This is a genomic window from Halomonas sp. HNIBRBA4712 (assembly GCF_043558675.1).
Classification (GTDB): Bacteria; Pseudomonadota; Gammaproteobacteria; order Pseudomonadales; family Halomonadaceae; genus Vreelandella.
Map to the genome: position 1 here is coordinate 735801 of NZ_JBIFXR010000001.1, position 57671 is coordinate 793471.

The following is a 57671-nucleotide window of genomic DNA, read 5'->3' on the forward strand; positions in this document are numbered from 1 at the left end:
GAGTCTTATTGAGCGGGGGTGGAGGCTGTCAGGTTTTCATGTGTTCGACTCGGAGAAGATCGCCAGACAAGCCACTTACCGTGTCGTGAGATGAACCAAAAATCAGGGGCGATACGCTCTTATCCATACGTACCAGGCGCGTGATGATATCGTTTTCTGTCGTCGTTGAAAGTAAGCAACGTCATGGCGCTTTAAGCCGGAGGCGAGCGTTTTGATCGCGCGGATCGAGCGGCCGAGACTGTAACTTTAGTCTATTTAGACTTATTGCTACTTGCCTGTAAAAAGGCAGTTGGCTAACTTAACGATCAAGATTTGTATGATGTAAGACAAATGGTTTTGAGGTTTTACTCTATTGAATTTAAAAGGTATTGCTGTGCCTGAAGAAGCGATAGCAAATAATTCAAGAGATAGTGGTATCTCATGATCAAAAAAAGCTTAGAGCATCGTTAGGTGAATAAACTCACCAGCGAACGCTCCTTGGTAGGGGGCCTGTTCGCTTGAGTGTTCACGCCACGTTGCTTTGAGTTGAAGTTCGAGCGGTGCACCCCGGGCCCGCTTTCGTGAAGCCGTAAAACCAACGACACAACAAGAGGTTTCAGTAATGAAAACAGCATCGATCTGCCGTCAAACGCTCGTCGCGCTCACCAGCGTGTCGCTTCTTGCCGCCGCCGTTTCCGCCCAGGCCGCTAACTGGCGCGGCTGGAACATCCATCCGGACGGCTATCCCAATACCGAGGCGCTCGAGGCGTTCGCCGAAGCCGTAAACGAGCGTACCGAAGGCCGCGTGACGCCGAGGGTTTACAACAACGCGGTGCTGGGTGATCAGTCCGACGCCATCGAGCAGACCCGCAACGGCGCGCTCGATTTCGCCAACTTCAACATGGGGCCGATGGGGCCGATCGTGCCCGAAACCAACGTCTTCTCGCTGCCGTTTCTGTTCACTAATATCGACCACATGCACACGGTGATGGACGGCGAGATCGGCGAGCGTTTCGCGGATGCGCTGGAAGAGAAGGGGCTAGTGGTGCTCTCCTGGTTCGACTCCGGCGCGCGCAGTATCTACAACACCCAGCGCCCCATCCGTACGCCGGAAGACGTTCGTGGTTTGAAGATTCGCGTCATGAACAACGACCTGTATGTGCAGATGATGGCCGCCCTCGGCGGTAACGCCACGCCCATGTCCTACGGCGAGGTGTATCAGAGCCTCACCACCGGCGTGCTTGATGGCGCCGAGAACAACTTCCCGTCCTTCGAGTCGAGCAACCACTACGAAGCCGCCGGCTACTTCTCGCTCACCGAGCATTTGATTATTCCGGAGTGTCTGTGCGTGGCGAAGTCGAGCTGGGAGGCGCTTTCCGAAGAGGATCAGGAGATCGTGCGTGACGAAGGCATGAAGGCGTCCGAGCTTCAACGCGCGCTGTGGGTAGAAAGCTCCGACGAAAGCCGTCAGATGGTGCTGGATGCCGGTGTCGAAATCAACGAGGTCGACGACAAGCAGGCATTCCAGACGCTGATGGAGCCGATGTACGAAGAGTTCATCGCCAACAACCCCGGCACCGGCGAGCTGATCGAAGAGATTCGCGCTGCGCAGTGATCTTTCGTTTGATCGTTTCCTGGCGGCGATGAGCCGCCGGGAGTCAAAAGGACGCTTTCGTGAGTATAGAACTTGAAACCCCGGACGAGCAGAAAGGCAGGGCTTTCAACACTCCGCTTGATCGCACGTTGGATGGTATTGCCGGGCTGTGCGTCGGGGTTGCCGGCATCATGCTGGTCGTGTTGATCGTCACCTTCGGCTGGCTGGTGTTCGGGCGCTACGTGCTCAACGATACGCCCACCTGGGTCGAGCAAACCTCGCTCGTGCTGGTGGTGTATATCACCTGTTTGGGGGCGGCGGCCGGGGTGCGCTATCGCAGCCATCTCAATATCGATTTCGTGCGTGAAAGTTTCCCGCCGCTGCTGCGCGGGCTGATGCACCATATTTCGGATTTGTTCATCGTCGTATTTGGCGGTTTCATGGCGGTTCAGGGGTGGCAGCTGGTGATGACCAATACCCAGCGTGCAATTCCCATGATCGGGCTGCCTGAAAGCATTCGCGCTGCGCCGCTGGTGATCTGTGGTGTGCTGATTGCGCTGTTTGCCGCCGCCGATATTTTCCGGCGGTTCACGTCTCGCTCCACCGAGAGGGCCTAGGCCATGGGGCTGTTTATCCTGTTTGGACTCTTTTTTCTGGGCCTGGTGGCCGGTGCGCCGGTCGCTTTTGCCGTGGGGCTGGCGGCGGTCGCTACCTTCATGTACGAGGGGCTGCCGCTGTTCGTTGCCTTTCAGCGGATTCTTTCGGGCATTTCGGTGTTTTCGCTGCTGGCGATTCCGTTTTTCATCTTCGCCGGCGAGCTGATGCTCCACGGCGGGATATCGACACGGTTGGTGCGGCTGGCCTCGGCCATGGTTGGGCGTATGCGCGGCGGCCTTGGCATGGTCAATATCAGCTCCTCGATGCTGTTCGGCGGCATTTCCGGCTCGGCAGTGGCGGATACCTCGGCGCTGGGCTCCATTCTCATTCCTGTGATGAAGGAGAAGGGCTACGACGCCGACTACGCGGTCAATGTCACGGTTACCTCTTCTGTCGCCGGGGTGGTCATTCCGCCGAGTCACAACATGATTCTCTACGCGGTGGCCGCCGGTGGCGGTATCTCGGTCACGCAGCTGTTCATCGCGGGTATCGTGCCGGGCATTCTGATGTGTCTGAGTCTTGCCGTGGCGGCGTATATCGTTGCCGTGAAGCGCGGCTACAAGGGTGAGGCGTTTCCCGGCTGGCAGGCGCTACTTTTGAGCCTGGTAGCGTCACTGCCGGGGCTGATGACCGCAGTGATCATCGTCGGCGGGGTGCTGTCGGGCATTCTGACCGTAACCGAGTCCGGCGCTTTCGGCGCGATCTACGCGATCATCGTCACCGGGCTTGTCTACCGGGAACTGACCTGGGCGTCGTTCAAGGCGGCGGTGATTCAGTCGGTCAAGACCACGTCGCTGGTCATGATTCTGGTCGGCTGCGCCTCGGCGTTCTCGTATCTGTTGGCGCTTTACAACGTGCCGGAGATGCTGACCACGGGGCTGGTCGCCATTTCGGATCGGCCGCTGGTGATCTTCTTGCTGCTCAACATCATCCTCTTGATTCTGGGCATGATCATGGATATGGCGGCGCTGATCCTGATCTGCACGCCGATCTTTCTACCCGTGGCCATGCAGTTCGGCATGGACCCGATCCAGTTTGGCATCATCCTGATGATGAACCTGGGGCTGGGGCTTTGCACACCGCCGGTGGGGGCATGCCTGTTCGTGGGTTGTGTGATCGGCAAGATCAAGATCGAACACGCGGTGCGCACCATCTGGCCGTTCTTTCTGGCGCTGTTCGTCGCCTTGATGCTGGTGACCTACATTCCGGCGGTGTCGCTGACGTTGCCCGGGCTATTCAGGTGATGCTCGAACGCTTCGATGAGAGAGAGCGACTCTACATTGGGCAATGTCGTCAGGCTTCCTGTATTACGCCGCTTGAAAACGTAAAGACTGGAAAGGACGTCGTGTCAATGGGTTGAGGCGAGCTGAGAGCCTCGACCCGTTCAATACGCGATCTTGAGATTGGGTATTCGGGCGACAAGTTTACCGCCCCGGGCTACCTCGAGAGGTGCATGCTTACTCACCCCTTCATCGGTTTTACGATAAAGGCGCTTCTCAAGTACAAGGAATGGATAGTGGGTATGGTCAATCAAGCTTCCGGGACGAAGGCGTTCAAGGTGAATCGGGTGGGCCAACGGGGCAGCCTCTCGGTTCACGTGGCGGATCAGTTGGAGACACTCATCGTCGAAGGAAAGGTAGCAGTGGGGGAGAGGTTACCCACCGAGAACAGCCTGTGTAACTCCTTCGGCGTTAGCCGCACGGTCATCCGTGAAGCCATTACTCATTTGAAATCGCTGGGTCTGGTCGAAACCCGTCGTGGGGTCGGAACATCGGTACTGCGCACCTCGAAGATCGAGGCGCTGCCAGCCAGGCGAATCAATCCGACTACCGTCGAGGACATTCTTCACCTGCTCGAGCTGCGCCTGGCGATCGAGCCGGCAGCGGCGGAGCATGCGGCACGGCGCTACGACAGTGACGATCAAGCGCGGCTCGAACAACAGCATCAAGCCTTCACCAGCGCGTTCGTGGCGCGCTCACAAGCGCGTGAAGAGGATTATCTGTTCCACTTTGCCATCGCCCAGGCGAGCAAGAACCCGTTCTTCCAGTCGTTCTACGAGCATTGGAGTCAGGGCGTCATTCCGCGAGCCAAACTCTCCAATAGCGAAATCAACCCGCTCTCGTCTCAGCGCTATCTCGAACGGGTTCAGAACGAGCACGTGCGCATTCTGGAAGCCATTCTCAAGCGCGACAGCAAGGCGGCCTTCAAGGCAATGAAGCAGCACCTTGAACGCGCCCGCGATACCTACGCCCAGTACGTGACTAGCACGCCTTGAACCCGCTGGTATCTTCATGAGCCGGGTTTGCAGGGTGTTCAACGTGTCTGTTCAATAACTCGGGCCGCCTGGCCTGAGCGTTTTCATTACTGCGATTGATAACTGAGCTGAACGAGCGTAGCGCGCGAGTGCGAACTCACGTCTTTTTAGACTAATGGGGAAGTGTCGGCGCAACGCAATAGCAGTACGTTGTTAAACGTATTATGTATTACCAATAAAGTGCTTCGTTATAACTTCCTGAAACCCAAAACCTGGAATGGTCTGTGAGGCGTTTTGCCTTTTTATTAGCAAGTGCCAGGAAATCGCTACCGAATAAATATAACGACCTCCCGCTAACCCGACGGAGTATGGTATGAGCTTCTTTCCCAAGTGCGTATTTTCACGCTGTGCCAGCGCACTGCTGATGTTGCTGTGGATGACAGCGGCCCACGCCAGTACGCCAAGCGACCAACTGATCATCGCCTTCAAGATGAACAATATTCTTTCGTTGGATCCGGCGGCGGCCACGGGCAACGATATCGCCTTCGTCAATGCCAATCTTTACGACATGCTCATCGAACTGGACCCGGAAGATCCGACCGTGATTTTGCCCGCCATCGCCAGTGATTGGGAAATCGCCGACGATGATATGTCGATCAGATTTACGCTGCGCGACGACATCGACTTTCACTCAGGTAACCCGCTGACCGCTGAAGACGTGGTGTGGAGCCTTGAGCGAGTCATGGAGCTCAATCTGGCGTTGGCAACGACCTGGAAGGCATTGGGTTACAGCCGGGAGAACATGTCGCAGCTCGTATCGATGCCTGACTCTCATGAGGTAGTGATCGAGTTTCCTCGAAAGCTCGATCCCAGCCTGGTGCTGTATACCCTGGCGACCAGTCCCAGCGCCTTCGTGCTCGACAAGGAGCTGGTGCTTTCCCATGAGCGGGATGGTGATCTGGGAAATCAGTGGCTGACCACGAACGCAGCGGGTAGCGGCGCCTTCGTTCTGCAGCAGTGGATTCCCCAGGACAGAATCGTCATGACCCGCAATGAGGCCTACTGGGGCGAGGTGCCTGAGCTTTCCAGAGTGGCCATGCGCAACCTCAAGGAGTCGCAAACCATGCGGCTCATGATCGAGCGAGGGGATCTCGACGTCGCCATCGGTATGTCGGTTCCCGATATTCGCGCGTTGGAAAGTGCCGAGGGCGTCGATCTACAGACCACTCAGCGCGGCACCCTTTACTACGTTGCCGTCAGTATGCAAAACGAGATTCTGGCCGACCAGGATGTACGTCGAGCCATTCGCGGCACCATCAACTATGAGGGTATCAACGATAGCATCATGTCGTATTACGGCGAGTTTCATCAGCGTCCGGTCAAGCTGGGTTTGCCCGCTACGCTGCCCGAGCCGATGTATTCACTCTCCAACGAACAGGCTCGATCGCTGCTGGCCAGGGCGGGGTACGAAAATGGCTTTACCACGACCATTCGTGCGCTCAACGAATCGCCCTTCATCAATGTGGCAATCAACCTGCAAAGCAGCCTGCAACGCATCGGTATCAATGCCGAGATCATCACCGGCACTGGCAACCAGATTTATGGCGCCATGCGCGATCGTCGCTTCGATATTCTCGTAGGGCGAGGTGGCGGCGGAATGGCGCCCCACCCGGACTCCAACCTGACCCCGCTCTTGTTCAACCCGGACAACGACGATGCGGCACGGCTCACCAACTTTCAGGGCTGGCGAACCGGCTATCAGAACCAGCGGATCAACGAGTTGATCCTGCAAGCCGTGGCGGAGGCGGATAGCGACGTACAAAAACGCTTATATGGCGAGATCCAGTCCCTTTACGAAGAGGACGTGGGCGCTTTGTTTCCCTTCTCGCAGATGGTCAATACCGTCGCCGTGCGGGAGGAGGTCGAAGGGTATCGCGATGATCCGGCAGCGATGACGCGCCTGAGATCCATCACCAAGCGCTAACGATCGCCGTCGAAGGTTTCAACTGCGAGGAGACAATAATGACAAGATCACGCTTTCCGGGTATTGCGAAAAAGCTGGGCGTCGTCTTCATCACCCTGTTCGGGCTTTTGACGATGACCTTCGTGATCGGGCGGCTGATGCCGATCGACCCGGTGCTGGCCGTCATCGGCCCCGATGCCGACAGCTCTACTTACCAGCAGGTGTTCGAGCAAATGGGGCTCGACCGCCCTATCTGGGTTCAGTATGCCTACTATCTACAGGACATGCTGTCCGGCGATTTTGGGCGCGCCATTCTAACGGGAAGCCCGGTGGTGGATGACATTCTACGCGTGCTCCCTGCCACCATCGAGCTCGCCACCATTGCCATCATGGTAGGCGTTGGGCTGGGCGTACCGCTGGGTGTATATGCCGCGACCCATCGTGGGCGCTTGGGCGATCACCTGACGCGCTTGATCACGCTGTTCGGCTATTCGACGCCGGTATTTTGGGTCGGCATGGTCGGCTTGATCATCTTCTATGCATGGCTCAATTGGGCGGGAGCCGCGGGGCGCATCGGCTTTGCTTATGATGGCATGTTCGAAAGCTATACCGGTTTTTATCTGATCGACACGCTGCTCTCCGGCAATATCGAGGCTTTTTTCAGCGCGGTACGTCATATCGCCTTGCCAGCACTGATTCTCGGGTTGAACTCGGTCTCCTTCATTGGCCGCATGACGCGAAGCTTCATGCTCGAGCAGCTCTCCCAGGAGTACATCAAGACCGCCCGAGTGAAAGGGCTTTCCGAGCGCAGTGTCATTTGGAAGCATGCCTTCAAGAACATTCGCGTTCAGCTTCTGACCATCGTGGCGCTCGCTTATGGCGGCCTGCTCGAAGGCGCGGTACTGATAGAGACGGTCTTTGCCTGGCCCGGTTTCGGTCAGTATCTGACCGATAGCCTTCTGATGGGAGACATGAATGCGGTCATGGCCTCGGTGCTGTTCATCGGGCTGGTGTTCGTGTTCTTGAATCTGCTCTCCGACGTCCTTTACAAGCTGTTCGATCCGAGGACCCAATAATGAAAACGATCCAAACGATGGAACATCCTCTCGATGCGCGCTCGGCGCGGTCTGAGGCTCGCTACTCGATGCTGGCCTTGTGGACCAGGTCGTTCAAAAAGCTGTGCAGAAACCCCTTGAGTGCGTCGGGTGTGGTCATCGTCGCCTTGCTCCTGATCTGCGCGCTCGCAGCGCCCTGGATCGCGACCCACGATCCGCTTGCCCAGGACTTGACTCGTGTACTGGCATCGCCCTCATCGGCGCACTGGTTCGGCACCGATGAGTACGGCCGCGATATCTTCAGTCGAATCGTCTACGGCTCGCGGGTAACGCTTTACATCATCTTTCTCGTGACCGTCATCGTCGGGCCGGTGGGGCTTCTGATTGGCACCATGTCCGGCTACTTCGGCGGCTGGGTCGACAGCGTATTCATGCGCATTACCGATATCTTCATTTCGTTTCCGAGTCTGGTGCTGGCGCTGGCGTTCGTGGCCGCGCTCGGCCCGGGGCTCGAGCATGCGGTGATCGCGATCGCCTTGACCGCCTGGCCGCCGGTGGCGCGCCTGGCGCGGGCGGAGACGATGACGTTTCGAAAATCGGATTACGTGGTAGCCGCAAAGCTTCAGGGCGCCAGCGCCGCACGCATCCTGTTTCACTACATCGCCATCATGTGTCTGCCGTCGTTGATCGTGCGCCTGACCATGAACATGGCGACGGTGATCCTGACCGCCGCCGCGCTCGGCTTTCTGGGCCTGGGCGCCCAGCCGCCGCTTCCGGAATGGGGGGCGATGATCTCCACCGGGCGCAGTTACATGCTCGAAAGCTGGTGGCTGGTCGCCTTTCCCGGCGCCGCCATCATGCTGGTCAGCCTGGCCTTCAACCTGCTGGGTGACGGCCTGCGCGATCTTCTCGACCCACGCACCGAGTGAGGAGTACCCATGAGCGTACTGACAGTCGAAAAACTCAACGTCACGTTTCGCACCGATGACGGCGCCAAGCACGCGGTGCGCGACGTTTCGTTCACCCTGAACGACGAGAAGCTGGCCATCGTCGGCGAGTCGGGATCGGGCAAGTCGACGGTGGGCAAGGCGATCCTGCGTCTCAACTCGCCTTCCACCCAGGTGAGCGCCGAGCGGCTCGCGTTTCGCGATCAAGACCTGCTCACCTGTAGCGAAAAGGCGATGCGCACGATTCGCGGCCAGCATATCTCGATGATCATGCAGGACCCGAAGTTCTCGTTGAACCCGGTGGTGAGCGTGGGCGACCAGATCGCCGAGGCGCTGCGCGTGCATCGGCGCATCTCGCGCCAGGCCGCCCGGGAAGCGGCGCTCGACATGCTGCGCGAGGTCAGCATCAGCGATCCCGAGCACGTTTATGACCAGTATCCGCACGAGATCTCCGGCGGGATGGGGCAGCGGGTAATGATCGCCATGATGGTGATTCCCGAGCCCGATATCATCATCGCCGACGAGCCCACCTCGGCGCTCGACGTCTCCGTGCAGCAGGACGTGCTCGATATCCTCACCCGGCTCATCGAGAAGAAGAACATCAGCCTCATCTTCATCAGCCACGATCTCAATCTGGTCAAGAAGTTCTGCGACCGGGTGCTGGTGATGTACAGCGGTCAGGTGGTCGAATCGATCAGGGCGAGTGATCTCGCCAACGCCTCGCATCCCTACACGCGGGGACTGATGGAGTCGCTGCCGAGCCTGCGCCACCGCCGGGCAACGCTTCCGGTGATGGCCCGCGATCCCGCCTGGCTCACCCAGGGAGGTGCGCCATGATCGCCATCGACACGCTCTCCTTCGACATCTCGACCTTAACCAAGCGCAAGCGCATTCTGAGCGACATCTCGCTCGAGATAGGAAAGGGCGAATGCTTCGGTCTCGTCGGCGAATCAGGCTCGGGCAAGAGCAGCATCCTCAAGTGTCTGGCGGGGCAGTTCCAGGGCTGGGAAGGCGCGATCGAGATAGAGGGACGCTCGATCGCCGACACGCCGCCCAAAAAGCGCAGTGATACCCTGCAGATGGTGTTCCAGGATCCTTTCGGCGCGCTGCATCCGCGGCACACGATCCGCAAGATCCTGAGCGAACCCCTGGCGATCAAGAGTGTGGCCGATAAGGCGGAGCGCATCGAGAAGGCGCTCACGGACGTGGGGCTCGATGCGTCGTTTCTGCCGCGCTACCCCCACCAGATATCCGGCGGCCAGCGCCAGCGCGTAGCCATCGCCCGGGCGATCATCATGGACCCGAGCATCCTGCTGCTCGACGAGCCGACCTCGGCCCTGGACGTCTCGGTTCAGGCGGAAATTCTTAACCTGCTCGCCTCGTTGCATCAGCGTCATGGTCTCACCTACCTGATGGTCTCCCACGATCTGGGCGTCATCGCCCACCTGTGCGAGCGGGTAGCCGTCATGCAGGCCGGCCGAATCGTCGAAGTCGTCTCCCGAGACGACCTGGTCGAGGGCAACGTGACCCACCCCTATACCCGGGAGCTCCTCGAGCACGCCTTCAGCCGCGAGTGAGAATGACCAATGGCCGGCGCCCGTGAGTCGCCGGCCATTGGTCATTGAGCCACACCGCCACGCTGGCGATGTCAGTCGGGTTTATTTGAGCTGCGCATCGAGCCACTCGAAGGCGGCGTCCTGCATGTCGGCGGTGAAAACGTGCCCCTTGCCTTGCCACAAGCGGGTGTTCAGTTGATCGTCCGCACCATGGGCGCTCCAGATTTCATGCATACGCGCCATGGCACCCTCAACGGCGCTCGGCGGAAAGAGCATATCCTCTTCACCGGCGTAGACGAGCATGGGCGCGGGGGCCGCCAGGGCGGCCACGTCGGGAAAGTCGAGCAGCCGAAGCAGCGAAGGGTGCAGCATGTTAAACGCCGACTGGCCGCGCAGCTGGTTATTGCCCGGGACCATGAGCTCTTTCGCCTGCGCCATCCAGGCGTTGGCGACGGTAGCGCTGATGTGTGGGGAGAGCGCAGCCACTTGCCACGCGCGAAAGGCGCCCATCGAGAAGCCGACCGCCGCGACCCGGTCCGGGTCGGTATCGGGAAGCGCTGCCAGAAACGCCGCGGCGCGCATATCCTCCAGGGCGATCAGCCCCGCCAGCGAAGAGCCCAGGTTGAACAGGTTGGCCGCCAATGCCTGCTGCGCCTCGTAGCCGTTGCTTTCGCGGTCTCCCCAGCCGAGCGCGTCAGTTGCCAGCACGACGTAGCCGCGCTCGGCCAGTACCTCGCCGGGGAACCTGCCCGAAAAGAATTTGTCGGCCCATTCGTTGGCCGACTCCAGCCGCGGGTCGTCGTACCAGGGCGCGATCCATTTTTCCTTGCCGATATCGAAACGCGAGCCGTGATCGTGAAGCATCAACGCCGCCGGAAACGGCCCTTCGCCCTTGGGCACCAGCAGCAGTGCGGTCACGCGGCTTTCGTCGCTGACGTTGAAGGCGATGCGGCGCGCCAGGTAGCTTCCCCGGTCGATTTCGTCGATGAGCTCGGCTTCAAAGGGGCGCGAGGCGGTGTAGGGCAGGATGCTGGCGCGTACCTGGGGGAGCACCTGCTCGCGCCAGACGGCGGGGTCGCCGCCTTCATAGGCCAGCGGAAAGCTCATGCGCTCCTTCAACGCCTGATAAAAAAGCGGCAGGTTGTCGTCGGTGACACCCTTCGGGTCGGCCAACGCCGCCTGCGCGGCGACGAGCAGCAGGGCGGGGATCGACAGGCGTTTTATCGTGCGTTTCATCGTGGCTCCTCGCGGGGAGAAGACGCCGCCGGCAGGGCATCGATCCTCTCGAGCCAGCTTGCCAGCAGCTGGGGCCACTGGGCTACGGGCAAATCGCCCGCGCTGGCGATGCCGAAACCGTGGCCACCCTCGCGGAAGACGTGAAGCTCCGCCTTGACCCCTGCCCGGTGCAGCGCGCTGTAGAAGGCGATGGCATTCAGCGGCGAGACCGACGGGTCGTCGTCGGCGTGGAGGATGAACGTCTCCGGCGTGTGCGCGTCGACGTGCGCCTCCGGCGACTGGGCGTGCTTTTGTTCGGGCGTGGGGGCCTCGCCCAACAGCGCCTCGCGGGAGCCCGCATGGACCTCGTCGTCTTGCATGGTGACGACCGGATAGACTAGCGCCACGAAGTCGGGTCGTGCGGACACCGTTTGTTCGGCATCGCTCAGGTCGTAGATGGGCCGATCGAAACCGGTGGCCAGCGAGGCGCCAAGATGACCGGCGGCGGAGAAGCCCAGAAACCCGATACGCTCGGGGTCGAGGTGCCACTCGGAGGCCTGACGGCGCACGAGGCGTACCGCCCGCTGGGCATCGGCCAGCGGCGCATCGGCGCGATGCTCGTGGCCCTCGCCCGGCAGGCGGTAGGTGAGCAGGAAACTAGTCACGCCCAGAGGCGCCAGAGCCCTGGCGATCTCGATGCCCTCCTTGTCCAGCACCACGCGCCGATAGGAGCCGCCCGGTGCGATGATGATAGAAGTACCGTTGGGATGCTCCGGCACCCAGGCCGTGAGGCTGGGCTCATTGATGCCGGTCAGCGCCCGGTCGGGGGAGAAAAGGTTTTCAGAGCGTTCGGTGATCGTGGGAGAAAGCTCGGCGGGGGTGCCTTCGGGCGGGCCATCCCACAGAGGGTAGACCGCGTGTTGCGAGAGGCTCTCGGCCATGGCGACGTTATCCTTGGGGAAGAGAAACAGGGCCAGCACGCAGCCGGCCAGCACAAGGTGGGCATGCTTTGACATGTGGGTTGCTCGCTGCTTGTTATTGGAGGCTGGCAACGGACCGTATATCGGAGCCGGGGGCAGCGCGTGCCCCCGGTCGGTTTCGTCCTACTCGTCGAAAACGAGCGCCTGCAGCGCCAGCGCCCGGCGGCGGTGCTCTTCCAGCGTCTCGGGAGACTCTTGAAGCAGCGCCCGAATCTGCTCCAGGGTCGCATCGTCATAGGGTGAGGCGTTTGCGTTATCGTCGTCATCGCCGATGAAGACGTTGTCGTCGTCGATGGTGCCGTGAACGCTGTCGCTGTACTGGCTGGGGCTTTCCAGGTGCAGCGAGACGTTGCCGGAGAGATGCGCCGGCTCGAGCTGGTCACCGTAAGGGCTCTGGCGAACGATGAAGTTGAAGCGGTCGTTGTCGATGGCCACGTTGTCGGCGATCGTCAAGGCGCCCGAGTTGAAGTTGTCGGTAAAGCCGTCCATGCCGTTGTCGAAGGAGAGGTTACGCTCGACGTGGTGGTCCACCGGCAGCCCTTCGCCGCCGAGCTTGAAGCCGTTGCCGATATTACCGCCGGTACGCTCTGAGTCGAGGGTCTGGCCGTTGTTGAAGGCGATGGAGTCGAGGATAGTGACTGTGCCGTTGGGGCCATCCTCGACCTTGTTGAAAAGATCCCAGCCGTCGTCGACGTTGTGGTGCGACAGGCAGTGCTCGAAGCGATTGCCTTCGCCGATGCGCATCTTGGCGGCGAAGCCGTCGGCATTGATGCCCGAGTCATCCCGGTTGTTGTAGCTTTCGCTGTAGCGCACCGTATTGTGGCTTGCCCACAGGGCGCGGCCAACGTCGTCCGGTGAGGTGATCTGAAAGCCGGTGTCCGGCGCGCTGTGGGTCACGATGTGCTCGAACACGTTGTGGCTGCCGTGAACGATCAGCCGTTCGCCGGCGACCTCGAGATGATCGAGCTGCCAGTAGTGGGCGTTGTGCGAGACCATGCCGGTAAAGCGTACGTCGGTGCCTTCTCCGGTCAGGCGCTTGAGAGCGCCGGGGCTGCCGCTAACCTCGAGCGGAAGCTCGATGGCCTCATACTCGCCGCTGGCCAAGTGGATAGTGCCGCCGGGAGCGACCAACGCGATCGCCGAGGCCAGATCCAGCGGGTGTTCCTCGTCGCCCGCGTCTCCTGCCTGGCCCTCGGGGGAGGCGTGCAGGTTCATGGGGTCGGCAACCCGGGCAGGCTCGAGAGTGAGGGCGCGGCGTTGTCGTTCGCTTTCGGGTCCTTCATCGGGCTGGAAGGTGACCTCGAGCTGCGTAGGTTCGTCGATCGTAAGCGAGGCGCTGAAGAGATGTCCCGCCTCGACGGTTTCATCCTCGACCACGGCTTGGCCATTTTGGCTAAGGCTGAAGGTGCCGGCGTAGTTGGCCAGCGCCTGGAAGGTGTAATCCGGGGTGCTGACGCGCTCGGGCGAGGCGATCGACCAGACCAGCGGGGTCTGCGGCGCCTGGTAGGCCTCGCCCTGGTAGGTCTCCGCGGGCGAGAGATCGAGCTCGATATCGGCGATGCTGACGCGGGCATTGCGCGCGGCGAAGAAACCGACGTACTGGTGATCCGGGTCCTGCACCTGGATCAGGTTAGCCGGGGCCTCGTCCATCTCCCGGCGATAAACCTCGTCGCCATCGTCGAGGGCAACGATGAAATGACCATCGCTGCGCTCAAGACTCATGCGGTAGGTCTGGGCCTCACCATAAGGCAACGCCTCGGCATAATCCTCGCGGCTCATGAGGTTGCCGGGATTGCCCCAGGGGTCCTGGATGCCTTCGCGGTAGACCGCTGTGGCGTTGGCCAGCCCGTCATTGTCGCGGGTATGGGAGCGCAGCAGGTTCATGACCATGTTGGAAGCGGCGGGAAACTCCTCGTGACCTGGCGGCTGCGGTTCGGCCCGCGGGGCACCGATTACGTCCCGGGCGATGATGCCGGCGCCTTCCTGGCGGTTGGGCGTGGCGCCGGTTTCCGGTCCCAGCTGCTCCAGGGTCAACGTGGCCGTTAGCACGAAGTTCTGGTCGGTCGGCAGCGTGGTGTAGTAGAACGTGCCGCCTTCGTGGGAGTTGGCAAGCTTCCCCCCACGGCTCTCGATCACCACCTGATCGAGCAGCGGACCCGGCGTTACAGGGGCGCCGTCGTGGGTCACTTCGTTGGTGCCCACCTTTTCCGGGAGAATGGTAGAGCCAAAGTTTCTATCCGTGGATTGGCCAAAGGTAATACTTTGCCAGGTAAGTTCGGAAGCTTCGAGGGCAAAGGCCTGAGTAGTCCCGAGCGCGGGCGTAACCAGCGTGAAAGCGAGCGTAGCGATCTTTCTCATGCAAGTACCTTGTGTATTGTGATTATGGCGCACTGACGATTGGCCTGTATTCATGACAGGCAAGAGCGGCTTTTTTAAGATAATACATAGTATGTTTAAGGCGGGTATTAGCGATAAGTAGTGCTTCGCTGACTAATCAGTGACTCAGCGTATTTCGAATCCGTCCCAACTATTACTCTCGGCACGGCAATCGGCTGGACGCAGGTGACGGGATTGCGGTCCGAGCGTAGCCAAAGTCGAAAGTCTGGTTACGCCCTTGTGGCTGCGGCATTGGATCATGCATTTTCCTTGTCGAGTGCTGGCTGGAATACGTTTATCTGAATGCGTGGATCAACGCCGTTGAGTACCGATCTCCGCATATTCATACCATTGTCTATGTTGTTGCTCTCGGACGTCCTCATTAGTATTAAACATATTATGTATGATCTTAATGGCCGCGTTACTTTACAAAAGCGCGATAACGAGGGCTGAACAGTATGAAAATCGAATCCATATCCGTTGAAGTTATCCAATACGAATCCAAACTTTCGCGAGACAGCGCCGGGCATGCCCATGCAGGGCAGCCTTCCAGTGCGCAGATCGCCATGCTGACCGTCATGGCGGAAGACGGCGCCAAGGGATACGCCTTCGCACCCAGGGAACTCATTCGTCCTTACATCGTCGAGCAGTATTTCAAGAAGGCGGCGATTGGCAAGCCCGTCCACGCACGCGAACTCATCTGGCAGGACCTCTGGCTGCGCCAGCGTGGCAGCGGGGCGCAGCTGACCGACCGCGCCATGGCGATTCTCGACCAGGCGCTCTGGGACCTGGCGGGTCGCCAACTTGGCGTGCCCGTCTACCAGATGCTGGGCGGGGCACGCACCAAAGTGAAAGCCTACGCCAGCACCATGTGCGGTGACGAAACCAAAGGCGGCCTTTCCACGCCGGAAGAGTACGCTCAGTTCGCCGAAACCCTGGTCGGACAAGGGTACCAGGGCATCAAGCTGCACACCTGGATGCCGCCGGTGAGCTTCGCACCGAGCGTCGAGATGGACATTCGCGCCTGCGAAGCCGTGCGCGAAGCGGTCGGGCCGAACATCGCTCTGATGCTCGACGGCTACCACTGGTACAACCGCACGGACGCGCTGAAGATCGGTCGGGCGCTGTCGCGTCTCGATTTCGCCTGGTTCGAGGAGCCGATGCCCGAAGACTCCATGGAGTCCTACCGCTGGTTGACCCAACAGGTGGACGTACCGGTCATTGGCCCCGAGACCATCGGCGGCAAACACCAGAGCCGCGCCAGCTGGGTTCAGCACCAGGCCTGCGACATCCTGCGCGCCGGCGTTGCCAACGGCGGCGGCATCACGCCCTGCATCAAGGCCGCGCACTTGGCCGAGGCCTTCGGCATGGATTGCGAAATCCATGGCAACGGCGCGCCCAACCTGGCGGTCGTGGGTGCCATTACCAACTGCCAATGGTACGAACGCGGCCTGCTCCATCCCCACATGGACTACGACGAAGCGCCCGGCTACCTCAACGTTATCGTCGATGAGATGGATAGCGAAGGCTTCGTTCATCTGCCGGACCGTCCGGGACTGGGGGAGAGCATCAACTTCGATTACATCGAAGCCAATACGCTCGAACGGTATTGAGCCGAGCGAGTTTCAGCACGATTCAAGCACGCCGGCTCGCCTTGCCAGCTTGAAGTCATTCGGCAGCGCCGATCACAAATAAAAAAAATTGAAGGGGCAATCATGTCTATCGATGTCTGGGTAATACTTATTTACCTCGTTTTTCTGGTGATCATCGGGTGGGTATTCAAGAACTTCAACACCAATACCAGTGATTACTTTCGCGGGGGCGGCAATATGCTGTGGTGGCTGGTGGGCTCCACCGCCTTCATGACGCAGTTCTCCGCCTGGACCTTTACCGGTGCGGCGTCGCAGGCTTACGTCAGCGGGTTCGCGATTATCTTCCTGTTCGGGGCCAACGCCGCCGGCTACTTTCTGAACTACGTCTATTTCGCGCCACGCTTTCGTCAGCTGCGCGTGGTGACTGCCGCCGAAGCGCTGAAGATGCGCTACGGCAAGCCCAGCGAGCAGACCTTCATCTGGTTCAGCATGTTCGATGGTCTCGTCTCCGCCGCTACCTGGCTGAGCGCCCTGGCCATCATCACTTCGGCGGTATTCGACGTGCCGCTGCAAACGGTCATCCTGTTGGCGGGTATCGCGGTCGTCGCGATGTCGGTCACCGGCGGCGCCTGGGCGGTCGTGGCCTCCGACTACGTCCAGATGCTGATCATCATGTCGGTGACCTTCGTGTGCTTCTTCGTCGCCTGGGGCAACACCGACAGCATCGGCAGCATCGTCTCGAGCTATGACGGCGAGTTCTTGACCGGCAGCGGCTACGGCTATGCGTGGCTGTTCGGTTTCTGGGTGTTCATGCTGATCATCAAGCAGATCTTCATGATGAACAACACGCTCAACGGCTACCGCTACATGTGTGCCAAGAACAGCAAGAACGCCCGCTATGGTGCGCTGTTCACGCTGTGCCTGGCGTTGATCGGCCCGATCATCTGGTTCTTCCCGGCCTGGTTCATGCACGCCAACAGCCCGGATTTCGCCCAGAATTTCCCTGCACTGGGCGCGAGCGCCAATGAGGCGGTTTTCGTGGCCTTCGTCAGCGAATATATGCCCGCCGGCATGCTGGGGCTTTTGATGGCCGCGATGTTCGCCGCCAGCATGTCCTCGATGGACTCTGGCCTGAACCGCAACGCCGGTTTCTTCGTGCGCAACTTCTATCTCTCCATCATCAAGCCCGACGCGAACGAAACCGAGATGCTGCGCGTGTCGCGTATGGTCACCTTGATCTTCGGTGCGATCATCATCGGCATCAGCCTGTTCATCAACTCGCTCAAGAGCATGAGCCTGTTCGAGATCCTGCTGACGGCGAGTGCGCTGATCACCTTCCCGATCACCATTCCAGCCATGCTGGGGCTGATCGTGCGCAAGACGCCGGACTGGTCGGGCTGGGGTACGCTCGTGGTGGGCTGCATGGTCTCCTACGGCGTTGGTGCCTGGCTGAGCCCGGAGCTCGTCAACAGCGTCATGGGCATGGAGATCAGTGCGCGTGAATGGTCCGACTTCCGCGTCGCCTTCGCGATCGGTGCGCATGCGGTCATCACCGGTGGCTTCTTCCTGCTCAGCAGCCTGTTCTACAACGCCGAGAAACACTCGCCCGAGCGCGCCGCCGAGCGCCGGGAAATGTGGCGTCGCTGGGAAACGCCGGTGGAAAGCACCGATGCCGACCCGGCCGCCGACGCGGTGGATTACGGCCAGAAGATCATCCTGGGTCGTCTGATCCTGATCGGAAGCGTGATGGTCATGGGTCTCTCGCTGCTGCCCAACTCAACGAACGGGCGTCTGGTCATGCTGCTGTGCGGTGCGCTGCTGATGATTCCCGCAGTACTGATGCTGCTTTCGGCGCGCTCTAGCAAGCGCGCCATGCAGAATGCCGAATTGCAGGCAAGCATCGCCTATAAGTAAGTCCTTCGAGCGCTTTCATACGCGTGGTGAAAGCGCTCATTAAACATCATACGTAATAAATGATACGGCTGGTTCTCTGCGACCTTCGTAGGGCTTGGCTACAACAAAAATACCTTCATAAGGGTGCAACATGAAAAATAAAAAGTTGGTTATTGGACTCGCTACGCTAGCAACTCTGACAAGTGGTTTCAGCCACGCCGGCTCGACCACGATCTCGACAAAATACGAACAGACCTTTAGAGAAAACCAGGACTATAAGGTCAAATTCGGCCTGGGGCACACCTTCGATAACGCCATGGCGTTTTCTTTCGAGCACCAGCGCCGCTGGCGCGATGAAATCAGCGGCAGGCCCGAACTTGCAGAAAACCTGTTTGGGTTAGGCTACTCCTACGCGCTGGACGACGATAACCGCTGGTCGCTTCAGCCCAAGATCGAGTACAAGTTCAACCCGGGGTCCGAAACCATGCGGCCGATGCTGCGGTTGAACTACCGGGTGAACGATGACTGGCGCGTGGGCGCGCGCTATCGCTATGAATACCAGACCTTCCGGGAGGGCGGCGGTGCACGTTCACGGGTGAACCGCTTCGACGGTTACGTGAGTTACGCCGTGACCGACCAGATCGGTCTGGCCTGGAACACGAGCTATGCCTACGTGCTGGGCGAGGGAAGCATGTATACGGGTAACGAAGATCGTTGGGAGCATGAACTGGGCCTTGGCTATCGTATCGATAGCGCCAATGCGCTCGCCTTGACCTACAAGCGTAAGGACAAGACCCGCGATGAAGCCACCTATAACGGCGGGCACCATAACGATGCCGTTCAGGTGACTTATAGCTACCGATTCTAGGGTAATCGACTGAGAAAAGGCGGTTGGGGTAGAGACTCCCGGCCGCCATCCCGTATGTTCGGTCGATTTGGAGTTCGATCATGAATGTTCGTGTAGCTTTCAAGACCTGTTGCGTGCTCGCTCTGGCAGCCAGCCACAGCGCCTTCGCCGAGAGCACCCGGCTTCAGGCCGTCCAGGCCTTCGCCGATACCGTCCTTGACCAGGCCGGTGATCACTATCATGACAACAACCCCTCGCCCTTGCTCGCCTCCGGCGTCAATCCCGATACCGGCGAGCAGATGGAGTGGATCTTCCCCGACGGGCGCACGGCGGTGCTGTCGAACTTTTCCGCGCAGCAGAACTTCATGCGCGTACTGGTCGGCTTGAGCAACTTGACCGGCGACCCGCGCTATCGGGAGCGCGCCGAACAGAACGTGCGCTACTACTTCGATCATTTCCAGGACGACAGCGGCCTTCTGTACTGGGGTGGTCACCGCTTCGTCGATCTGAAGACCCTCGAGCCGGAAGGGCCGAGCGAGAAGGAACTGGTTCACGAGCTCAAGAACGCCTACCCCTACTATGAGCTCATGTTCGAAGTCGACCCGGACGCCACGATGAATTTCATCCGTGCCTTCTGGAATGCCCACGTCTACGATTGGGAAGTGCTCGAAACCAGCCGGCATGGCGAGTACGGCCTGGAGAGGGGGGCGCTGTGGGACAGCGACTTTTCCCAGCAGCCGCCTTTCTTCGAAACCAAAGGACTCAGCTTTCTAAATACGGGCAATGACTTGATCTACTCGGCGGGCCTGCTCTACCACTACAACGACGAACCCGGCGCGCTCACCTGGGCCAAGCGGCTTGCCGAGCAGTATGTGCTGCCGCGTGATGCGCAAACCGGGCTTGGCGTGTATCAGTTCACCCAGCCGCTCAAGCGCGACGAGACCGATGACGATGGCGACACGCACTCGAAGTATGGCGATCGAGCCCAGCGCCAGTTCGGCCCGGAGTTCGGTGATGCGGCGCTGGAGGGCAACATGCTGTTGAGTGGCCGTACAGGAACGATCTACTCCGAGAATGCGCTAATGCAACTGGCTCTGGCACAGTCGCTGGGCGATGACGGCGCCGAGATCCAGCAGTGGACGATCGACGGGCTGAAGGCGTTTGCCCAGTACGGCTACGATGAGGAGACGAATACGTTTCGCCCCATGATCGCCGATGGGACGGATCTTTCGAACTACGCTCTGCCCCGGGATGGCTACTACGGCAAGCAGGGAAAGGTCCTCGAACCCTACGAGGCGGGCAGCAACTTTTTGCTCTCCTATGCGCGTGCCTACGCCCTGGCGCCGGACGCCGACCTCTGGCGCGTGGCACGAGGTATTGCTCAGGGGCGTGGGTTGGGTGATATCGGCGAAGTGGGAGGGCAGGATCCGGATGTCGATCTGGAAACGGGCAATGATGACGCCCGCACGATCTTCGCTCTGATCGATCTGTGGAAGGCAACGGAGCAGCCGGTCTATCTCGACCTGGCCGACAGGGTCGCCGACAACATTCTGGACGATCGGCGCGTCAACGACTTCTTCGTTCGCAGTCCGGACGTGCAGTACGCCGAGATCGACAGCATTGATCCCTACGCGCTGCTGGCGCTGGAAGCGGCCCACCAGGGCGAGTCCGATGCCGTCGCGCCCTTCTTGAACGGCGGCGGGTTCACGGAAGGGGCCTACCTAATGGCCAACGGCGAGCCGCGTTTCGTGACCAGTGACAACGAGCTGTTTTCGTTGAAACAGGGCGAGGAGCTTGAGCCGAACGGTCGTCGTTAGCGTCATTGCGATATTGATCGCCAATCTGGCAACGCCTATAGTTGTGTGATGTATTACAAAAATATGATACAGGACTAGTCTTTATGTACTTCTCTCGTGAAAAAACGCTGGCTTCCATTGCCAATGGTTTGCTTTCGTTTCCTGTCACTGATTTCGATGCTCAAGGGCGCTTCGCTCGCGAAAGTTATCAGTCGCGATTGAAGTGGTTCGCTAGCCATGAAATTTCCGCAGTATTCGTCGCCGGTGGCACGGGGGAGTTCTTCAGCCTTTCCCTCGATGATTTTCGTGATGTTGTGACTACAGCGGTCGAGACCATCGGCGGTGAGCTTCCGATCATAGCGAGCGCTGGTCAAAGCGTCGAGCAGGCCAAGGCACACGCCAAAATCGCCGAAGAGGCTGGCGCTGATGGCATTTTGCTGATGCCTCCTTACCTGACCGAGTGCCCCCAGGAGGGACTGGTCGATTACGCGCGCGAAGTGTGCGACAGCACCTCGATCAATGTCATCTACTACAACCGCGGCAACGGCGTTCTGGACGCGGCCTCCGTAAAAGCACTGGCGGATGCCTGCCCCAATCTGATTGGCCTGAAAGATGGAAAAGGCGATATTCAGGCACTCAACAAGATCGTCAAAACAGTGGGGAACCGCCTGGCCTATATTGGCGGCGTGCCTACGGCCGAGATCTTCGCCGAGGCCTATCTCTCCATCGGCGTGAATACTTATTCATCGGCGGTCTTCAATTTCGTGCCCGACATGGCGTCCACCTTCTACAAGGCGCTGCGCGCCGGCAACCATGAAACGGTCAAGAAGATCACCCAGGACTTCTTCATTCCCTTTGTGGATCTGCGTGATCGCAAGAAAGGTTACGCCGTGAGCCTGATCAAACAGGGCGCGCAGATCATTGGCAAGCCGGCCGGCACCGTGCGTGCGCCGTTGGTCATGCCAACACAATCGGAGAGCGAGCAGCTGGCCAGGCTGATCGACGTCGCCAGTCAGTACTGAGCGACGCCCAAATGACGCTTATCATCGAACAGGAGCCGTAATGTCGATTCCAGAAAACAGTCGTCCCTTGACCGGACCATCACCGCGCTTGAAAGCGCCGCCCGGTGCAACGGACTGCCATGCTCATATCTTTCTTCCAGGGTTTGAATCCCAGCCCGACGGGCCGCCGATCGCCGAACTTGCTACTGTCGATAACTATCGAGAGCTGCAGAAGTGGCTGGGGCTATCGCGAGTCGTGATCACGCAGCCCAATGCTTACCAGGCGCACAATGGTGCGCTGGTCGAGGCGCTTGATCAGTTCGGTACCGATGTCGCGCGTGCCATTGCCGTCATTACGCCAGACACGCCGCGCCAGGAGCTCGAGCGTCTGCACGAGAAAGGCGTTCGCGGTGCGCGCATCATGCAACTGCCCGGTGGCGCAGTCGGGATCGATCAAATGCTGGCCGTCGAGAAGAACATCCAGGAGATGGGCTGGCATCTCATGGTGCAGTTCAACGGCCGTGACCTGCCGACTTACTACGACGAGCTGCAAAAGATCGAAGGTCGTTACATCATCGATCACATCGGCAAGTTCATTGACCCGGTGGCGGCGGATGACGCCCGTGTCGACGATATTCTAAGGCTCATCGATAAGGGCAACGCCTGGTTCAAGATTTGCGGGGCCTACGAAACCAGTTTGACCGGTGCGCCGGAATTTTCTGACGTGGCGCCCATTGCCAAACGCGTGATCCAACATGCCCCGGATCGCATTCTATGGGGTTCGAACTGGCCTCATGTAGGCGTTCAGCGCGCCCAGTATCCAAGTGATGCCCAGCAGCTGGATATTCTGCTTCAGTGGGCCGACGAGCAGACTCGCCAGAAGATTCTGGTCGATAACCCGGCCTTTCTTTACGATTTTGTATAACCAGGCGTTCAGTAACGCCTATCAAGAGTGACAAGGAGATAAACATGCTCAATAGACTACTGGTGACCGGCGCTGCGGGCGGTGTTGGCAAGGCGATTCGTCCTTACCTCAACAGGCTGGCCAAACATGTACGCCTGTCGGATATTGCCGATATCGAAAGCCCCGCCGAGCACGAAGAAATCATTCAGTGCGACTTGGCTGACTACGAAGGCGTAAAGGCGCTGGTCGAGGGCTGCGATGGCGTGATCCATCTGGGCGGCGTATCGCTTGAAAAGCCGTGGCAGGGCATTTTGCAGGCCAATATCGTTGGTACTTACAATCTGTACGAGGCGGCGCGTCATCTGGGCAAGCCGCGCATCGTATTCGCAAGCTCCAACCACACCATCGGTTTTTACGAGCGTACCCGGAAGATCGATACTCAAGTCGTGCATCGTCCGGACTCCATCTACGGGCTTTCGAAATGCTTCGGCGAGGATCTTGCCAGCCTCTACTTCGACAAGTTTGGCATCGAGACGCTGAGCGTGCGTATTGGCTCCTGTTTCCCAGAGCCCAAGGATACGCGCATGCTGGCGACCTGGCTGCACGTGGAAGATCTAATGAGCCTGTTCGAGCGTGCGTTTCTGGCGCCCAAGCTGGGCAATACCGTGGTCTACGGTGTCTCCGACAACGCGGAGCAGTGGTGGGATAACCAGCAAGTATCGTTTCTGGGTTGGAAGCCCAAGTACAGCTCCGAGCCGTGGCGTGAAGAGGTCGAGGCGAGAGGGGGTGTTCCCGCAGCGGACGAACCGGAGGTGGTCTACCAGGGTGGCAAGTTTGCTTCCTCGGGCCACCCGGACGACTGATCGTCATAGGTCTTATTAAAAAGTTCGGCAAATACTTTATAGTACCAGGCTTGGGAGGGCGTTGAAGACCCTGAATCGTCGATCTGAATGAGAGTGGGTGTCGCATGAAACGTTTAGGGATACAGCCTTTGGTGCACGGAGGGAGCTTGTCGCGACAGGTATCCCAGCAGTTGGAAGGTATCATTGCCCGTCAGGAAATTCCGGTCGGGGAAAAGCTGCCTCCCGAAGGCTCGCTGTGCGACATGTTCAGCGTCAGTCGCACCGTTATTCGTGAGGCCATCACCCATCTCAAGTCTCAGGGTCTGGTCGAAACCCGGCGCGGGATCGGTACCCGAGTCCTGCGCTCGACCCCTGAAAACCGCACGCCTGAAAAAAAGATCCGGCTGCGCACTATCGACGACATCCTGAATATCCTCGAGCTACGTCTGACGATCGAGCCGGAAGCGGCCGCTCTGGCGGCCAGCCGATACGATCAGCAGGATCGAGTACGCCTGACCGAACTGCATGAAGCATTTCTTCAGGCCTGCCGCAAGACGACTCAGGCACGGGATGAAGATCTCGCGTTTCATGCCGCTATTGCTCGAGCCACCCATAATCCGGCTTTCGTGACTATCTACGAACAGTGGGATGTTGACACCATTCCTCGGGCCAAGCTGGGCTCGGTGCAGGCGGACGTACAAACGAGCCACCAGTATTTGAAGAAAGTGGCGCAGGAACATGCCGACATCCTTGAAGCGATTTTGGCGCGCAAGTCAAAAGCGGCCAATACCGCCATGAATCGCCACTTGAAACGGGCTTACAAGACGTACTACTCCTACAAGTAGGTGTATTTGAAGTTGGCCCTCTGTGCGAGTCGAAAGAAGCAAGGTTGATGTTGATCTTGAAAGAGAGAGTAACCGAGCAGGTCGATGACCTGCTTTTTTTAACGCCTATAACCGACAAGAACGTGGGAAAACACGCATGAGTGAAACAGTTCTCCTCTCCCTGGAAGAGGCGCGGTCCTTGAGTTTGACCGTTCTTCAGCACAATGGCTTTAGTCCGGCGCATGCCGAGGCTATTACTCGCAGCGTAGTGGCCGCCCAGCGTGACGAATGCCACTCTCACGGCTTGTATCGGTTGATCGGGTGCGTGGAAACGGCGCGCAACGGCGGTATGGATACCCAAGCGCTACCGTTGCTGCACGACCAGGCGCCGGGCGTGGTGAGAATCGATGCCCAGCGCGGCTGCTCACTGCTTGCCTTCGAGACAGGGTTGCCAATGCTGATCGACAAGGCCCGGCGTCAGGGTCTGGCGGCCATGGCGATCAATCGCTGCTTTCACTTCTCGGCACTATGGCCGGAAGTGGAGGCGATCTCGAGCCAAGGGCTGATCGGTATTGCCATGACGCCGACCCATCCCTTCGTGGCACCAGCCGGCGGCACACGACCACTTCTGGGCACCAATCCGCTAGCCTTCTCCTGGCCGCGCCCGGGCGGCACACCTTATACCTTTGATTTTGCGACCAGCGAAGTGGCCCGAGGCGAGATCGAGCTGCACCGCCGGGCCGGTGAGTCCATTCCTTCTCACTGGGCGATGGATGCCCAAGGAGAGCCCACGACCGACCCCACCGCGGCGCTGTCGGGTGCCATGCGCACCTTCGGTGGGCATAAGGGCTCGGCGCTCTCCACCATGATCGAGTTGCTGGCCGGGCCCTTGATCGGCGACGTACTGGGACACGAGACCGCGCCCGCCAATATCGAGGGAACCGGCAAGCCGTTACACGGTGAACTCGTCATTGCACTGTGTCCGCAAGCTTTTCTGGGCAGTGATGCCGATTATCACTTACGCCATGCGGACACCCTGTTCGACAACATCCTGGAGCAAGGGGCGCGCTTGCCCTCGCAGCGGCGTTTTGAGGCTCGCGAGCGTACGCGACGATACGGTATGAGCCTTCCCAAAGCGCTCGTTGACGAACTGAACACGCTGACGAATTGAATCACCATGGAGTAAGAAGGGCATTCTCTTTATTAGCAAAGCGCCATTTGTGGCGCTCTGAAAGCTCCTTTAAGCTGCAACGTGCTTTTTCCGTTTAATGTGCGTTAATCGTATCTAAAGGAGTAGAGGATGATTGAGCCAAAGGGGTTGAAAGGACGTTTTGTACCCTCGGCGCTGGGAGTGGCCGTAGCGGCGGTATTTCTGGGCGCATCCAGCGCGGCATACGCAGAGGTCCGCGTAATCGAGGAGCGCGTGGCCGACAACGTCGAAAGCGAAGAGACGAACTTCAGCATCACGCAGATCGTCAGCGGTCTCGAGCATCCCTGGGCGGTGGCCTGGCTCCCGGACGGGCGCATGCTCATTACCGAACGCCCCGGGCGGCTTCAGCTGATCGACGGCGATAGTGTGACCCAGCTCGACAACTTGCCGAAAACCGATGTGGAAGAGGACGATAAATCGGCCGTCGAAGGGGGCAGTCAGGGCGGGCTTCTGGATGTCGTGGTGCATCCGGATCATGCCGACAACGGCTGGATTTACTTTACCTACTCAAGCCCGGGCGACCCGCGTGCGTTCAGTACCTATGAACCGGATTACGGTACCGGTACGGCGGTGGCCCGGGCGCGCCTCGACGCCGACGGCACGACGCTCACCGACCTCGAAACCCTCTACACTCAGGTTCCCCGAACCCATCCCGGCGCTCACTACGGCTCGCGCATCGTCTTCCCGGGCGATGGTTCACTGGTCTTTCCCATCGGCGATCGCAACGTTCAGAACCTGCCCCAGGATTTGACCACTCCCGGCGGCAAGATGATTCGCCTGCTCGAGGACGGCGGCGCTCACCCGGACAATCCGTTCATCGGCGTAGCGCCTGGCAACCTGCGTCCGGAAATCTACTCTTATGGCCATCGCAACAATCAGGGGCTCGCGATGCACCCGGAAACGGGTGAGCTATGGGCGGTGGATCATGGCCCGAACGGCGGTGACCGTCTTTATCGTGTCGAGGAAGGCGCCAACTACGGCTGGCCGATGATTGCCCACGGCACCGAGTACACCACCGACGAGCACATTGGTCTTGGCCGCGAGGCCCCCGGCGTGATTCCGGCGAATCATATCTGGGAAGAGTCCATGGCGCCTTCCGGGCTTGCGTTCTACTCCGGGGACGTGGCCGGCTGGCAGAACAACCTGTTCGCCGGTTCACTCAAGCGCGAACAGCTGCATCGCCTGGTAGTGAATGAGCAGGGCGAGATCACCCACGAAGAGACGCTGCTGGCGGACACGCTCGGGCGTATTCGCGACGTGCGCCAGGGCCCGGACGGCTTTCTCTACGTGTTGACCGACGAGGAAGATGGCGGGCTTTATCGACTGGAGCCGCAAACCGACAGCGGCGAGTAGCCCTTCAACGTGATGCGATCGGGCACCCTCGGGTGCCCGATGCTATTGGGCGGCCCGAATGAAGTGCCGGACTGCTAGGGAGCGTTTTGATTCGTTGGACGCACCAACAGCCCGCAAGAGGGCTCGGCCCAGCGGGTGTCCCGGGTGAACACGATATCGCAGACCACGGGCGCGTAGTGGCGGCGAATCTCGTCGTCCACTCGGGCCCGCAGCCGATCCTGTTCGGCCAAACCGAGCGCGGCGTCGTCTTTTTTCACCACGTGAACCAGTACGTAAAGAAGCCGCCCCGGGCGCACGATACGAACGCGCACCGCCTGCGTTGCCACCCCTTCGAGCCCGCGAGCCACGGCCTGGCGCACCGGCTCTGCGACCGCCACCGGCGGCGTCTTGTTGGTCAGTTCACCGAGCGCCTGGCCTGCGATGCGCACCGGCACGCCCAAGCACAGTAGCACCACCGCGATGACCAGGACCGAATCGACGTAGGGCACCAGTTGCGTCGAGCCCAGCGTCTCGAGCACGAGCATCAGGCCAAACGCCGCCAGCACCCCGGCGGAGATGGCGCTGTTGACCACCCAGTTGAGCTTGTCTGCCGCCACCAGCGGGCTTGCGATGTGGCGCTGGCTCACGTGCATCACCCAGGCGGTGATCGAGCAGGCAAGAGTAGCGAAGCCCGCGTAAAGTACCGCCAGGCCCGCCGCGATCTCGCGCCCGCCGGTCAGAAGCGCCGCCACTGCGTCCACCAGTGCGAAGATGGAGACCCCCAGAATCAGAAGCCCCTTGCACAGGTTCACCAGCGACTCGAAGTAGCTGTAGCCGAACGGGTAGGCCTCGCTGTCGGGCTGGCTCGCCAGCCGGCTCACCTTGAGCGTGACCAGCGCCACCCCGAAGTAGATCAGGTTGAATAGGCCATCGAGCAGGATCGCCTGGGAGTTCGAGGCGAGCGTGGCCGTGATGCCCACCACACCGATCAACAGGGCCATGAAAGCGGAAAATCTCAGGGTACCGGCTTCGGTCTTCACTACGCGCGCTCCAAAGGCTGGTTCAAGAGCGAGTAAGCATAGCAACTTTGGCGCCGCGCGGGCGCTTTGGAAAGCCCCGGGCAGGTGTACTAGCCTTTAGAGCGTGTCTATTTCATCCGCACGCGTCATTCGTACGCGGAGTCGTTGGGCCAATCAACCAGGAGGGTAACGATGCCGATGTTGAATGCAGGAACCGAACAGGGAACGCCGGTCGAGATCTATTACGAGGTGCACGGCGCCGGCAAGCCCGTGGTGCTGATCCACGGCTGGCCGCTGAGCGGCCGCTCCTGGGAGCCACAGGTGCCGGCACTGGTCGAGGCGGGCTATAAGGTCATCACCTATGACCGTCGCGGCTTTGGCAAGTCCACCCAAACCGACGGCGGCTACGATTACGACACCCTGGCTTCGGATCTCAAGAAGCTGCTCGACGCGCTGGACGTGCACGACGCCACCCTGGTCGGCTTCTCCATGGGCGGCGGCGAAGTCGCGCGCTACATCGCAAGCTACGGCACCGAGCGGGTCAGCAAGGCGGTACTCGCCGCCGCCGTGCCGCCGTATCTTTACAAGAGTGACGACAACCCGGACGGCGGGCTGGATGACGCCACCATCAACCAATTCCTCGATGGCGTGCGCGGCGACCGCCTGGCGTTTCTCGAGGACTTCACGAAGAACTTCTTTGCCGCCGGTGACAAGAGCGACCTGATCAGCGAGCCCAACCGTCAGTACCACCGCGACATCGCGGCGTTCGCCTCACCCAAGGCGACCTTCGACTGTATCAAGGCGTTCAGCTATACCGACTTTCGCGACGACTTGCCGAAGATGAAGCTGCCGACGCTGGTGATCCACGGCGACGCCGACGGCATCGTGCCCCTCGAGGTCAGCGGCAAGCGCGCCAGCGAAACGCTGCCCCACTCGAAGTTGGAAGTGATCGAAGGCGGCCCGCACGGCTTGAACGTTACTCACGCGAAAGCGTTCAACGAGGCGTTGATCGCGTTTCTCGATAGCGATGAGTAACCTGAAAACGCCATCCACCTGACCAGTAAAAGCGCCGCCTTTGGAATCAGAGGCGGCGCTTTCGTGTTGGCGACAAGCAAAGGGTTTACGCCTTGATCGACACCTGCTCGCCATCAAAACGCACCGGCCAGCGGCGAAGTTTGACGCTTTCATCCTCCAGACACTGACCGTCGCTCAGGCGAAAGTGCTGCTTGTAGAGCGGCGAGGCGATGACCGGGGCGCCGTTGATGTCGCCGACGATGCCGCGGCCGATCACGTGGGCCTTCGAGAAGGGGTCGAAGTGATCCAGCGCGTAGAGTTCCGGGGTGTGCCCGGGCAGGTAGAACAGCGCGACCTGGGCGGCCGAGGTATCAAGCCAGGCCACCACGCCGGAAAACGCGACCAGGTCGGCGCGTTGGCAAAGCGGCTGCCAAGTGGGCGCCGGCGGGGTGTTCAAGGCGACAGCGGTTGCACTCATGAAAGGGCTCCTATCCTGAAGTTGATCGGTGACGTCAGGCCGGGCGCAGCTGGCCGCGCTCGGTGGTCATGATGATGGAGGGGTCCGGGCGCTCGTCGTTGACGAAGCTTCGGAAACGCTTGAGCTTCTCCGGGTCGCTCAGGGCGTTGGCCCACTCGCACTCGTAGCGCTCGATCAGCGTCTGCATCTGACGCTCCAGCTCGTCACCGAGGCCCAGGCTATCCTCGAGAATCACCTCCTTGAGGTAGTCGAGCCCGCCGTCGAGGTTTTCGCGCCAGGTGGCCGTGCGCTGTAGCCGGTCGGCGGTGCGCACGTAGAACATCAAAAAGCGGTCGATGGTGCGGTAGAGCGCCTCGTCATCGAGGTCGGTGGCGAAGAGCTCGGCGTGGCGCGGGCGCATGCCGCCGTTACCGCACACGTAGAGGTTCCAGCCGTTTTCGGTGGCGATGATGCCAATGTCCTTGCTCTGCGCCTCGGCGCACTCCCGGGTACAGCCGGAGACGCCGAACTTGATCTTGTGCGGCGCACGCAGCCCCTTGTAGCGGTGCTCAAGCGCAATCGCCATGCCGACGCTGTCCTGCACCCCATAGCGACACCAGGTGCTGCCCACACACGACTTCACCGTGCGCAGCGACTTGCCGTAGGCGTGGCCGGTCTCGAAGCCCGCCGCGATCAGCTCGCCCCAGATCGCGGGCAAGTCTTCCAGCCGCGCGCCGAAAAGGTCGATGCGCTGGCCGCCGGTGATCTTGGTGTACAGGTCGAACTTCTGCGCCACCTGACCGAGCACCACGAGCTTCTCCGGGGTGATCTCGCCGCCGGCGATGCGCGGCACCACCGAGTAGGTGCCGTTTTTCTGCATGTTGGCCATGAAGGTGTCGTTGGTGTCCTGCAGCGGCACGTGGGCGGCGTCCATGATCGGCTCGTTGAAACAGGAGGCGAGAATCGACGAGACGGTAGGTTTGCAGATATCGCAGCCCAGGCCGTGGCCCGGTTTGCCGTGCTTCTCCATCAGCTCGCTAAAGGTCTTGATGCCCTCGACGCGCACGATGTCGTAAAGCGCCTGACGGGTGTAGGCGAAGTGCTCGCAAAGCGACGTGTCGACCTCCACGCCCCGGGCTTCGAGCTCGAAATCGACCACGCTTTTCAAAAGCGTTGCGCAGCCGCCGCAGCCGGTGCTGGCTTTGGTCGCGCCCTTGACTCCGGCCAGATCCTGCGCGCCGGCGTCCAGGGCGCTGCAGATACCCGCCTTGGTCACGTTATGGCAGGAGCAGATCATGGCGGTCGCCGGCAGTGCGCCGGGGCCAAGCGCCGGCGCACTGCTGCTTTGCTGAGGCAGGATGAGAGAGGCGGGCTCCCTGGGCAGCTCGATCCCGTTGGCGTAGTACTGCAAGAGCGTGTCGTAAACGCCGTTGTCGCCGACCAGCATGGCGCCCAGCAGCTTCTTACCGTCGCTCGACACTACCAGCTTGCGGTAGAGCTGGGTGAGCGGATCGAGATAGCGAAACATGCGCGCCCCGGGGGTGCGCTCGCCGTGGGCATCGCCGATGGCGCCGACGTCGACGCCGAGAAGCTTCAGCTTGGTGCTCATGTCGGCGCCGCCGAAGCGCGCGTCGCCGCCGGTCAGGGTCGAAGCCGCCACCTTGGCCATCTGGTAACCCGGCGCGACGAGTCCGAAAATGCTCTGGTTCCACAGCGCCACCTCGCCCACGGCGAAAATGGCCGGGTCGCTGGTGCGGCAGTGGTCGTCGATCACTACGCCGCCGCGCTCGCCGATCTCGAGGCCACAGTCGCGCGCCAGCGCATCCTGGGGCCGAATACCGGCGGAGAACACGATCAGATCGGTTTCGAGCACCTTGTCGTCCTGAAACACCATGCGCAGCCGGCTCTGCTCGCCTTCCTCGATGCGCTGGGTGGCGCGTTCGGTGAGCACCTGTACGCCGAGAGATTCGATCTTCTCTTTCAAGAGCTCGCCGCCTTCCCGGTCGACCTGCATCGGCATCAGGCGCGGTGCGAACTCCACCACGGCAGTGTCGAGATTCAGGCCGCGCAGGGCGTTGGCAGCCTCGAGCCCCAAAAGACCGCCGCCGACCACCACGCCGTTGGTGGCGCTTTGGGCGGCATCGCGAATCGCGTCCAGATCATCCAGCGTGCGGTAGACCAGACATCCCGGGCGGTCGCGCCCTTCGATCGGCGGAACGAAAGGGAAGGAGCCGGTGGCGAGCACCAGGTGATCGAAGGCGTAGCGACCGCTGTCGGTCATCACGGCTTTTGCCGCGCGGTCGATTTCGTTTACCTTCTCGCCGCTTCTGAGCGTGACGCCGTTCTGGGCGTAGTAGTTGGCGTCGCACAGCGCCAGCGACTCGGCGTCGCGGCCGGTGAAGTACTCGGAGAGATGCACCCGGTCGTAGGCGCGGTGGCGCTCCTCGCCGAATACGGTCACCTCAAAGCGCGAAAGCGCCCCGGCTTCGATGAGCTGCTCGACCAGGTGGTGGCCGACCATGCCGTTGCCGATGATGATCAGAGTCTCTTTTGTCGCCATGGTTAAGCCGCCTCTTGGGTAGGGGTGTGAAGAAGTGTCTCGACGTCCGCCTGGCCGAACAGCAGCGCCGGGCGGGCCGCGCTCAGATCCGCGCCTTGCTGCGCCTTTGCGAAATACCAGGGGCCCTGGGCGGTGTCGCCGTAGAGCACCGCGCCTTCGATGCGCCCGTCCTTTAAAAGAAGCCTGCGGTACTCGCCGCTTTCCGGGTCGCTGTAGCAGAGCACTTCGTGATCAATAGCGGCCTCGACAGGACCGAAGGCGTAGAGATCAATACCGCTGATCTTGAGTTTGGTCGCGCTCGGCGCCTCGACGTAGCCCGCACCTGACTCACCGCAGAGCACGCGCGCGAGCACCTCGACCTGGCGCCAGATCGGCTCGACCAGCCCAAACGTGTGCTCCTCGAACTGGCAGCACTCGCCGAGGGCGTAAATGGCCGGGTGTGAGGTGCGAAGATGGTGATCCACACAGATGGCGCGATCACACGCGAGCCCGGCACGGCGGGCGAGGTCATCGTTGGGGGTGATGCCCGCCGCGACGATCACGCTTTGCGCCTCGAGCACGCGGCCATCCTCGAGCGCCACACCGGCCACCTTGCCCTGGCCGTCATCGATGATTCGGTCCAAGCGAGCCCCGGTGTGAATGGCGAGCCCGCGCGTCTCGAGCGTCGTTTTCAAAAGCGCCCCGGCGTGAGCGTCGAGCTGGCGGTTCATCAGCCGCTCGCTGCGCTGAAGCACGCTGACCGCAAGCGCGCCGCCGCTTCGCTTGCGAAGCCCCTCCGCCGCTTCGAGCCCTAAAAGGCCGCCGCCAATGACCACGGCCTGGCCGCCGCGCCGGGCGATCTCGCCAAGCGTTTCGGCATCCTGCAGATCGCGAAAACCGTTCACACCCTCAAGCGCGATGCCCGGCACCTCCGGCCAGGCGGGCGTCGAGCCGGTGGCCAGCACCAGCGCATCGAAGCCCAACTGCGCGCGCTCGGTGACCACGCGCTGTTTGTCGGGGTCGATCGATAGCACCCGCTCGCCCAGGCGCAGCGTGATGCCGTGCTCGGCGTACCAGTGTGCTTCGCGAAGCGTCAACGCTGCGCGGTCGGTTTCGCCTGCCAGCAGCGGCGAAAGCAGAATACGGTTGTAGGCCGGCACCGGCTCCTGGCCTATCACGGTGATGCGCGCAGGCCGCGCGGGGGATTTGACCAGCGCCTCGACCAGGCGGTGGCAGGCCATGCCGTTACCCACGATGACCAAGTGGCGAGTACTTTCCTGAGTACTTGCTCGCGTGCTTTCCCGGGTACTCTTTTGAGAAAAAGGGCGCATGGGGCCTCCCTGTTCGTCGGCGCGGCACCCGAGCTGGATGCCAGAAACCAAAAACGCCCCCAACGCCGCGCGTTCGCGCGGTATCGGAGGCGTCGTTGCCTGAATAGTGAGGCGCGCGGTGCCTTCGTTGGCGGCGCGCCGTGTTATCCCTGTCGCAAGAAGCTCGCCACGGCTGCCAACAAACACTATTACTCTTTTTATTTCATTGGCTTGGAGTGACGATTAAAAAAGCGGGTGGTGGGCCCAGGATCCGTTTTCGAACGATTCTGGTGCAGCCTTGGATGGCGTGCACCTTCATCAAGCCGCAAGCCGGGGCGTCGGCTTGGTAAAGGCCGCCAGATAGAAAGCTATTTTTTTGAAAAAGTCGTTGTTTTGGAAGATTTAAATATCGACAGGCGGTATTCGGGCCCGGGTGTTGCAAAAGCGTGAAGTAACAACCCTATAACCACTCATGAGCGCTTTTTGCTGACGACAACGACAAAAGAATTCGGCGACCAATAATCTCAAGCGCCGCAAAAAACGATGAGAATGGCACCGGCTCGGTGTCCCTGAGACAACGGCGTCCAGGCAGGCCTTTTACGAGGCTTCCTGGGCGCTTTTTGCGTTCTGGCCGAAACACGCTCTGGAGACCACCCATGCACGACGCGTCATGCCCCGCCTGTTCGACGAAGACCACCTGCCCGTACTGCGGCGTCGGCTGCGGCGTCACCGCTACCGTGCGCGATGGGCGCGTGGAGGCGGTGGCGGGCGATACCGCGCACCCGGCCAACTTCGGGCGGCTGTGCGTCAAGGGCAGCGCGCTGGCCGACACCCTGGGCGAGCAGGGGAGGCTTCTGACGCCGCGCCTGGATGGAAAGCCTACCAGCTGGGAGGCGGCACTGACGGCGCTGACCGAGCGGCTGACTGCGCTTCAATCAGCCCACGGGCGGGAAACGGTGGCGGCGTATCTCTCGGGGCAGCTTTTGACCGAGGACTATTACGTGGCCAACAAGCTGTTCAAGGGCTTTCTCGGCACGCCGCATCTGGATACCAACTCGCGGCTGTGCATGGCCTCGGCGGTGGCGGGCTACAAGCGCGCCTTCGGCGCCGACGCGGTGCCGTGCAACTACGAGGATCTCGAGGAGGCGGAGCTGGTCGTGCTGACGGGCTCGAACCTGGCCTGGAATCATCCGGTGCTCTATCAGCGCCTGAAGCTCGCCAAGGAGCGCAACCCCTTGATGCGCGTGGTAGTGATCGACCCGCGCGTCACCGACACCTGCGAGATCGCCGATCTCTATCTGGGTATCCAGCCGGGAAGCGACGCGACGCTGTTCAACGGCTTGCTCGCCTTCATGGCCGAGCGCGGTCACGTGGACAGGCGCTATCTGAAGCGCCATACCGAGGGTTTCGATGAGGCGTTGGAAGCAGCAAGAGCGAGCGCGCCGAGCGCGGCGGCGGTGGCCGCGGCCTGCGATATCGACGCCGAGCGCCTTGAAACCTTCTACTACTGGTTCGCCCGCCACCTGCACGTGGTCACGCTTTACTCCCAGGGGGTGAATCAGTCCACCAGCGGCACCGACAAGTGCAACGCTATCATCAACTGCCACCTGGCCGGCGGCAAGCTCGGCCTGCCGGGCGCCGGGCCGTTCTCGATCACCGGCCAGCCCAACGCCATGGGCGGGCGCGAGGTAGGCGGGCTCGCCAACCAGCTCGCCGCCCACATGGATTACCACACTCCCGGGGCGATCGACCGCGTGACCCGCTTCTGGGCGACCGCATCGCTCACGCCCCGCCTTCCCGAGGCCCCGGGCTACAAGGCGCTCGAGCTATTCGAGGCCATCGAGCGCGGCGAGATCACGGTGCTTTGGGTGATGGCGACCAACCCGGCGGTGAGCCTGCCGGACGCCGCCCGCGTGCGCCGGGCGCTTGCAAAGTGCCCGCTGGTGATCGTCTCCGAATGCGTGACGAACACCGATATGCTGGCCCATGCCGACATCGTGCTGCCGGCGAGCGGCTGGTCGGAAAAGGACGGCACCGTGACCAACTCCGAGCGGCGTATCTCGCGCCAGCGCGGCTTATTGCCCCCTCCCGGTCAGGCGCGCCACGACTGGCAGATCCTGTGCGAGGTAGCCAGGCGGCTCGGCTTTGGCGAAGCGTTCGACTACTCCCACCCCTGGGAGATCTTCGACGAGCACGCGAGACTCTCCGGGTTCGAGAATAGCGGCGAAGGAAAACGGCTGTTCGATATTTCCGCACTCGCTGGGCAGGGCCAGGCAGCGTTCGATGCGCTCGAGCCCGTTCAATGGCCAGTGACCCAACGTGCGCCACGCGGCACCGCCCGGCTGTTCGAGGAGGGCATCTTCGCTACTCCGAACGGCCGCGCCCGGCTGGTGGCAGTAACACCCCGTGAACCGGAGCAGGCGCTGAGTACGCGCTATCCGCTGCGGCTCAACACCGGGCGCATTCGCGATCAGTGGCACACCATGACCCGCACCGCCCGCGCGCCGCGGCTGATGAACCACCGCGCCGAGCCGTTCGTCGAACTCCACCCGGCGGATGCCGAGCGCGCGGGCCTCGTCGATCAGGGCCTGGCCCGGCTCAGCGCGCCCGGCGGCGAATACCGGGCGCGGGTACGAATTTCCAACGCCCAGCGCCGGGGCGAGGCGTTCATTCCCATGCACTGGAACGACCAGTTCACCGGCGCCGGGCGCAGCGGGGCGCTCCTTTCCGGGTACACCGACCCGGTGTCCGGGCAGCCGGAGACCAAGCACGGCGCGGTGAACGTCACCGCGCTGGACCCTGCCTGGCAGGCGACGCTGATGATACGCGACGGCGCCGAGCCGCAAGGCGCTGCCTGGCAGGCGCTCGACTACTGGGCACGCATTCCCATGGCGGGCTGCACGCGTTGGCAGCTGGCGAGCACCCGGCCGGTCGACGACTGGCCCGCCGAAATCGAGGCGTGGCTGGGGGCGAGCGTGACGCTCTTCAGCGACGCCGCCGTGGCGGGCAGGTTTCGCGCCGCGGGTGTGTATAATGGCCGCTTGAGCTGGTGGCTGATGGTCGGCCCGCCTGATGAGCTTCCCGGCACCGGCTGGCTTCAGGCGCGCTTCAATGAAGAGACGTTGAGCCCAGGCCAGCGCCGGCGCGTGCTGGCCGGCTGCGATAGCGGCGCCCGGGACACCGGCCCGGTGGTGTGCAGCTGCCACCAGGTGGGGCGGCAAACGATCATCGAGGCGATCCATGCAGGCGACCAAAGCGTCGAAGCACTGGGCGCGCGGCTTGCCTGCGGCACGCAGTGCGGCAGCTGCCTGCCGGAGATTAAATCACTACTGGAAGAGGAGCGGGGCCGTGCGCGTTCTCAACAAGCACCTGCGACACAAATGGCCTGAGGCGCTTTTGCGCATGGGCCGCCACCTTTGGTCCTCGGTCACGCCCGCCAGGCAGCAGCAGTGCCTGCCGATGAGCGGCGAGTGCGAGAAGGGCACGGTGTATCTGGTCGGTGCCGGCAGCGGCGATGTCGAGCTTCTCACCTTGAAGGCCGCCAGGCTTTTGATGCAGGCGGACGCGGTGGTCTATGACCGGCTGGTAGAGGATGACGTGCTGGCGCTGATTCACCCCGGCGCCGAGCGCTACTACGTGGGCAAGAGCCGCGGCCACCACAGCGTGCCCCAGGCGGAGATCGGCGCGCGCATGGTCGCGCTTGCCCGGGCGGGGAAGTCGGTGGTGCGCCTGAAAGGGGGCGACCCTGGCGTGTTCGGCCGCATGGGCGAGGAGCTTGCTTCACTGGCCGAGGCGAACATCAAGGCGCACATCGTGCCCGGCATTACCGCGGCTTCTGCGGCGGCGGCGAGCATGGGCATTCCGCTCACCGATCGCGGCCACGCCCAGCAGCTTCGCTTCATCACCGCCCAGCTCTGCCGCGAAGGCGGCGCGCCGGACTGGGCGGCGCTTGCCCGCAAGGACGAAACCCTGGTGTTCTACATGGGGTTATCAAAGGTCGAAGCGATCTGCCAGAGCCTGCGCCAGGCGGGGCTGCCGGACGAGTGGCCGATCATGCTGGTCGCCAACGCCAGCCAGGCCCAGCAGCAATCGCTTCTCGGCACGCTCTCAACCATGCCGGGTAAGCTTGCGGCGCACCCGCTGCCGTCGCCGTGTCTGATCGTGGTGGGCAGCGTGGTCAGCCTGGTGGAGCAGAGCCCCGCAGCGCACTCAGCGGGCATCGTCGAAACGGTCGACCCGGCGTAGCGTCGGGAAGAGTTTTACCCAGGCGCCGACCACGGCGAGCGTGCCCACGCCGCCGATCAGCGCGGCGGGCACCACCCCGAAGGCCGAGGCCATGCTGCCGGCGCGAAATTCCCCGAGCTCGTTGCTCGAGCCGATGAACAGCATGTTGACCGCGTTCACCCGCCCGCGCATGGCGTCCGGCGTGGCGAGCTGGATCAGGGTGGTGCGCACGTAGACGCTGACCATGTCCGCCGCCCCCGCCACCAGCATGGCGAGCATCGAAAGCCAGAACAGATGCGATAGCGCAAACACCAGGTTCGCCACGCCAAATATTGCCACCGCAGCGAACATTACGTGCCCCGCCCGGCGAGTGATGCCTTTCACGCCGAGATAGAGCCCCATCAACAGCGCCCCTACGGCGATCGCGCTGCGCAGCGCCCCAAGCCCCTCGGAGCCGACCTGCAGCACCTCCTGAGCATAAATCGGCAACAGCGCCACCACGCCGCCCAGCAGCACCGCGAACAGATCCAGCGAAATCGCGCCGAGAATGATCGGCTGGCGGCGGATATAGACGATCCCCGCCGAGAAGCGTTGCCAGGCGGTGCCCTCGAGCACTTTGGCCTTTTCGGCGTAGCGCACCGGCACCAGCGGCAAGAGAACCAATGCGAAGAGAAAGCAGCCCAGGCACACTGCATAGGCGAGCGATCCGCCGCCGAGGCCGTAGAGAATCCCGCCGAGCAAAGGCCCGCCGATCACCGCGACCTTCATGATCGAGCTATTCAGCGCGATGGCGTTGGCGAGCTGCGCGCGCGGCACGATATTGGGCAGAAGGCTTTGCAGGGTCGGGCCGGTGAATGCCCGGGCGCAGCCAAACAGCGCCAGCACCAGGTAGATCGGCGTCACGTTCTGCGGACTATGCAGGGCGAGACTCAAGAGCAGCGCGCTGCAGAGCCCCTGAACCGCCCAGCTCAGCATCAGAATGCGCTTGCGTGAAAAGCGGTCGACCACATCGCCCGCCGGCAGCAGCAGAATCACCATGGGAATAAACTGAGCCAGCCCCACGTAGGCCAGCGACATCGCATCGCGGGTGATGTCGTAGACCTGCCAGGCCACCACGATCGCCTGGATCTGCATGGCGAACACCGCGCCGAGCCGCGCGAGCAGAAAACTCAAGAAGCCGGATTGGCGATAGATGGGCAGAGGCGGGGCGGTGGAGGAATCGCTGGAGGACATGGCTACCTTATTCGCAGGCAATTAGCAGGCAAAGAAAAGAGTGTAGCGCATCGCCGCAGGCGGTTGAACTTGCGCTTGCGCCGCCCCATATCCTTTCAAGTGACAAAGATCCGCACACGTACGTGCTTCAAGCAAAAGGACGAGACCATGACCGAACGCACACTGCCCAACCCCGGCTTTGGCACCTATCGCCTCGAAGGCGACACGCTCAAGCAGAGCATCAACGCCGCGCTCGACGCCGGCTACCGCCATATCGATACCGCGCAGTTCTACGGCAACGAAGAGACCGTGGGCGAAGTACTGCGCGACAGCAGCGTCCCGCGGGGCGACATCTTCCTGACCACCAAGGTGTGGTTCGATCGTCTAGAGCCGAGCGATCTCAAGCAGAGCGTCGACGAGTCGCTCTCGAAGCTCAAGACCGAGTACGTGGATCTGCTGCTGATCCACTGGCCGTCACCGAACGACGACGTGCCGATGCGCGACTATCTGAGCGCGCTGAAAGAGGTGAAGGCCGAAGGCAAGGCGCGCCATATCGGGGTTTCCAACTTCACCATCGCCCAGCTCGATCAGGCGGTCGAGATTCTCGGCAAGGGCGAGATCCTCACCAACCAGATCGAAGTGCACCCGTTTTTGCAAAACCGCAAGCTGGTCGAGCACTGCCAGAACCTCGGTATTCAGGTGACCGGTTTCATGCCGCTGGCCGTGGGTAAGGTAATGGAAGACCCGGTGCTCAAGCAGATCGCCGGCGTGCACGGTGTAACCCCGGCGGAAATCACCATGGCCTGGCTCAAGGCGCGCGATATCGTCACCATTCCCTCGTCGACCAAGCAGCGCAATATCGAGAGCAACTTCAAGGCGTTCGACATCGAGCTTACCGAGGCGGAAATGGCCGACATCGCCACCCTCGACCGCGGCGAGCGCATCGCCAACCCGGACATGGCGCCGAAGTGGGATGAGTAATACCAAGGCTAAAAGCGACTAACGCACTGGTTGTGCATGGAAAGCCACCGGGTTCCGTGAGTCGAGCCAGTGGCTTTTCAAAAGCAAACATTGGAAGCATCTATCGCCACAGCGCTGCATTTCGGCGAAGAATATCGCAAAACCCAGTAACCGGCTCACCGTAATAAGTGTCTTTACGCGTGAGTAGTCCAAAGGGGGGGAGAGTTCGCCCCAGGGTCAACGGCAACTTTTTGATCAGCCCCGCCGCCAGGTAATCCGCTAAAACGGATTCTGCCATCATTAACAGTGCATCGCTTTTTTGAACAAGCTGCAAGGCTGCAAAGATGGATCCGCATTCGATAATGTCTTTGGGCGAGACCAGTCCTTCGATCTCGAGCTCTTTTTCCATTACTTGTCGCGCGGGCGTCGAGATCGGCTGCAAGATCCAGGGCCATATTTCAAGCAGCTCCTTCAAGGGTGGTGGTGAACCATGGGTTAATGGATGCTCTCTGCGTACCACCGTGACCATGTTTTCATTACCCAGCGGCTCGAAATCGAACTGATTGTGTTGGATCGAGGTGGCATAGCGTGCAATGGCGATATCCACTTTTCCCTGCTCTAGCAATTCAATCAGCTGGTCGCTGGTTTCCCCCATCAAACGTATCTGTAATAGAGGTCGCAGCCGCTTCATCTCGATGATGGACTGCGCTACCAGATCAGGTGCGGCGCCCATGATGGCGCCTACTGTGAGTTGACCTCTTCCTCCCAACTGGTAGCGATGCATTTCTTCTGCGCATCGATCAAGCCGCGCCAAGGCGTTGTCGGCAAACTCGATCAGCATATCCCCCAGCCCGGTTGGCTGCATACCGCGTGGGGTACGTTCAAATAGCTGGCAACCGAATACGCGCTCGATTTCGCTCAACATTCGCGTCGCTGCGGGTTGAGACATGTACATGGAAGCCGCTGTCTGATGAAGATTTCGACGTTTTCCCAGGGTCGAAAGCATCAATAGATGCTTGTAGCGCAATCTTGTAGTCAGCGAATGAAGACTTTCCATGGTTTCCCCAAGTGGCTTTATACCTAAATAGTATGGCGATCAAGGCTCTCCAATATCTGAGACATTAGTCTAATCCTGAAGAACGTCCATTTTCTCGAGTTTGAGCCCAAGCGCCATGGTTACGGCTCTCAGCTTTGTTGATAAGTAAAAGGTATCACACAAGGCTTGATAAGCATTGGTCGAGAAGTTCTCTTTTTATATACAACGTTATTCAGCAGACCGTGACGTTGAGAAACAAAAGGAACATCCATGAGCGATATCACTATCAAGCAGGTGCGTGCCTATACCGTTCGCGGCGGCGGTGCGGATTATCATGATCAAGCGGATGGACACTGGATCGATTCGCAAATCGCCACACCGATGAGCAAGTATCCGGAATACCGCATGACGCGCAGTAGTTTCGGCCTCAATGTTTTGGGAACGCTGGTAGTTGAAGTCGAGGCCAACGATGGCACGGTCGGATTCGCCGTGACGACGGGCGGCGAAATCGGTGCCTGGATCGTCGAAAAGCACCTGGCGCGCTTTATTGAGGGCAAGCAGGTAGGCGAGATAGAGAAGATCTGGGATCAGATGTTCAATGCCACGCTCTATTACGGTCGCAAAGGCGTGGTGATCAATACGATCTCTTGCGTGGACCTGGCCCTGTGGGATCTGTTGGGCAAGGTCCGCCAGTTGCCGGTACATCAACTGCTGGGTGGCCCGGTGCGCGACGAGCTGGTCTTTTACGCGACTGGGGCCCGTCCGGATCTGGCCAAGGATATGGGCTTTATCGGCGGTAAGATGCCGCTGGTGCATGGCCCTGCAGAAGGTGAAGAAGGTCTCAAGAAAAACCTCGAGCATCTGGCCAGCATGCGTAGCGCCGTGGGCGATGACTTCTGGTTGATGTATGACTGCTGGATGAGCCTGGATATCAACTATGCCACGCGATTGGCGCAGGGGGCCAAGGAGTATGGGCTCAAGTGGATCGAGGAGGCCCTGCCGCCCGATGACTATTGGGGCTACGCGCAGCTCAAGCGCGATGTTCCGAAAGGCATGTTGGTTAATACCGGTGAGCACGAAGCGACCCGGTGGGGGTTTCGCATGCTGCTTGAAATGGAGTGCTGCGACATCATTCAACCCGATGTGGGCTGGTGCGGTGGGATTACCGAGTTGATCAAGATTTCAGCGCTTGCCGATGCGCATAACAAGCTCGTCGTGCCCCATGGCTCTTCCGTCTACAGCTACCATTTCGTGATCACACGTCATAACAGTCCGTTCGCTGAGTTCTTGATGATGGCGCCCAAGGCTGACGAGGTCGTTCCCATGTTTAATCCGCTGTTGCTGGATGAACCTGTACCCGAGAACGGACGTATGCCCGCCTCCAAGCTGGACAAACCAGGGTTTGGGGTGCGTTTGAACCCCGACTGCGAGCTGGCGCGCCCCTATACCCACTGAGCAGGTCGTCAAGGAGTTGTTTTATGCCCATTCAAGCGCTGCGTATGACACTTCACGCGGGTCAGGAAGACGAGTACCGGCGCCGGCATGATGAGCTGTGGCCAGAGCTTGCAACGGCGCTAGCCGATGCCGGCATCGAAGAGTACCGAATTTTTCTTGACCCTCGAAGCCTGCACCTATTCGCCATCATGTACCTTCGTGAGGCGCACAGCGTCGATCAGCTATCGGCCTTGCCCGTTATGAAGCGCTGGTGGGCGTATATGGCCGATATCATGGATTCCGCCGCCGATAATTCGCCGGTCAGCATCCCTCTCGAGGAAGTCTTCACTTTCTTGTCGGGAGAGACCGCATGCAAGTAGTCGATCCGCATCTTCATTTTTGGGCACTTGATCAGGGTAATCAGCCATGGCTTGAGAACCCCACACCAAACCTGTTGGGCGATTACACCCCCATGGCGCGTGACTTCGGGCCGCCAGAGCTACTTGAACAGCTCGATGACATCGAACTGGTGGGGCTGGTTCACGTAGAGGCGGATGCCGAAGATCCCGTGGCAGAAACTCAGTGGTTGACTCGCACGCTTGCCGAGCATTCTGCGTTGAACGCGGCAATGGTAGTGGGGGTGGATCTATCGCAGCCGGAGGCGCCGGCCAGGCTCGAAGCGCAATGCGCGCTCTCCAGTGCTGTACGCGGGGTACGCCAGATCCTCAACGTGCATCAGAACCCGCTTTACGATTACGTCGGGCGCCACTACATGAAAGAGACGCTTTGGCAGCAGAATCTGGCTCGGCTGGCGCCGCTGCAGCTCTCGTTCGATCTTCAAATCTATCCTTCACAAATGGTTCAGGCCGCCTCTTTGGCTGCGCGCCACCCCGATATTCAGTTCGTGCTCAATCACGCCGGGATGTACGTGGACCGTCAAGGCGTGCGCGGCTGGCGTGAGTGGCGTGATGGTATGCGAGCGCTGGCTTGCCAGCCCAACATTGCGTCCAAGCTGAGTGGTTTTGGCATGCTCGACCATCAATGGAGTCTTGGCAGCATCCGTCCGCTGATTATGGAAGCAATAGATGCGTTTGGCGTCGAGCGCTGTCTGTTCGCGTCCAACTATCCTGTTGACGGGCTTTATGCTCGGTATGCGGATATCTGGCACGCCTATTCACAGATCATCGCCGATGCAAGCCCCGCTGAGCAGCAAGCGCTCTTCGTAAGCAATGCTCGACGTATCTACCGTATTTGAACCTGATTCATCCGTTTTAAGGAGGTGTGCATGTTACTGGCAGACAAGAGCGTCATCATTACCGGAGCCTCTCGGGGTATCGGCCATGCTGCCGCTATCGAGTGCGCGCGCCAGGGCGCCAATGTCGTCATCGGTTATAGCGGTAGCCCTTCCAGCCGCGCTGCGGTAGACGAGCTGATTCAGAAGATAGAAGCACTGGATCGTCGCGCCGTCGCGGTGGGGGCGCCCGCAGAAGACCCGGATACAGGGCAGCTATTGGTCGATGCGGCCGTCGAGCAGTTTGGCGGAGTCGATGTCTTCGTCAATAACGCGGGTATCTGTCCTTTCCATAGTTTTCTGGATATGCCCCGCCAGACCTACCTAGACACGGTGAACACGAACCTCAACGGTGCCTTTTTTGCTGTTCAAGCGGCAGCCAATCAGATGAAACGTCAAGGCCGAGGTGGGGCCATCATCGCGGTGAGCTCTATCAGCGCGCTCGTGGGGGGCGGTATGCAGACGCACTACACGCCGACCAAGGCGGGTCTTCTTTCGTTGATGCAATCCTGTGCGGTGGCCCTAGGGCCATATGGTATTCGCTGCAATGCGCTTCTCCCCGGCACTATCGAAACCGATATCAATAAGGAAGACCTTGCCGACCAGGAAAAGCGCGACTACATGGCTGGTCGCACGCCTCTTGGCCGCTTGGGGCGCCCTGAGGATTTGGCTGGGCCGCTGGTCTTTTTGGCCTCCGATATGGCGCAGTACGTCACCGGCGCATCGCTGCTGGTGGATGGCGGCATGTACGTCAATTTGCAGTAATTGTTCTTATCTTCAGGAGGCAAACGTATGCAGATGCCCGTTAATGAGTTCAAGAACGCGCTGACGAGTGACTCGACTCAATGGGGGTGCTGGGCCGGTTTTGCGACAGGGTATGCGGCAGAAATCGTCGCGGGAACCGGTTTTGACTGGCTGCTCATCGATGGTGAGCATGCACCCAATACAGTGCCTACTATTCTGGCTCAGTTACAGGCGGTGATGCCTTACCCGAGTGCACCGGTAGTGCGATGCGTCAACCAGGATCCGGCGTTGATCAAGCAATTGCTCGACATTGGCGCTCAGACGCTCATGGTCCCCATGGTCGAAAGTGCCGATCAGGCGGCGGCATTGGTGCGGGCGACCCGCTACCCTCCCCAAGGCGTTCGCGGTGTAGGCGGTGGATTGGTACGGGCAACGCGTTGGGATGGTGTGGACGACTATTTAGCGAAGGCGCATGAATCGCTCTGTTTGATCGTGCAGGTGGAGTCGCCAAAGGGAGTCGAGTGTGCCGAGGCGATCGCCAACACTGATGGGGTCGATGCGGTGTTCATCGGACCGGCCGATTTATCGGTGGGGATGGGGCATCCGGGCAACCCTGGCCACCCCGAAGTGCAAGAGGCCATCGAGACGGTGATCAAAGTGGCTAAAGAGGCGGGCAAGCCAGTCGGTATTCTCGCTCCGCTTGAAGAGGACGCCCGTCGCTATGAAGCGCTGGGCTGTCATTTCATTGCGGTGGGTATCGACATCAGTTTGTTGCGTCAGGGGGCCCAATCGACGGTAGCCCGCTACAAGCAGTCATCTACTCATGAAGTTTCGAGCACGTATTGAGGCACTGATGTAAAGCGGCTTCGTTGCCGCAATCCATAACGATAACAGGAGCATGACGATGTCACAGCCAACCACCTACCAGAACTATGTTAACGGTGCTTTCGAACCCGTTTCGCAGCATCTCGAGGTACGTAACCCAGCCACGAATGAGGTGCTGTCTCGAGTGCCCGCTTCGAGTGCTGGCGATGTCGATCGAGCGCTTGACGCTGCGCGCAGTGCGCAAAAGCAGTGGGCCGCGACACCGGCCGTCGAGCGGGCGGCTTTTTTGCATCGGCTGGCTGACAAACTGCGCGATAACGTTGCCCAACTGGCACGAACGATCACTGCCGAGCAGGGTAAAATAAGCGGGCTGGCGGAAGTTGAGGTCAACTTTACCGCTGATTATCTGGATTACATGGCCGAGTGGGGACGTCGCATCGAGGGTGAAATCATCCAAAGCGATCGACCCAAGGAAAACATCTTTCTGTTCCGAAAGCCCTTGGGGGTGGTGGCAGGCATCCTACCCTGGAACTTTCCGTTTTTTCTCATCGCACGCAAAATGGCACCTGCCTTGATCACGGGTAATACCATCGTCATCAAACCAAGCGAAGAGACGCCAAACAACTGCTTCGAATTCGCTCGGCTTTTCGACGAGGTAGGCTTCCCTCGTGGAGTGTTCAACGTCGTGAGCGGGACGGGCATAGAGACGGGCAATGCGCTTACCGCCAGCGCCCAGGTCGACATGATCAGCTTTACTGGTAGCGTTGAGACGGGAACGCGCATCATGGCCAACGCCGCGAACAATATTACCAAGCTCAACCTGGAGCTGGGTGGTAAGGCTCCCTCTATCGTGCTCGATGATGCCGATCTCGATCTGGCCGTGAACGCCATTCGCGGCTCGCGGATCATCAATACGGGGCAGGTATGCAACTGCGCCGAGCGTGTTTACGTGCAGCGTGGCGTGGCTGATGATTTCATCGCGCGTATGGCCAAGGCAATGGAAGCCACTCGCTATGGCGACCCGCTAGCCGATAGCGATGTCGAAATGGGGCCCATGATCAACCAGGCAGGGCTGGATAAGGTCGCGCAGATGGTCGAGACCGCGCGTCGTGAAGGGGCTGAGCTGGTCACGGGGGGGCGCATCGCGGATCTCGGCACTGGTTTTCACTACCAGCCAACGGTGCTTTCCAACTGCCGGCAAGATATGGAAATCATGCGCAAGGAGATCTTTGGCCCCGTCTTGCCGATACAAATAGTCGATACCCTCGATGAGGCCATTGCGCTTGCCAATGACTGCGAATATGGCTTGACCTCTTCGATCTATACTCGCAGCCTCAATAGCGCCATGCAGGCGGCGCGTGAGCTGGACTTTGGCGAAACCTACATCAACCGCGAAAACTTCGAAGCCATGCAGGGCTTCCACGCCGGGGTACGCAAATCCGGCATCGGCGGGGCGGATGGTAAACATGGCTTGTACGAGTATACCCACAGTCACGTGGTGTACCTGGAAACCTGATCAATCATCCAATCGAGGTATCTTGCCATGAGTCATACAAGCGACTCCTCTGCCACTCAAGACACGTCTGGTGTGGTAGGCGGAGAAGTAACGAGTGGCGAATACGAACGTACGCCGGTGCCTACCAAGGCGCGGCTCGGCTTCAAGAGCTTCATCGGCATGTATGCCGGTGAACATGCGGCGGGCACCGAGCTGATGATCGGTCCCTTGTTCGTATTGGCCGGCGTGGCGGCCTTTGATGTCGTGATCGGGTTATTGGTCGGTAATTTGCTGGCGGTACTGAGCTGGCTGTTCTTGACGGCGCCTATCGGCACGCGGGTTCGGCTGACGCTTTATCGCCATCTCGAAAAGATTGCCGGTCGTCATACGGTCATTCTCTACAACCTGGCTAACGGCGTGTCATTCTGCTTTCTTGCGGGCGCGATGATCACGATTTCGGCGACCGCCGTCGGCGTGTGGTTCGGGTTCCCCTTGCCGACGCTGTCAGATCTGCTGCCCAATAGCCTTGGATGGGTGTTGAGCGTCATCGGTGTCGGTGTCGTCATCACCGTTGTCGCGGCGTATGGTTACCGCTTTGTTTCCTGGTTTGCCAATATCGCGGCGCCTTGGATGGTACTGATGTTTCTGGGCTTCGGTATCGTGTCACTCAAGTGGTTCATCGATGCAACGGGTGCCGAAGCCAGCTCGTTGAGCGATCTCTGGACGCTGGCGGATACCGCGATATGGACCGGCGTGGAAGTACCCGGGCAGCCCAGCTTCTCGATTTGGCACGTCATCTTCTTTGCCTGGTTCGCTAATATGGCCATGCACGTAGGGATGTCCGATTTGACAGTGCTCCGGTTTGCACGCAAGAGCTGGTACAGCATTGCATCGGCCGCGGGCATGTACGTGGGCCACTTCATGGCATGGCTGGCTGCCTCCATGCTGTTTGCTTTTCAGATGTACGATGCTGGACTCACCAGTGAAGCCGCCGTGATTGCCGCCTCGGAAGCAGGGCAGATACCCACCCCGTTGCCCGGGCCGCTGGCCGACCAGGCACTGGGAATCGCCGGGCTGATCTGCGTCATCATTGCCGGCTGGACGACCGCCAACCCAACCATCTATCGCGCGGGTCTCGCCTTTCAAGCGATCGTTCCCAATGTGTCGCGCTTCAAGGTGACCATTGGTACGGGGATTCTGACCACCACAGTGGCGCTGTTCCCGGGGGTGGCGATGCAGCTACTGGACTTCGTTGCGCTATATGGTCTGCTGCTCATGCCAGTGGGAGCGATGATCTTCATTGATTACTGGGTATTGCCCAAACTGGGTCTGAAGAGTTTCTATGCCGAGTATACCGGGCAGCAGTTCACACTACCTGTGATAGCCACATGGTTGATCACGCTGGCTATCTGCCTGTTCATGGTGCAGTTCGCTGGTATCGAAATCTTCTTTGTGGCTCTGCCAGGCTGGTTCATTGCCGCTGGACTGTTTGCTCTGCTCAGCTTCATTGCCCAGCGCAAGCGAGTCGACCCTTCGGCAGCACCTTCTTCACCAACGCTGGAGACAAGCTGATGCGTAAACTGCTCCAAGGTATTTCGCTTCTGATGCTGGTGCTGATAGTACTTTTACCGCTGGCCTATTTGTTCGATGTGGTCAGTGAATCAACCATGAAAGGAGCCATTCTTGCTGTGACCGCGCTTTGGTTCGTCATAACCCCTCTATGGATGAAAAGAGAGGGAGAATCGACTGCCGCAAACCTATAATCAATAGGTAATCCAATATTAATAAAGGTTTAATCCAGCCTTTGAAAGCAGTAAAGATAATTGGCTATAACTTGCGCGCAAGGTGAGCCTTGATGCGCAAGTTACTTTTTGGCTTATAAATATGATAATAGTGGAGAACACGCCATGGAAGTATTGCACCTTGCGGTAGCGATCTTGTTGATACTGCTGCTCATTCTTTATGTGAAATTAAATGCTGCCATTAGTCTGGTAGTGGGTTGCCTCTATCTTGGGTTATCCATGGGCCTTGGGATGACGGGAACCGTCGACGCCATTGGCGCGGGTTTTGGTAATATCATGACGGCTATCGGGCTGCCGATTGGTTTTGGCGTCATCATTGGTCAGCTCATGAGCGATTCAGGGGCTGCGCATAAAATTGCCTACCGGCTGGTCGATAGTGCGCCCAAAGGTGCCGGGTTATACGCGTTAGGGTTGACCGGGTTTCTGTTGTCGATCCCGGTGTTTTTCGATGTCACGTTCGTAATACTCGTGCCTCTCGGCGTAGCCTTGGCTAAAACTCTTGGAAAGCCACTGCCTTACGCCATTGGTGCGCTGGTCATTGGCGCAGCTACCTCGCACACCATCGTGCCGCCTACCCCCAACCCGTTGGCGGCTGCCTCCATTCTTGGTTTTGATATAGGCATTATGACCTTTGCTGGCTTGACCGTCGGGCTCATTACCGCATTGATTGTCATGAAGCTCTACTTCATGCTGCTCGATGCCGGTATCTGGAATGCCGCCAAGGATGAGCTCGCAATCAATGAGATCGATGAGGAGGAGAGCGCTACAGCATCTCCCGAACTACCCGATATGCCGCTGTGGCAGGCGTTGGCGCCCATTGCCATTCCGATCCTGCTCATCCTGAGCGGTACACTGTACGATTACGGGCAGCAAATCGGCGTGCTCGGTGGTACGGAATTGCCGGGATTCGTCGCTTTTGTGAGCGACCGAATCGTGGCCTTGATGCTTGGGGCCATAGCGGCTTACGCCATTGCCATTCCATTGATGTCTCGAGATCGTTGCGATGTGTCGGCATCGAAAGGTTTGCAAACGGCGGGCCTGGTTCTGCTCGTCACCGGCGCGGGTGGCTCTTTGGGAGCGGTGATCAAGGAAACGCAAATTGGCGAAATGCTCGTTGATCAACTATTTCGCGATACTCAGTCCGCCTTGGGCATGGTGCTGTTGACCTACTCCCTGGCGGCAATTTTTCGTATTGCCCAAGGCTCTGGTACCGTGGCCGGTATCACCGCCATGACCATTATGGCAGGGGCAGCCTCTACCGGCGTGGTAGAGCCCCTGTGGATTGCCTTGGCAGCGCTGGCGGGCGGTATCAGCATTGGCCATGTGAACGATAGCGGCTTCTGGATTACCACTCAGCTTGCTCGATTTACCGTGCGTGGTGGATTCAAGACCTACACGCTGGGTGAAGCCATGGTGTCATTAACGATCTTGCTGCTGACGATCTTCGGGGTATTGATCTGGAATTGACCCATTGCCCGAAGTTTGCTTTAGGCGGTTAAAGCGGCGGTGCGTGCAGTGCAACGGCGCACCGCCGCGATATCTTCCATCAGTGTGGACGATTACTGATGATGGAGCTGCCTTTAACCAATGACCTGATGAAGGTAAAGCCGGCCTCTATATCCTCGGCCTCGATTTCATCCATGATGATATCGATATAGGGTTTCTTATCGATGAGCTGGTCGAATACCAGTTGATAATCGAGCCAGCCTTGACCAAGAGGAACAAATACCAGTTTTCCATCTTCGATGATGAAGTCCTTGGCGTGAAGAACGGCAACCTTGTCGCCCCACTGTTGGATGGCCGTTTCCAGAACAGCTTCCTGATCACGATAGTTATCGCTTGTCAGTAAATTGACAGGATCGAAAATTATCTGAAGATTGTTAGAAGGTACGGCCTCTATCAGACGACGTACTTTGTCAGCGCTATGAAGAGGGTGATTGACGCCTGGCTCTATGCCCACGATAACGCCAAATTTTTCTGCTTCCTGAACGAGTTCCTGAACGCTTTCGACCATCTCGCTGAACGCCGATTCGGTGAAATTCTCTTCGGTATACACAATCTTTGCGTTAACGTTGCCGGTTTCGGTGCCAACGATACTGCAGCCAAAATCCCTGGCGTACTTGAGATGCTCCTTGAAAAGCGACAGTGCTTGTTTGCGCTGCTGCCGGTCGGGATGAATGATATTCACGTAGCAGCCCAGCACCGCAATTCTTAGCCCTTCACTACTAAATGAGCGTCGAATATGGCTGGCCAAGCCCGGCGTGATGAAACCGGGCTCGGGAGTCAGATCGAAGGATTTACCCAAAGCAAGCTGGACGGTATTCAACTGCCGTGCAGAAAGCGTATCGACAAGATCATTCAATGGCTGCTTGGGTAGGTCGTGGGCTCTAATGCCAATATTCATAACGTCTCCACAAGAAATAGAAAAAGTCACGAGAGCAGCAGGGCATGGCCTCTTTGCATTGGCTTCGCCCTGCCGAACATAGCGTTAGGGGGTGTTCACGGCTTTGATCTTTTGATAAATAGCGTACTCTTCAGGCGTGCTCTCTAGTGCTTCGTAAATTGGCTGCACAGCTTCCTGGAAAGGAGCGGTATCGACTTCATTGATTGCAACACCGAACTCTTCCTGGATTTGGGTTCTCGCGTTTGCGATAGCTTCACGCCAATGAATCACCTGAGACTCGGTGGACTCATCTATCGCTGCCATAACCGCCTCTCGTTGATCATCTGATAACGCGTTCAGTGTACGGTTGCTTATCAAAATGATATCCGGTATACGGGTATGGCCATCCAGCGTATAGAAATCGACGACCTCGCCATGTCGTGCAGCCGTGAGCGCGAACTCATTATTTTCGGCGCCGTCCAGCACTCCTTGTTGCAAGGAGGTATAGACTTCTTCCTGTGCCATTACCACGGGCGATACACCAAGAAGCCTCATCGTATCGATAGCAGTTTGGCTTTGCATGACACGGATCTTCTTACCCGCCAGATCCTCGACCCGTTCGATAGGCGTACCGGTCGTATAAAAATTGCGCTGTCCAGAGTCGTACCAGCCCACGCCGACAAATCCCTGATCTTCGGTTGATGCATAAACGTCATCCATAATGTCTGGATCGTTCATGACTCTATAGAAATGCTCTTCATCATCGAACAGATAAGGCATTGAAAAAACATCATAAAGGGGTGAAAAGCTGCCCATCAATCCACCTGATACCTTGGTCATGTCGATGGCACCGGCCTGGAGTAGTTCGACGAGCTCGCTTTCTCCACCTAGCTGGCTATCCGGAAAATAGGATACGGTAACTGAACCGTTGGTTTTCTCCTCGACAAGCTCTCCAAAAAGATCAAGCGCATCTTTAACCGGCTGAGAGTTTTGCGCGTAGGCCAACCTCAGGTTTATATTCTGTTCAGCTTGAGCGGCTGTAGATGCCAAGGCGAAAAGAGAGATCGTCGCAGTCAAAATTGTTTTAGATGTGCGTGATGCGATCATGAGTGGCTCCAATAGCTATTGTTGGTGTTGGATTAAACGTTTAAAGAAGAACTACAGGTATGTACGCATGTATTCAGAGAGGCATAGTATCGACATCGCTTGCCCATAAGGCATTGAGGTCAGTGGGATCTCCTTGTAAAAGTCGAGGGTATCTCCCATTGCTGTTCCAAAGGAGACTTGTTCCAGCTCACCTTCTGAGTTGATATTGCTGATAACACCTTTCACGGCTTTTTCCGCGATAGGGGCGTAGCTGGTATCGATATAGCGCAGGCGCACGGCCTTCAGTAACCCATAGGCAAATCCAGCGGTTGCCGAGGCTTCCAGATAGGACGTCTCGTCGTTCAATACGGTATGCCAAAGACCAGAGTCCGATTGCCACCGGGCCAAGGCTTCTACTTGGGATTCAAGCACTTGAATCAAGTGGCGGCGAAAGGCATCGTGCACGGGTAGATCAAGAAGTTCGAGAAAATCGGGTATCACGATGGTCAGCCAGCTGTTACCCCGGGCCCAGAGAGCATTGGCGTAATTGTGCCTGCCTTCGAATGTCCATCCGTGGAACCAGACACCGGTGTGCTTATCCATCAAGTACTGGATATGAAGCAAGAATTGATATTTTGCTTCTTCAATATAGTCGGGTCTGTCCAGAAGCTGGCCAATCTTGACGAGCGGCATCACACTCATCATTAGCGTATCGTCCCACAGCTGCTGATGGTTCTCATTGTTGTAAACGATGTGCTGGAGCCCCCCTTTCTCGGTACGGGGCATGTCGTGCATCACCCACTCGGCCCACGCCTGGAGATACGGTAGCCACGGTTTATGGCCTGTCTCTTCGTAACGATAAGCGAGTGTTAAAAACGGGCAGACGGTATTGACATTCTTGGTTGCCAGAGGCTCCTTGAAACGATCTTCGAACCACTGATCGATGATGGAGAGCGCCTCTTTATCTGCTGTCTGTTCGTAGTACTTGTAGATGCCATATAGTCCGATCCCATGGGTCCACTCCCAACCAGCCCAGCCCTTGGTATCTATCGTTCGGCCATCATCCAGATGCAGTAGATATTCACCGGTCTTATCTTTAATGTTAATCAGGTTGTTAATATTACTTTTTATAAGCGCTATCAATTCCTGACGTTCAATGAATTTCTCTTTTTTTCTCAATAAGTCGCTGTGCTTTACTTCGAATACTTTCAATGTTCAAGCCTCCTGATAAAAAAATGACGCTAAAGCCCCATGAGTCTGGGCAGAAAAAGGGTAATTTGAGGCACGTAAGTAATTAACAAAAGCGTTGCCATGATGACGAAATAGAATGGGAGCAGTGGGAGTAGCAAGTTTTCTACCTTCTCCTTGGCGATGCCGGCACCTACAAACAGTCCGGTGCCTACCGGCGGTGTGATGGTGCCGATACAAAGGTTGAATACCATGATGATGCCAAAATGGACGGGATCGATACCGATCATATTGGTAATGGGGAGCAGTATGGGGGTAAAGATCAATATGGCCGGACCAATATCCATGAAACATCCAATGATCAGTAGCATCAGGGTTATGACGAGCAAGACGATGACTGGATTATCCGAAATACCCAGGATGGCGCTACTTAATGCAGCGGGCAGTCCCGTGATTGACATCGCAAATGACATGGCGGCAGAAGCGGCCAGCAAGAACATGATGACGCCGGTGGTCTCCAGGGCTTTTATCAAGGATGCCTTGAACGCGGCAAGATTAATGGTCCGATAGACCCCAATAGTCAGCAGCATGGTGTAAAGCACGGAAATAGCTGAGGCTTCAACGGCGGTGAAGACCCCCAGGACGATGCCACCGATAATAACGACAATCAGCAATAAACTGGGCAGTGCCTGTGCGATGACTTTTCTGACCGACGCGTTATGTAAATTGATTTTGGTTGTATAACCTCGAGCCTTCGCCGTCAAATAGGCGACGAGCATACAGCCTATCCCCCATAAGCTACCCGCAATTAGCCCACCGGCGAAGAGTGCGGAAATGGAGGTGCCGCCACTGGCCAATGCATAAAGAATAAACGCCGTGGTGGGAGGAATGAGCATACCGGTAGGGGCCGAGGCAATGTTCGCCGCTGCCGCGAAAGGCCGGCTATAGCCTTCCTTTTCGCTCATGGGCACCATGACACCTCCAATCGAGGTTGAAGCGGCAATCGCTGAGCCTGAAATGGCGCCGAACATCATATTGCCAACGATGTTTGTATGAGCCAGAGAGCCCGGGATTCTACCGCTGAACAATTTGGCAAAATTGACCAGGCGTAATGCAATCCCTCCATGATTCATCAAGACACCTGACAGGATGAAAAAGGGAATGGCAAGTAGCGTAAAGCTATCCAGGCTCGATACCATCTTCTGCGCCGTAGTGAAAATAGCGATTTCAATTGGCAGCGCCATCAGGATCGTTGCCATCGATGAAACGGCGATACAAATCCCAATAGGTGCACCGATGACGAGTAGAACAAAAAACGTCACGATTAATAAAAGACCGGCATCCAGCATCATGGTGTGACACTCCTGGAAGGAACCTTTTTCTTGATGAGGAGGGCACAGTTATTAAGACAGTAAATGATGATCAATGCGCCCGAAACGGGAAGAGATAGATATAAGTACCCCTTGGCAATGCCAAGAAGAGGGTACATCTGCGCCATGCTATTGCTGGTCGCCTTGACTCCGCCATAAATAAGCACGATGGCGGCGAATAATATGAAAAGTACTTCCATCAGCACGCTCGAAATGATTTTCCACCGACCAGTAAGGCGGTCGGTTAATAGCGTCAAGCTAACGTGCTCTCTTTGCCCAACTACATAGGCAATAGCCAGCATAGAAAGCCATACCAATGAGAATCTCAGTAAGGCTTCAGAAATAGTGCTGGGGTTATTGAGTAAGTAGCGTGCGATTACTTGCCAGCTGGCCACGCCCACCATGCTTATGAACAGAAGGCAGCATAAATATTTCAAGGCGAAATCCATAGCGGCATGTATTCTCAACATCGCGTTTACCCTACTTTACGAGGAAATAGTGGTAGAGCTTGCCAGCTCGGTTAAATCGTGTGGAACACTCTACCTGCGCTTATCTTTAAAATTTATATTGATAGCCCAGTAGCCAAGAGCTATTGCGTTGGCCGGGATCAATGGCAGCCTCATCGCTGTTTTGATCTCGCCTTATATAGCCACCAAAAATCGTGTTACTGGCATTGAGTTGGTTGAAGACCAGAAATTCCTGCTCGAAGTAATCACGATTCCCGGTGCCGAAATCAGGCGACCTATTTTCGTGTTTGAAGTGATAATGGGGGTTGTACAGGAACATCCATTGATCACTTATGTTATAGGTGGCGTAAAGGTCGATGCGCCCGGCGCGACCCTCTTCTGCTGTTTTATGGGTAGTTTCATGCTCGTAGCGATAACGGCCGGCCAGCCCCCAGCCTTCGCCCTGGTAGCCCAGTCTTACCCCTGCCAAAGCACGTGTCACATTTGACCTGAACTTGGCTCCTGCTTGGGGCGTCAGTGACCACCGACGGTCGTTATCGAGCTGGAAACGAGGAAAGGAGTAATTAACGAACGCTTCATCGTGCTTTGGCCAACCGCTTTCATGGATATCTTTCTGCCAAAACCAGGATTTCTCGAACATCAGTGAAGAAGTATCTTCAAAGATGCGAGTAATAGCGACCTTGGGTAAGGTAAGTGCGTGGTCATTGGTTGTGTGTTCGAGCTTGGTGGTCAAGATATGCTCGGCAGACCATACAGGTAGGCTCTGTGTCAGCAACGCGCAGGCTGCTGTGAAACCAGCCACCCGAGAAAAACGGGCTGAGTGGCGAAATGCGCTCATGACGACTCCATTGTTGATTTTATTAGGTAATACAAACCGGTAACAATCAGTAATCCTAAGACTGATACTGTGGTTCTGGTTAAATGTAACAGCGTGCCTATAAAAATGAAACGTTGTTTCTTTTATACTTTAGTCGCTTTCTGGTAACTCTCTCTTTGTTCAGCTTCACTTTGGGAACTGGCAATTGCCATATTTTTGCGTTAAATTCAGAACGATAGTCCAATTTTAATGAAACGAGGTTTGAAGGATATGGCCGCTTCCCAGAAGCCCGACAATGTGGCTGCGGTAATGAAAGTTTTTGCAATCCTGGAAGGGCTCGCAGCGCAGCCTAGCATTGGCCTTTCTGAGCTCTCGCAGCGTTCGCTTACCTCGAAAAGTACGGCCTATCGGTTTTTGCAGACCATGAAAGAGCTGGGCTACGTCTCGCAGGAGGAGGAGTCGGAGAAGTACGCACTGACCTTTAAGCTTTTTGAATTAGGTGGGGCGGCCCTTGAGCATGTCGAGCTGATTCCATTGGCTAATGTTGAGATGCGCAAACTTTCAGAGCAGACCCACGAGGCGATCCACTTGGGAGCCCTGGACGAAGATAGCCAGCATATTGTCTACCTACACAAATACGACTCGCAGTTCAATTTGTGCATGAATTCCAGGGTGGGGCGCCGAAGTCCGGTTTATTCAACATCGATGGGCAAGACACTGCTTGCCTGGATGGATGACGACAGAGTGCGGGAGATACTTGCCAACACGCATTTCATTGCAAGAACAAGGTACACATTGACCAGTGCACAGCAGGTCCTGGATGAGTTACCCGGCATCCGCCAAGAGGGCGTTGCTGAAGACAGGGAGGAAGCTGAACTGGGCGTTCGATGCTTGTCGGTTCCGGTGTTTGATCGGTTTGGTCAGGCAATTGCTGCCTTGAGCCTATCATTTCCCGTAGTACGTTATGACGAGCAAAAACGCGACGAGTATATGGCGCTGCTTTTTGACGCAGGGAGGCGAATTTCTTCAGGACTGGGGTTTTACGATTACCCATTCTCTCGTTCTTGAAAAAGAAAAAGCTTTGATAGAGGCGCCAAACGAGAAGGTTGGCGCCTCTTTCTCATTTAACGAGCTAGCCATCCTCCATCGACGGCAAGCGTGTGTCCTTGCACGTAATTCGAGGCATCCGATGCAAGAAAAACGGCCGCTCCTGCCAGATCGTCTGGTGTACCCCATTGGCCTGCCGGAATACGGGCTAGAATTTCTTGGCTTCGCTGCGGGTCTTTACGTAGCGCTTCGGTGTTGTTGGTGGCCATGTAGCCGGGTGCAATGGCATTGACATTGATACCCTCGGACGCCCATTCGTTTGCCAATAAGCGTGTCAGACCCAGCACGCCGCTTTTGGACGCAGTATAAGAGGGCACGCGGATGCCACCCTGAAAGGAGAGCATTGATGCAATGTTGATGATTTTACCGCGCTGCTTTTTTGCAATGCAGGCTCGCGCGAAAGCCTGAGACAGAAAGAAAACATTCTTGAGATTGACATCGAGCACTTCATCCCAATCCTTTTCAGTGAATTCCAGCGCACTCTCCCGGCGAATGGTGCCTGCATTGTTGATCAGTATGTCGGTTTGGCCAAAGTGCTGCTCTGCCTTCTCTATAATAGAGGGGATAGGAGCGATGCTCCCAAGTTCTTCCTGAATGGATAAGAACTCTACTCCCAGTGCTTCAACCCGCTGGCGGGTGTCGTCCGGCGAACGTCGGTTCACGCCCACAATGTGACAACCTGCGCGAGCCAAACCAAGCGCCATGCCTTGCCCCAATCCTGTATTACAACCAGTGATGATGGCAACCTTGCCACTTAAATCAAAAAGAGTATTTCTCATGCGGGCTCCCGGATTTAGCGAAGTTCATCCATGGGGATATGATCCATATCGGAGAACGTTTGGTTCTCGCCGGCCATGGCCCAGATAAAGGTATAGCGACCGGTGCCGACGCCAGAATGAATCGACCAGCTGGGCGAAAGCGCAACCTGACGATTACGGACCACAAGATGACGCGTTTCCTGAGGTTTGCCCATCATATGAAATACGACGCTGTCATCTGCCATGTCGAAATAGAAATAGGCTTCCATCCTGCGCTCATGAGTATGGCAGGGCATGGTATTCCATAGGCTACCTT

General features: G+C 58.7%; 50 protein-coding genes (1 of these 50 only partly in view). 33 read left to right on the plus strand and 17 right to left on the minus strand.

Annotation, left to right across the window (positions count from 1 at the left end; translation table 11 throughout):
- Positions 1-601 precede the first annotated feature (601 nt).
- The 9 genes from ACGK9R_RS03460 to ACGK9R_RS03500 all read left to right on the plus strand — a co-directional run bounded on the left by ACGK9R_RS03460 (position 602) and on the right by ACGK9R_RS03500 (position 10026).
- Entirely contained in the window at positions 602-1594 is a 993-nt protein-coding gene (locus tag ACGK9R_RS03460; RefSeq protein WP_394578166.1) for a TRAP transporter substrate-binding protein, read from the plus strand.
- 59 nt (positions 1595-1653) lie between these two features.
- A complete protein-coding gene (locus ACGK9R_RS03465; protein WP_394578167.1) occupies positions 1654-2190 on the plus strand; it encodes a TRAP transporter small permease in 537 nt (178 codons plus the stop codon).
- Between the two features lie 3 nt (positions 2191-2193).
- The gene (locus ACGK9R_RS03470) at positions 2194-3474 is read left to right on the plus strand and encodes a TRAP transporter large permease (RefSeq protein ID WP_394578168.1); all 1281 of its coding nucleotides are present in this window, start codon (positions 2194-2196) and stop codon (positions 3472-3474) included.
- 278 nt (positions 3475-3752) lie between these two features.
- The gene (locus tag ACGK9R_RS03475; protein ID WP_394578169.1) at positions 3753-4505 is read left to right on the plus strand and encodes a FadR/GntR family transcriptional regulator; all 753 of its coding nucleotides are present in this window, start codon (positions 3753-3755) and stop codon (positions 4503-4505) included.
- Positions 4506-4857: 352 nt separating this feature from the next.
- Positions 4858-6468 carry an ABC transporter substrate-binding protein gene (locus tag ACGK9R_RS03480; RefSeq protein ID WP_394578171.1) on the plus strand — a complete coding sequence of 537 codons (1611 nt, stop codon included), beginning with the start codon at positions 4858-4860 and terminating at the stop codon, positions 6466-6468.
- 38 nt (positions 6469-6506) lie between these two features.
- Positions 6507-7523, plus strand: a complete 1017-nt coding sequence (locus tag ACGK9R_RS03485) for an ABC transporter permease (protein WP_394578173.1) — start codon at positions 6507-6509, stop codon at positions 7521-7523.
- A gap of 17 nt (positions 7524-7540) precedes the next feature.
- Positions 7541-8431 (plus strand): ABC transporter permease, encoded by an 891-nt coding sequence (locus tag ACGK9R_RS03490; protein WP_394578175.1) that lies wholly within the window; start codon positions 7541-7543, stop codon positions 8429-8431.
- 9 nt (positions 8432-8440) lie between these two features.
- Positions 8441-9286, plus strand: coding sequence for an ABC transporter ATP-binding protein (locus ACGK9R_RS03495; protein ID WP_394578177.1), 846 nt, complete (start codon positions 8441-8443; stop codon positions 9284-9286).
- Positions 9283-10026 (plus strand): ABC transporter ATP-binding protein, encoded by a 744-nt coding sequence (locus ACGK9R_RS03500; protein WP_394578179.1) that lies wholly within the window; start codon positions 9283-9285, stop codon positions 10024-10026. The genes ACGK9R_RS03495 and ACGK9R_RS03500 overlap by 4 nt, the downstream gene beginning before the upstream one ends.
- A gap of 81 nt (positions 10027-10107) precedes the next feature.
- Here ACGK9R_RS03500 and ACGK9R_RS03505 read toward each other — a convergent pair whose 3' ends face one another.
- From ACGK9R_RS03505 to ACGK9R_RS03515, 3 genes are all read right to left on the minus strand, one after another.
- A complete protein-coding gene (locus ACGK9R_RS03505; protein ID WP_394578181.1) occupies positions 10108-11241 on the minus strand; it encodes a dienelactone hydrolase family protein in 1134 nt (377 codons plus the stop codon).
- Positions 11238-12236, minus strand: coding sequence for an alpha/beta hydrolase (locus ACGK9R_RS03510; RefSeq protein ID WP_394578183.1), 999 nt, complete (start codon positions 12234-12236; stop codon positions 11238-11240). Before ACGK9R_RS03510 ends, ACGK9R_RS03505 begins: the two co-directional genes overlap by 4 nt.
- Positions 12237-12323: 87 nt before the next feature.
- Entirely contained in the window at positions 12324-14558 is a 2235-nt protein-coding gene (locus ACGK9R_RS03515) for an exopolygalacturonate lyase (protein WP_394578185.1), read from the minus strand.
- A gap of 476 nt (positions 14559-15034) precedes the next feature.
- Here ACGK9R_RS03515 and ACGK9R_RS03520 point away from each other — a divergent pair, with 476 nt between their 5' ends.
- The 10 genes from ACGK9R_RS03520 (at position 15035) to ACGK9R_RS03565 (ending at position 26838) form a co-directional block, all read left to right on the plus strand.
- Positions 15035-16189: a mandelate racemase family protein gene (locus tag ACGK9R_RS03520; RefSeq protein WP_394578187.1), complete on the plus strand. Its 1155-nt coding sequence runs from the start codon at positions 15035-15037 to the stop codon at positions 16187-16189.
- Between the two features lie 102 nt (positions 16190-16291).
- Positions 16292-18082, plus strand: coding sequence for a transporter (locus ACGK9R_RS03525; RefSeq protein WP_394578189.1), 1791 nt, complete (start codon positions 16292-16294; stop codon positions 18080-18082).
- 130 nt (positions 18083-18212) lie between these two features.
- Positions 18213-18929, plus strand: coding sequence for an oligogalacturonate-specific porin KdgM family protein (locus ACGK9R_RS03530; protein WP_394578191.1), 717 nt, complete (start codon positions 18213-18215; stop codon positions 18927-18929).
- Positions 18930-19009: 80 nt separating this feature from the next.
- Positions 19010-20725, plus strand: coding sequence for a pectate lyase (locus ACGK9R_RS03535; protein ID WP_394578193.1), 1716 nt, complete (start codon positions 19010-19012; stop codon positions 20723-20725).
- A gap of 83 nt (positions 20726-20808) precedes the next feature.
- The gene (gene kdgD / locus ACGK9R_RS03540; RefSeq protein WP_394578195.1) at positions 20809-21726 is read left to right on the plus strand and encodes a 5-dehydro-4-deoxyglucarate dehydratase; all 918 of its coding nucleotides are present in this window, start codon (positions 20809-20811) and stop codon (positions 21724-21726) included.
- Positions 21727-21766: 40 nt separating this feature from the next.
- Complete coding sequence (locus ACGK9R_RS03545) at positions 21767-22630, plus strand: amidohydrolase family protein (protein ID WP_394578197.1); 864 nt, start codon at positions 21767-21769, stop codon at positions 22628-22630.
- 44 nt (positions 22631-22674) lie between these two features.
- Positions 22675-23472, plus strand: coding sequence for an NAD-dependent epimerase/dehydratase family protein (locus tag ACGK9R_RS03550; protein WP_394578199.1), 798 nt, complete (start codon positions 22675-22677; stop codon positions 23470-23472).
- Positions 23473-23618: 146 nt separating this feature from the next.
- The gene (locus ACGK9R_RS03555) at positions 23619-24296 is read left to right on the plus strand and encodes a FadR/GntR family transcriptional regulator (protein WP_394578201.1); all 678 of its coding nucleotides are present in this window, start codon (positions 23619-23621) and stop codon (positions 24294-24296) included.
- Between the two features lie 136 nt (positions 24297-24432).
- Entirely contained in the window at positions 24433-25446 is a 1014-nt protein-coding gene (locus ACGK9R_RS03560; RefSeq protein WP_394578203.1) for an Ldh family oxidoreductase, read from the plus strand.
- A 129-nt stretch (positions 25447-25575) separates the two neighbouring features.
- Positions 25576-26838: a PQQ-dependent sugar dehydrogenase gene (locus ACGK9R_RS03565; protein ID WP_394578205.1), complete on the plus strand. Its 1263-nt coding sequence runs from the start codon at positions 25576-25578 to the stop codon at positions 26836-26838.
- A 74-nt stretch (positions 26839-26912) separates the two neighbouring features.
- On the opposite strand, the gene ACGK9R_RS03570 is transcribed toward ACGK9R_RS03565, so the two are convergent.
- Positions 26913-27857, minus strand: a complete 945-nt coding sequence (locus ACGK9R_RS03570; protein ID WP_394578207.1) for a cation diffusion facilitator family transporter — start codon at positions 27855-27857, stop codon at positions 26913-26915.
- Positions 27858-28028: 171 nt separating this feature from the next.
- Here ACGK9R_RS03570 and ACGK9R_RS03575 point away from each other — a divergent pair, with 171 nt between their 5' ends.
- A complete protein-coding gene (locus ACGK9R_RS03575) occupies positions 28029-28871 on the plus strand; it encodes an alpha/beta fold hydrolase (protein ID WP_394578209.1) in 843 nt (280 codons plus the stop codon).
- Positions 28872-28956: 85 nt separating this feature from the next.
- Here the strand turns inward: ACGK9R_RS03575 and nirD are convergent, their stop codons facing one another.
- Genes nirD through ACGK9R_RS03590 form a run of 3 tightly spaced genes read right to left on the minus strand, consistent with a single transcriptional unit; the run spans position 28957 to position 33177 of the window.
- Complete coding sequence (nirD, locus tag ACGK9R_RS03580) at positions 28957-29328, minus strand: nitrite reductase small subunit NirD (RefSeq protein ID WP_394578211.1); 372 nt, start codon at positions 29326-29328, stop codon at positions 28957-28959.
- Between the two features lie 34 nt (positions 29329-29362).
- Positions 29363-31867, minus strand: a complete 2505-nt coding sequence (gene nirB, locus ACGK9R_RS03585) for a nitrite reductase large subunit NirB (RefSeq protein ID WP_394578213.1) — start codon at positions 31865-31867, stop codon at positions 29363-29365.
- A gap of 2 nt (positions 31868-31869) precedes the next feature.
- Positions 31870-33177: an NAD(P)/FAD-dependent oxidoreductase gene (locus ACGK9R_RS03590; protein WP_394578215.1), complete on the minus strand. Its 1308-nt coding sequence runs from the start codon at positions 33175-33177 to the stop codon at positions 31870-31872.
- A 635-nt stretch (positions 33178-33812) separates the two neighbouring features.
- Between ACGK9R_RS03590 and ACGK9R_RS03595 the strand changes: the two genes are divergently transcribed.
- Together ACGK9R_RS03595 and cobA are read left to right on the plus strand one after the other, a co-directional pair.
- Complete coding sequence (locus tag ACGK9R_RS03595) at positions 33813-36545, plus strand: molybdopterin-dependent oxidoreductase (RefSeq protein ID WP_394578217.1); 2733 nt, start codon at positions 33813-33815, stop codon at positions 36543-36545.
- Positions 36505-37401, plus strand: a complete 897-nt coding sequence (gene cobA / locus ACGK9R_RS03600; protein ID WP_394578219.1) for a uroporphyrinogen-III C-methyltransferase — start codon at positions 36505-36507, stop codon at positions 37399-37401. Before ACGK9R_RS03595 ends, cobA begins: the two co-directional genes overlap by 41 nt.
- Here the strand turns inward: cobA and ACGK9R_RS03605 are convergent.
- A complete protein-coding gene (locus ACGK9R_RS03605; protein ID WP_394578221.1) occupies positions 37366-38613 on the minus strand; it encodes an MFS transporter in 1248 nt (415 codons plus the stop codon). The genes cobA and ACGK9R_RS03605 overlap by 36 nt on opposite strands.
- A 147-nt stretch (positions 38614-38760) precedes the next feature.
- Here ACGK9R_RS03605 and dkgB point away from each other — a divergent pair, with 147 nt between their 5' ends.
- On the plus strand, positions 38761-39573 hold the full coding sequence (dkgB, locus tag ACGK9R_RS03610; RefSeq protein WP_394578223.1) for a 2,5-didehydrogluconate reductase DkgB: 813 nt from the start codon (positions 38761-38763) through the stop codon (positions 39571-39573).
- A 100-nt stretch (positions 39574-39673) separates the two neighbouring features.
- On the opposite strand, the gene ACGK9R_RS03615 is transcribed toward dkgB, so the two are convergent.
- Positions 39674-40609: a LysR family transcriptional regulator gene (locus ACGK9R_RS03615; protein ID WP_394578226.1), complete on the minus strand. Its 936-nt coding sequence runs from the start codon at positions 40607-40609 to the stop codon at positions 39674-39676.
- Positions 40610-40858: 249 nt separating this feature from the next.
- On the opposite strand from ACGK9R_RS03615, the gene rhmD reads away from it, so the two are divergent.
- The 9 genes from rhmD (at position 40859) to ACGK9R_RS03660 (ending at position 49646) form a co-directional block, all read left to right on the plus strand.
- Complete coding sequence (gene rhmD, locus ACGK9R_RS03620; RefSeq protein ID WP_394578228.1) at positions 40859-42043, plus strand: L-rhamnonate dehydratase; 1185 nt, start codon at positions 40859-40861, stop codon at positions 42041-42043.
- Positions 42044-42066: 23 nt separating this feature from the next.
- Positions 42067-42402 carry an L-rhamnose mutarotase gene (gene rhaM / locus ACGK9R_RS03625; RefSeq protein WP_394578230.1) on the plus strand — a complete coding sequence of 112 codons (336 nt, stop codon included), beginning with the start codon at positions 42067-42069 and terminating at the stop codon, positions 42400-42402.
- Positions 42393-43277 (plus strand): amidohydrolase family protein, encoded by an 885-nt coding sequence (locus tag ACGK9R_RS03630; protein WP_394578232.1) that lies wholly within the window; start codon positions 42393-42395, stop codon positions 43275-43277. Before rhaM ends, ACGK9R_RS03630 begins: the two co-directional genes overlap by 10 nt.
- Positions 43278-43307: 30 nt before the next feature.
- Positions 43308-44078 carry an SDR family NAD(P)-dependent oxidoreductase gene (locus ACGK9R_RS03635; protein WP_394578234.1) on the plus strand — a complete coding sequence of 257 codons (771 nt, stop codon included), beginning with the start codon at positions 43308-43310 and terminating at the stop codon, positions 44076-44078.
- Positions 44079-44105: 27 nt separating this feature from the next.
- Positions 44106-44903 carry an HpcH/HpaI aldolase/citrate lyase family protein gene (locus ACGK9R_RS03640; RefSeq protein ID WP_394578236.1) on the plus strand — a complete coding sequence of 266 codons (798 nt, stop codon included), beginning with the start codon at positions 44106-44108 and terminating at the stop codon, positions 44901-44903.
- A 58-nt stretch (positions 44904-44961) separates the two neighbouring features.
- Complete coding sequence (gene aldA, locus ACGK9R_RS03645; RefSeq protein WP_394578238.1) at positions 44962-46398, plus strand: aldehyde dehydrogenase; 1437 nt, start codon at positions 44962-44964, stop codon at positions 46396-46398.
- A 27-nt stretch (positions 46399-46425) separates the two neighbouring features.
- Positions 46426-47949, plus strand: coding sequence for a purine-cytosine permease family protein (locus ACGK9R_RS03650; RefSeq protein WP_394578240.1), 1524 nt, complete (start codon positions 46426-46428; stop codon positions 47947-47949).
- A complete protein-coding gene (locus ACGK9R_RS03655) occupies positions 47949-48140 on the plus strand; it encodes a hypothetical protein (RefSeq protein WP_394578242.1) in 192 nt (63 codons plus the stop codon). The genes ACGK9R_RS03650 and ACGK9R_RS03655 overlap by 1 nt, the downstream gene beginning before the upstream one ends.
- A 144-nt stretch (positions 48141-48284) precedes the next feature.
- Positions 48285-49646 (plus strand): GntP family permease, encoded by a 1362-nt coding sequence (locus ACGK9R_RS03660; protein ID WP_394578244.1) that lies wholly within the window; start codon positions 48285-48287, stop codon positions 49644-49646.
- A 79-nt stretch (positions 49647-49725) separates the two neighbouring features.
- On the opposite strand, the gene ACGK9R_RS03665 is transcribed toward ACGK9R_RS03660, so the two are convergent.
- The 6 genes from ACGK9R_RS03665 to ACGK9R_RS03690 form a co-directional block, all read right to left on the minus strand.
- Complete coding sequence (locus ACGK9R_RS03665; protein ID WP_394578246.1) at positions 49726-50583, minus strand: sugar phosphate isomerase/epimerase family protein; 858 nt, start codon at positions 50581-50583, stop codon at positions 49726-49728.
- Between the two features lie 84 nt (positions 50584-50667).
- Complete coding sequence (locus ACGK9R_RS03670) at positions 50668-51669, minus strand: TRAP transporter substrate-binding protein (RefSeq protein WP_394578248.1); 1002 nt, start codon at positions 51667-51669, stop codon at positions 50668-50670.
- A gap of 51 nt (positions 51670-51720) precedes the next feature.
- Entirely contained in the window at positions 51721-52860 is a 1140-nt protein-coding gene (locus tag ACGK9R_RS03675) for a glycoside hydrolase family 105 protein (RefSeq protein WP_394578250.1), read from the minus strand.
- A 29-nt stretch (positions 52861-52889) separates the two neighbouring features.
- Positions 52890-54188 carry a TRAP transporter large permease gene (locus ACGK9R_RS03680; protein WP_394578252.1) on the minus strand — a complete coding sequence of 433 codons (1299 nt, stop codon included), beginning with the start codon at positions 54186-54188 and terminating at the stop codon, positions 52890-52892.
- The gene (locus ACGK9R_RS03685; RefSeq protein WP_394578254.1) at positions 54185-54676 is read right to left on the minus strand and encodes a TRAP transporter small permease; all 492 of its coding nucleotides are present in this window, start codon (positions 54674-54676) and stop codon (positions 54185-54187) included. Before ACGK9R_RS03685 ends, ACGK9R_RS03680 begins: the two co-directional genes overlap by 4 nt.
- A gap of 85 nt (positions 54677-54761) precedes the next feature.
- Complete coding sequence (locus ACGK9R_RS03690; protein WP_394578256.1) at positions 54762-55511, minus strand: hypothetical protein; 750 nt, start codon at positions 55509-55511, stop codon at positions 54762-54764.
- A gap of 249 nt (positions 55512-55760) precedes the next feature.
- Between ACGK9R_RS03690 and kdgR the strand changes: the two genes are divergently transcribed.
- Complete coding sequence (gene kdgR / locus ACGK9R_RS03695) at positions 55761-56558, plus strand: DNA-binding transcriptional regulator KdgR (RefSeq protein WP_394578258.1); 798 nt, start codon at positions 55761-55763, stop codon at positions 56556-56558.
- Between the two features lie 56 nt (positions 56559-56614).
- Here kdgR and kduD read toward each other — a convergent pair whose 3' ends face one another.
- Together kduD and kduI are read right to left on the minus strand one after the other, a co-directional pair.
- The gene (gene kduD, locus ACGK9R_RS03700) at positions 56615-57376 is read right to left on the minus strand and encodes a 2-dehydro-3-deoxy-D-gluconate 5-dehydrogenase KduD (protein WP_394578261.1); all 762 of its coding nucleotides are present in this window, start codon (positions 57374-57376) and stop codon (positions 56615-56617) included.
- A 14-nt stretch (positions 57377-57390) separates the two neighbouring features.
- On the minus strand, positions 57391-57671 hold the 3' portion of the coding sequence (gene kduI / locus ACGK9R_RS03705; RefSeq protein WP_394578263.1) for a 5-dehydro-4-deoxy-D-glucuronate isomerase. It continues 556 nt past the right edge of the window; only the last 281 of its 837 coding nucleotides appear in the window; the start codon falls outside the window, past its right edge; the stop codon is at positions 57391-57393.

Bases quoted from the DNA above. Each gene is read 5' to 3' on its own strand.
- dkgB (WP_394578223.1), top strand. From the start codon at position 38,761: ATGACCGAACGCACACTGCCCAACCCCGGCTTTGGCACCTATCGCCTC.
- ACGK9R_RS03660 (WP_394578244.1), top strand. From the start codon at position 48,285: ATGGAAGTATTGCACCTTGCGGTAGCGATCTTGTTGATACTGCTGCTC.
- rhaM (WP_394578230.1), top strand. From the start codon at position 42,067: ATGCCCATTCAAGCGCTGCGTATGACACTTCACGCGGGTCAGGAAGAC.
- ACGK9R_RS03565 (WP_394578205.1), top strand. From the start codon at position 25,576: ATGATTGAGCCAAAGGGGTTGAAAGGACGTTTTGTACCCTCGGCGCTG.
- ACGK9R_RS03685 (WP_394578254.1), bottom strand. From the start codon at position 54,676: ATGTTGAGAATACATGCCGCTATGGATTTCGCCTTGAAATATTTATGC.
- ACGK9R_RS03530 (WP_394578191.1), top strand. From the start codon at position 18,213: ATGAAAAATAAAAAGTTGGTTATTGGACTCGCTACGCTAGCAACTCTG.
- ACGK9R_RS03545 (WP_394578197.1), top strand. From the start codon at position 21,767: ATGTCGATTCCAGAAAACAGTCGTCCCTTGACCGGACCATCACCGCGC.
- ACGK9R_RS03500 (WP_394578179.1), top strand. From the start codon at position 9,283: ATGATCGCCATCGACACGCTCTCCTTCGACATCTCGACCTTAACCAAG.
- ACGK9R_RS03630 (WP_394578232.1), top strand. From the start codon at position 42,393: ATGCAAGTAGTCGATCCGCATCTTCATTTTTGGGCACTTGATCAGGGT.
- ACGK9R_RS03640 (WP_394578236.1), top strand. From the start codon at position 44,106: ATGCAGATGCCCGTTAATGAGTTCAAGAACGCGCTGACGAGTGACTCG.
- nirB (WP_394578213.1), bottom strand. From the start codon at position 31,867: ATGGCGACAAAAGAGACTCTGATCATCATCGGCAACGGCATGGTCGGC.
- ACGK9R_RS03505 (WP_394578181.1), bottom strand. From the start codon at position 11,241: ATGAAACGCACGATAAAACGCCTGTCGATCCCCGCCCTGCTGCTCGTC.
- ACGK9R_RS03550 (WP_394578199.1), top strand. From the start codon at position 22,675: ATGCTCAATAGACTACTGGTGACCGGCGCTGCGGGCGGTGTTGGCAAG.
- ACGK9R_RS03595 (WP_394578217.1), top strand. From the start codon at position 33,813: ATGCACGACGCGTCATGCCCCGCCTGTTCGACGAAGACCACCTGCCCG.
- ACGK9R_RS03495 (WP_394578177.1), top strand. From the start codon at position 8,441: ATGAGCGTACTGACAGTCGAAAAACTCAACGTCACGTTTCGCACCGAT.
- kdgR (WP_394578258.1), top strand. From the start codon at position 55,761: ATGGCCGCTTCCCAGAAGCCCGACAATGTGGCTGCGGTAATGAAAGTT.
- aldA (WP_394578238.1), top strand. From the start codon at position 44,962: ATGTCACAGCCAACCACCTACCAGAACTATGTTAACGGTGCTTTCGAA.
- ACGK9R_RS03680 (WP_394578252.1), bottom strand. From the start codon at position 54,188: ATGATGCTGGATGCCGGTCTTTTATTAATCGTGACGTTTTTTGTTCTA.
- ACGK9R_RS03490 (WP_394578175.1), top strand. From the start codon at position 7,541: ATGGAACATCCTCTCGATGCGCGCTCGGCGCGGTCTGAGGCTCGCTAC.
- ACGK9R_RS03480 (WP_394578171.1), top strand. From the start codon at position 4,858: ATGAGCTTCTTTCCCAAGTGCGTATTTTCACGCTGTGCCAGCGCACTG.
- ACGK9R_RS03575 (WP_394578209.1), top strand. From the start codon at position 28,029: ATGCCGATGTTGAATGCAGGAACCGAACAGGGAACGCCGGTCGAGATC.
- ACGK9R_RS03650 (WP_394578240.1), top strand. From the start codon at position 46,426: ATGAGTCATACAAGCGACTCCTCTGCCACTCAAGACACGTCTGGTGTG.
- ACGK9R_RS03560 (WP_394578203.1), top strand. From the start codon at position 24,433: ATGAGTGAAACAGTTCTCCTCTCCCTGGAAGAGGCGCGGTCCTTGAGT.
- ACGK9R_RS03515 (WP_394578185.1), bottom strand. From the start codon at position 14,558: ATGAGAAAGATCGCTACGCTCGCTTTCACGCTGGTTACGCCCGCGCTC.
- ACGK9R_RS03535 (WP_394578193.1), top strand. From the start codon at position 19,010: ATGAATGTTCGTGTAGCTTTCAAGACCTGTTGCGTGCTCGCTCTGGCA.
- nirD (WP_394578211.1), bottom strand. From the start codon at position 29,328: ATGAGTGCAACCGCTGTCGCCTTGAACACCCCGCCGGCGCCCACTTGG.
- ACGK9R_RS03690 (WP_394578256.1), bottom strand. From the start codon at position 55,511: ATGAGCGCATTTCGCCACTCAGCCCGTTTTTCTCGGGTGGCTGGTTTC.
- kduD (WP_394578261.1), bottom strand. From the start codon at position 57,376: ATGAGAAATACTCTTTTTGATTTAAGTGGCAAGGTTGCCATCATCACT.
- ACGK9R_RS03475 (WP_394578169.1), top strand. From the start codon at position 3,753: ATGGTCAATCAAGCTTCCGGGACGAAGGCGTTCAAGGTGAATCGGGTG.
- ACGK9R_RS03635 (WP_394578234.1), top strand. From the start codon at position 43,308: ATGTTACTGGCAGACAAGAGCGTCATCATTACCGGAGCCTCTCGGGGT.
- ACGK9R_RS03510 (WP_394578183.1), bottom strand. From the start codon at position 12,236: ATGTCAAAGCATGCCCACCTTGTGCTGGCCGGCTGCGTGCTGGCCCTG.
- ACGK9R_RS03615 (WP_394578226.1), bottom strand. From the start codon at position 40,609: ATGGAAAGTCTTCATTCGCTGACTACAAGATTGCGCTACAAGCATCTA.
- ACGK9R_RS03525 (WP_394578189.1), top strand. From the start codon at position 16,292: ATGTCTATCGATGTCTGGGTAATACTTATTTACCTCGTTTTTCTGGTG.
- ACGK9R_RS03670 (WP_394578248.1), bottom strand. From the start codon at position 51,669: ATGATCGCATCACGCACATCTAAAACAATTTTGACTGCGACGATCTCT.
- ACGK9R_RS03665 (WP_394578246.1), bottom strand. From the start codon at position 50,583: ATGAATATTGGCATTAGAGCCCACGACCTACCCAAGCAGCCATTGAAT.
- ACGK9R_RS03485 (WP_394578173.1), top strand. From the start codon at position 6,507: ATGACAAGATCACGCTTTCCGGGTATTGCGAAAAAGCTGGGCGTCGTC.
- ACGK9R_RS03590 (WP_394578215.1), bottom strand. From the start codon at position 33,177: ATGCGCCCTTTTTCTCAAAAGAGTACCCGGGAAAGCACGCGAGCAAGT.
- ACGK9R_RS03460 (WP_394578166.1), top strand. From the start codon at position 602: ATGAAAACAGCATCGATCTGCCGTCAAACGCTCGTCGCGCTCACCAGC.
- ACGK9R_RS03655 (WP_394578242.1), top strand. From the start codon at position 47,949: ATGCGTAAACTGCTCCAAGGTATTTCGCTTCTGATGCTGGTGCTGATA.
- kdgD (WP_394578195.1), top strand. From the start codon at position 20,809: ATGTACTTCTCTCGTGAAAAAACGCTGGCTTCCATTGCCAATGGTTTG.
- rhmD (WP_394578228.1), top strand. From the start codon at position 40,859: ATGAGCGATATCACTATCAAGCAGGTGCGTGCCTATACCGTTCGCGGC.
- ACGK9R_RS03605 (WP_394578221.1), bottom strand. From the start codon at position 38,613: ATGTCCTCCAGCGATTCCTCCACCGCCCCGCCTCTGCCCATCTATCGC.
- ACGK9R_RS03470 (WP_394578168.1), top strand. From the start codon at position 2,194: ATGGGGCTGTTTATCCTGTTTGGACTCTTTTTTCTGGGCCTGGTGGCC.
- ACGK9R_RS03520 (WP_394578187.1), top strand. From the start codon at position 15,035: ATGAAAATCGAATCCATATCCGTTGAAGTTATCCAATACGAATCCAAA.